Origin of the sequence: Nocardiopsis codii, from assembly GCF_036327455.1 — a bacterium.
GTDB classification, from domain to species: domain Bacteria; phylum Actinomycetota; class Actinomycetes; order Streptosporangiales; family Streptosporangiaceae; genus Nocardiopsis; species Nocardiopsis codii.
On sequence record NZ_JAUZMY010000012.1, the window covers coordinates 113,641 to 171,311 of the forward strand.

The window sequence follows — 57,671 nt, forward strand, 5'->3', positions numbered from 1 at the left end:
GATCACTTGCCATGCGCCACCGGCCCGCCCACACTTGGTACCGAGCGGACCACATCCCGGCCGGCCCACGTGCCCCGGAACCGCTCACGGGCAACCACCCGCCGGACCCCACCACCGGCGGTGGCCCCCGCGACCCACACCGCACCGTGCAGACTGGAGTGAGCATGGCCGTCCACCCTCGGGTGCAGACGCTGGCCCAGACCTTCCTCGCCCACGCGGACCAGGAGGCCCCCGGCCTGGTCGAAGGCCTCTACCTGACCGGTTCGGTCGCCCTCGGCGACTTCCGCCCGCACACCAGCGACGTCGACTTCGTCCTCGTCACGGGGAGGGCCCCGAACCCTGAGGAGCTGGAGCTGCTGCGCGGCGCGCACGCGCGCACGCGGGCGGCGGTTCCCCGGCCGCAGTTCAACGGCGTCCACGTCACCTGGGACGACCTCACCCGCGACCCCGCCGCCTGCGGCCCGGTCGCCTCGGTCGTCGGAGGCCGGTTCAGGACGCGGGCGAGCGCCGACGTCAACCCCGCGACCTGGCACATCCTCGCCGAGCACGGGGTCACCGTGCGCGGCCCCCACCCGCTCGAACTGGACGTGTGGGACGAGCCCGAGAGCCTGCGCGCCTGGTCCCTGGGGTCCCTGGACGAGCAGTGGCGGCGCTGGCGCGAGAAGGCCGGACGCCTGGTCACCCCGCGCGGCCTGGCCGCCCTCGGCTCCCTGGCGCCCTCCTGGAGCGTGCTGAGCGTCAGCCGCCTGCACTTCACCCTGAAGACCGGGGAGATCACCTCCAAGTCGGGCGCGGGCGCCTACGCCCTGCACGCGTTCCCGGAGAAGTGGCAGCACATCGTCAACGAGTGCCTGCGCGTGCGCCGCAACGCCAACGCCCCCTCGCTGTACGAGAGCGCGCTCGCCCGCCGCCGGGCCGCCCTGGACTACATCGAGATGGTCCTGGACGACTCCCTGCGCCCCGGTCTGGCGGCCTGACCGCTCCCCGCCCCGGTCCGCCGCGGTATCCGGGGACGGTGGGCTCCGTCCCGGTCGGCCCGACTAACCTGGGGTTCATGACCATGCGCCCCATCGTCCGCTTCGGCGACCCCATCCTCGTCACCCCGACCACACCCGTCACCCGGTTCGACCAGCACACCGAGGCACTGGTCCGGGACCTCCTCGAAACGGTCGAGGCCCCCGGCCGGGCCGGGCTCGCCGCCACCCAGATCGGGGTGGGACTGCGCGTGTTCAGCTACAACGTGGAGGACCGGATCGGCTACGTGATCAACCCCGAGATCGCGGAGCTGTCGGAGGAGGTCCAGGACGGCGAGGAGGGGTGCCTGTCGGTCCCCCGCCTCTGGTACCCCACCCGCCGGGCCGAGCGTGCCGTCGTCACCGGGGTGGACCTGCGCAACGAGCCGGTCACCGTGGAGGGCACGGGGCTGATGGCCCGCTGCCTCCAGCACGAGACCGACCACCTCGACGGCATGGTCTACGTCGAGCGGCTCGACCCCGACACCCGCAAGCGCGCGATGCGCGACATCCGCCGCTCCGACTGGTTCATGCCCGCGTCGCCGACCGGACCGTCCGAGCCCGCAGGGGCCGGGCTTCCCAGCGCCTTCGGCGGAGCGGGCTGAGTCCCACGCCTCCGCCGGGCGGTCCGACCTGCGGGGGGTCGGTTCAGTCCCTCGTTCCGGGTATCTTCGGACTCATCCCCCGCACCCCCTCAGTCACGTGAGCCAACGCACTAGTCACGTCACGCCACGATCTCGTAAGGTCTGCTGAGCATCTCCCATCCCACGGCACGCGCACCGCGCCGTCGGCCCAGCGGATACGCCCGGACCGTCCTCGGAGCACACATGACGACCACTCCTCCCCACACCTCGCGCGGCACGCGTGCCGCACTGTCCCTCACCGCCGTCACGGCGGCGCTCCTGATCGGCATGCCCGGCACCGCACAGGCGGAGCCCGGTGACGACGAGGTCGACATCGACGAGCTGACCCAGCGTGCCGAGGAGCTGGAGGAGAGCTACGACGGCGAACTGATCCAGTTCACCGAGATCAAGGGGCGCGTCGAGCAGGCCGAGGAGGACCTGGAGGAGGTCGAGGGCCGCCTGGAGGCCTCACGGGCCGGGGTGTCCACCATCGCCTCCTCCCAGTACAAGAACGAGACCGGTCTCGACCCCGCGCTCCACGTCATGTTCTCCAGCGACCCGGAGGAGATGTTCAGCGACGCCGCCACCCTCTCCTACCTGGGAGAGAGCCAGTCCGAGCAGATCTCCGGGCTCATCGAGACCCGTGACGAGGCGGCGGAGGTCGCCGAGGACCTCCGGGTGGAGATGGAGGAGGCCGAGACGCTCATCGAGGACCTGGAGTCCCAGCGCGAGGACGTCGAGGCGCGCATCGAGGAGTACGAGGCGGAGCAGGTGCCCGAGACACCGGGCACCGGCAGCATCCCGGACAGCGCGATGGGCTGGGGCTGGAGCGGGGCCACCCCGCGCATGGCCGCCATCCGCGACGAGATCGTCATGGAGTTCGGCGCCCCCTTCCCGGTGGGCTGCCTGCGCTCCAGCGCCGACGACCACGGGGTGGGCCAGGCCTGCGACTTCATGATGAGCGCCGGAGGCGCGATCCCCTCGGCCGAGAACCAGGCCCTGGGCGCCCAGATCTCCCAGTACGCGATCGACAACGCCGACCGGCTGGGCGTCAAGTACATCATCTGGGAGCAGCAGATCTGGCAGGCCGGTTCGTGGACCTGGATGAGCGACCGGGGCGACAACACCCAGAACCACTACGACCACGTGCACATCTCGTCGTACTAGGTCGTCCTCCGGCTCCCCTCGGACCCGCGCCCGCCGGGCGTCCGCCCCGCGACGCCCAGGGGCCGGGCGCCCCGCCGTTCGCGGAGCGTCCCGGGAGGCGGGTCAGGGGGCGGGGTGCGAACCGCGGCGCGTGAGCGCGAGCGGGACCACGGCGAGCAGCGCCACCGCCGTCACCGCGAAGGCGGGGGCGTAGCCGAAGAGCTGGATCAGCAGGCCGAGGAGCATCGCACCCGCGCCGGCGCCCGCGTCGTAGCCGATGTTCCACACCGCACTGGCCCGGCCGTAGCCGGAGGGGCCGGCCCGGTTCAGCATGAGGGTGACGGCCTCGTTCTGTACCGCCCCGAAGCCGAGCCCGAACACCATCGCGCCCAAGACCACCAGCACCGCCGTCCCTGCGCCCACGCCTCCGCCGCCGTGCGTCCACAGGGCGGCGGTGACCAGGGTCATGCCGATGACGGCGCCCACGGTGCCGGGCAGCAGCAGGAGGGTGCGCCGGTACCGGTCGTGCAGCATCCCGGCGGTCCACCGGCCCGTGACGACCGCCAGCGCGTAGGCGGCCAGGGCCGCGCCCACCATCCACGCCGCCTGCTCGAACGGGATCGCCAGGAAGGTGATGATCGCGCTGGCCGCGGAGGCGGTCAGCAGCATCAGGACCAGTGGGGCGGCGAGGGCCAGCAGCAGCGGAAGGCCCGAGGGCGCGCCCGAGGTGTCGGCCGCGGCCCGTACGGGGTTCCGCAGCGCCGCCCGGTTGCGGCCGCCGTCGGCGAACCGGACGCCCCAGGCCAGCAGGGCGCCCACCACCGAGCACATCCCGGTGATCCAGAACGCGGTGGCGAAGCCCGCGTTGAGGGCCAGGGCCACACCGCCGGGCAGGATGAGCACCTGCGGCAGGCCGACCGCGAGCCCGTAGTAGCCGGTGGCACGCCCGACCTGGCTGTGCGGAACCAGCCGCGCGGCGAGCGCTGTGCCCGCGACGCTGACCATGCCGAAACCGACGCCGCGCACGGCCGAGACGGCGAGGAGCGGGCCCAGGTCCGTGGTCAGGGCGAACAGGGGGGTCGGCAGGCCCATGACCAGTGCCCCGACCGGGAACGCCCACCGGTAGCCGCCCCGTTCCAGCATCCAGGGCATCGCGAGCTGGGTGAGCACCGTGGTCAGCATGAACGCGGCTGTGGTGCTTCCGGCGCCGAACTCGCCCGCTCCCCCTCGCATGGCCCACAGGGGAACCAGGGGGAGGACGGCCGCGAACCCGCAGAGGCCGATGGCCGTGGCCGCGATGAGCAGCGCGAAGCCCTTGCCCCTGAGGCCGGGCAGGTCATCGGTGGTGAACTCGGCGGGCGTCGCCCCGTCCTCCGGGGAGGGCGAACCAGATCGGATCATCCGTCCTTTCTAGTGCACAGGGGGATGCCTGTCGATGCCGCCTCCGACCGGCCGTCCGCCGTCCGCGACCGGGTGCGCGGGGTCAGTCCTCGCGGACGATCCGCTCGCTGAGCCAGTCCCTGAGACGTACGCCCAGCTCGGGGGTGACGGCGCGTTCGGCGTGCCCCATCCCGGGGACGATCCACAGCTCGCGGGGCTCGCGGGCGGCGTCGTGGATGGCGGTGGCGTGGGAGACGGGGAAGTAGGTGTCGGCCTCGCCGTGCACGACGAGGAGCGGTGTCGGTGAGAGCTCACCGGCGACCTCGCGGGGTTCGGCCGGCCGGGAGTCCCACCCGCGGTCGGTGACCCGCACCTTGCGGAAGGTGCGCAGGACGAAGCGGCCGAAGGTACGCCCGATCCCGATGTGGAGCAGGCGCATCCTGCGCGTGCCCCTGTAGTACCAGCGGCTGGGCCCGCTGACGGAGACCACGGCGGTGATCCCGCCGTAGATGGCGGCGTGGCGCAGCGCCACGGCCGCCCCCATCGAGAACCCGACCGCCGCGATGGACGTGTAGCCGAGCTCGCGCAGACGCACGACGACCGCCTCCAGGTCGTGGATCTCCTCGTTGCCCACGGTGCTGCGCCCGCCGGAGCCGTGGTGACCGCGGAAGTCGAAGGTCATCACGTCGCCGACGGGGAGGAGCGCCTCGGCGATGGCGCGCGTGTGCGGGCTCCGGTAGGTACCGGTGAACCCGTTGGCGAGGATCACCGCCTCGGTGCGGGCCCGGGCGCCGCGCCGGAGCACGGCGTCGATTCCGACCCCGTCCGCGGTGGTCAGCCAGAAACGGCTCTCTGGGGGCTGGTCGACTGGGTCGTGAATGGCATCGGACACCTCTCCATCGTGCCCGATCAGGTTCGGGGGGCCGAACCCGGACCCGGCGTGTCGCCGCCCTCGCCGTACCTGTGATCGATCCACTCGTCGGGATACAGCCTCCGCCCGCCGTGGGGCGGGGGTTCCGGGTGACGGGCGTCGCCCGTGTCCGCGTAGGGGTCCGGCCCCTGCGGGGAAGGTGCGGCGTGCGACGGACCGTGGCCTCCGCCGTACCCGGGTGTGTGGCCGTAGTCGGGAGCGGAGCCGTAGTCGGAGACGGGACCGTGGTCAGTGGCGTGGCCGTGGTCGGGTGCGGGGTCCCAGGAGGGGGCGCCGTGGGCGGTGTACCCGTCGGCGACGGGCTCGTTCCACGAGGGCGCGCCCCGCACGGGGCCGCCGTGGACGGGGCCCTCCCATCCGGCGTCCCCCTGGCCGGGACCGGCGTGGCGGGGGCCGCCGTGGGAGGGCGTCCCCGTCGGCGCGGGGCCGTCCCACGTCGGAGCGCCGTGCGCGGGCTGTCCACCGTAGGGCCCGCTGTTCACGACGGTCTCACCGGCGCCGCCTCGGAACGGCGGGGCCCCGTGGCCGGGACCGTTCTGCGCGGGACCGCCGTGCCGCGGGTCGTGCTGCGAGGTGACGCCCTGCTCCGGACCGCCCCAGGACGGCCCGCCGTGCGACGGCCCACCGTGGGACGGGGCGCCGTAGGAGGGCCCACCGTAGGTCGGGGCACCGTCAGGGGCGGGCGCGCCCCAGGTCGGGGCGCCCTGCTCGTGAGCACCGCCGGGCATCGGGTTCTCCCACCCGGCACCGCCCTGGCCGGGACGGTCCGGACCGCTCTGGCCCGGACCTCCCCAGGAAGGTCCGCCGTGTGACGGGACACCGTGGTCGGGACCACCCTGCGCGGGACCTCCCCAGGAAGGTCCGCCGTGTGACGGGACACCGTGCGAAGGCGTGCCGGCAGGGGCGGGCGCATCCCAGGTCGGGGCGGCCTGGTCGGGACCACTCTGCGCCGGACCGCCCCAGGACGGCTCCCCCTGTGACGGCGTACCCGCAGAGGCGGGCGCACCCCAGGTCGGAGTGCCCTGGTCGGGCGCACCCCAGGAAGGCCCGCCGTGTGACGGGACACCGTGCGAAGGCGTACCCGCAGGGGCCGGACCGCCCCAGGAGGGTGCGCCGTGGGAGGGGCCGCCCCCGACGAGGGGGTCGTTCCAGGAGGGGGCGCCCCGTTCGTGGGCGCCGCCGGGGGCAGGGTCCTCCCACCCGGCGGCGCCGCGATCGGCACCGCCCTGCGCGGGATCGGACGGGGAGGGGTCGCCCCAGGACGGCCCGCCGTGGGAGGGGGTGCCGACGGAGGCCGGTGCACCTGGGCCGGGAGCGTCGTACCCAGGTGAACCCCCGTAGGGCCCACTGTTCACGACAGTCTCACCAACACCCTCCGCACCACCCTGGAACGGCGGAACCCCGTCACCCCGGCGGTCCTGCGCGGGGCCGCCGGGGTGGAGCCCCTGCGGCGGCGCCCCGAAGGCGCGGGTGCCGTGCGCGGGGGTTCCTCCGTGCGCGGGAGGCGCGGTCGCGGGGAACCCGTCCGAGGGAGCCGGGGACTCGTCGTCGACCGCGGGCATCGCCCCGGTGTCACCGGCGGCGGGCCCGTCCTCGTACTCGTCGTACCCGTCCTCGTAGCCGGCTTCGTCGTAGTCGTCGTAGCCGTCGTCGTACTCGTCGTCGTAGTCCTCGTGGAGGCGTTCCCCCTCCTCGCGGACGGCCGGGGGCGGGAAGACCAGCGAGCGGAGGTCGAGCGCCACGTGCACGATGATCGGCACCCAGATGCTTCCCGTGCCCAGGTACAGGACCGTGAAGAGGGTTCCCGACGTGCCGGCGCTGACCAGCCCCCACCAGCCCTGGTAGAGGTGGGCGACGGAGAAGAGCACGACCGACAGCACCGCGGCCATCCACAGCGGCACGCCCATGCCCGCGACGAGGGCGATGAACAGGCCCCGGTACAGCAGTTCGCCGAACACTCCCCCGGTGACGGCGACTCCCGCGGCCATCGCCCGTTCCCGCGTGGTGCGCGGCACGAGGAGGCCGCGGTCGCGCTCGGGCTCGGGGAGGGTCATCGGGGCCGTGGCGGCACGGCGTCCGCGGTGCCCGGTGGCCCGCCGCCCACCGGCTCGCGGGGTCCCGCCGTCTCCGTGGTCCTCGTGCGGCTCGGCGCCCTCCGGGTCCTCCGGGGCGGTCGGCGCCTCGGGGCCGTCCGTGTCGGTCCGACCGGACCGGCTCCCCCTGCGGCCACCCGCACCCCGCTTGCCCTTGCCCTTGCCCTTGCCCTTGCCCGGGGCGAGGCCCGCCAGCCCGGGAAGGTTCTCGGGCAGGCCGTTGACGAGGATCCACAGGGCGGCGAGGGCCGTCAGGCCTCCGACGGCGCCGCCGACGACCGGCCCCCACGCGTCGGGCAGTCGCAGCCCGAGATCGGAGGGGACCAGTTCGGGCGAGAGCAGCAGAACCCCGAGGACGACCAGGCCCCAGAGGGCATGGACCGCCATGGTGACGGCGTGCACCTGTGTCAGCGCACGTACGTCACCACCCCGCCTACCGGAAAGCCACGCGAAGGCCTTCCTGCCGAGAAGGGGTTCGCCGACCGCCGCGAAGAGGAGCAGCAGGACCGTGAGGACGGTCCCGGCGAAACTGAAGTGAGGGAGAGTCTCCGACCATGGCACGGGGGCAATAGTAGGGGGTCCGAAACCCGTCATAGTGCACATGCCGGATTCCGGAGCCGAGACCCTCTTGCCGTGGAGCCCGCAAAGAGTGACGGTGGGAGTGTCACAGGTCACCAGCGGACGGCGGCGTCCGGCCCGCCGTGACCTCCGCCCCACGGATTCCGAAGGGCTGGGCAGCAGGGATGGCAGACCGAGCCGTAGAGGTACCGAGGGCCGAGAGGCCCCAGGACATCCGCAACATCGCGCTGGTCGGCCCGACCGGCTCCGGAAAGACGAGTCTGGTCGAGGCCCTGCTCGTCGCCGCCGGGGAGATCGGCCGCCCCGGCCGCGTGGAGGAGGGCACGACCGTCAGCGACCACGACGACGTCGAGGTCCGCCAGAAGAGGTCGGTCCACCTGACCGTCAGCCCCGTCATGGTAGGCGACGTCAAGGTGAACCTGCTGGACACCCCCGGGTACGCGGACTTCATCGGGGCGATGCGCGCGGGACTGCGCGGCGCGGACGCGGCCCTGTTCGTCATCTCCGCCCTGGAGGGCGTGGACGGCCGCACCCGCGTGCTCTGGGAGGAGTGCGCCGCGATCGGCATGCCCCGGGCCGTGGCGATCACCAAGATCGACCACCCCCGGGCGGACTACGACGACGTGGTCGCCCAGTGCCAGGAGGCCTTCGGGTCCGGTGTCCACCCCGCCTACGTCCCGGCGGTCGAGGGAAGCGGGGACGACCGCCGCGTGGTCGGCGTCTGGGGGCTCGTCTCCGAGCGCTACTACGACTACTCCGACCGCTCGGACGTGAGCGGCCGCGGGGGCGGGCCCGACGCCGGACCCGGTGCGCGGCAGGCACCGGAGTGGCTCCGCGGGACCGCGGGACCGCTCCGGGAGGCCCTCGTCGAGGAGGTCATCACCGAGAGCGAGGACGAGGCCCTCATGGACCGCTACATGGAGGGGGGCGAACTCGATCCGGACCTGCTCATCGCGGACCTCCAGAAGGCCGTCGCGGCGGGCGGGTTCCACCCCGTCCTGGCGATCAGCCCCACCAAGGGCGTGGGCGTGCGGGAGCTGCTCCGTGAGCTGCCGCTGTCGTGCCCGGACCCGACCCTGCGCCCGTTCCCGTCGGTGGCGACCCCGGAGGGGAGGCCCGTCCCCGGGCTGTCGTGCGACCCGGACGGCCCGCTCGTCGCGGAGGTCCTCAGTACGGCGGGCGACCCGTACGTGGGCCGGGTGAGCCTGGTGCGCGTGTTCTCGGGGACGCTGACCCCCGATGCCGCCGTCCACCTGCACGGACACGGGGTGCCCTGCGGCCTGACGGGCGCGGGTGAACTGGACCGGGTCGGCAACGACGAGCACGCGGGCGCCCTGTCCGTCCCGTTCGGGAGGGACAGCCGCCCTGTGGGGCGGGCCGTCGCCGGCGACGTGTGCCTGGTGGCGAAGCTGCCCGACGCCCGCACGGGCGACACCCTCTCCAGCCCCGACCGGCCGCTGCGGGTGTCGCCGTGGCGGTTCCCGCAGCCGCTGCTGCCGGTGTCGCTGACCGCCGCCTCCTCCGCCGACGAGGACAAGCTCTCCCAGGCGGTGGCCCGGTTGGTGGCCGAGGACCCGTCCCTGCGAGTCGAGGTGAACCCGGAGACCCACCAGATGGTGCTGTGGAGCCTGGGCGAGGCGCACCTCGACGCGGCCCTGGACCGGTTGGAGCACCGGCACGGCGTCCGGGTGCGGACCGGCGAGGTGCGCGTGCCGCTGCGGGAGACCTTCGCGGTCCCCGCGCAGGGCATGGGCCGCAACGTCAAGCAGAGCGGCGGGCACGGCGAGTTCGGCGTCTGCCGGATCCGGGTGGAGCCGCTCGGGTCGGGGGCGGGGCTGGAGTTCGTGGACGAGATCGTCGGCGGCGTGGTGCCCCGCCAGTTCGTGCCGTCGGTGGAGAAGGGCGTGCGCGCCCAGATGGCGGACGGCATGGACTCCGGGTATCCGCTGGTGGACATCCGGGTGACGCTGTACGACGGCAAGGCCCACTCGGTGGACTCCTCGGACATGGCCTTCCAGAAGGCGGGACGCCTGGCGCTCCGGGACGCCGCCGCTGCCGGGAGGCTGGCCATGCTGGAACCCGTGGCGGAGGTGGCGGTGGAGGTGGACGACTCCTACCTGGGTCCGGTGATGAGCGACCTGTCGGCCAGACGGGGCAGGGTGGTCGGCACCGAGACCGCTTCCGGCGGCCGGGCGGTGGTGCGCGCGGAGGTCCCCGAGCTGGAGATCACCCGGTACGCGGTGGAACTGAGGTCGCTCTCCCACGGCACCGGCGTGTTCACCCGGGAGTACCTGCGCCATGAGCCCCTGCCGCCGCAGGTGGCGTCGAGGCTGCCCGGGCCGCGGGGCGACGACCGGGCCTAGACGGGGGTTTCGCCTGCGCCCCGGCCCGCGTCCACCGGGTTTCCTCCCGCCGCGCCTCCGCGCTCGTGGAGCAGGCCGGTCGTCGCACATCGTCCCGGGGGGAGATCGCCCGGACGGCCGCCCGCCGCCCCGGAAGCCTCCGGCGACCGCTCCCGGTCGTGTCACCGGTGCCCGGTCGGGCACGGGTACCGGGAGGCGGGGGCGGTGCCGGGGCACGGGGGCGGCCCCGCGTCCCGGCGGCGCCGGCTAGAAGACGCGGCCCGGTCTGCTGCGGTCGGCCAGGGCGGCGAACCTGAACGTGTTCACGGGGTGGCTGGACAGCAGGTTGACCAGGAGCACGAAGAACCCGGTGTCGGTGCGGGCGCGCGCGGCGATGTCGTCGAAGTCCACGGACGGGTACAGGTACTTGCCCACGGCCAGGACCCGCAGCCCCTGCATGCCCTCGGGGCAGAACTCGTAGGCGTGGTTGTCGGCCGTGTACTCCTGTGCGCGCCCCAGGGAGCTGCCCACGCCGGGGATCACGTTCGCCACCGAGATGCCGAAGTGCCGCCAGAACGACGTGTGGCCCGCCGCGATGTGCCCCACCTCGTGCCCGATCACGAACCGCAGGGCGTCGGGGTCGGCGAGGCGCCCGCCCACCTCGAACAGGTCGCTGTTGACCGCGACGTAGCGGCGGAACCCGTGCCCCGACGCGTACGCGTTGACCACGCCGTTGCCCAGGACGACGTACGCCTCGGGCACCTGCCGCATACGGAACGCGGCCGCGGCCTCGGCGACCATCCGGTGCGCCTCGGGGAACTGGTCCTCGGTGATGCGCACCCCGTTGACCCTCTGCCGCGCGTACAGCTGCCCGCGCACGAAGTACACGAGCGCGGGCAGGCTGAGCAGCAGCAGGGGTTCGTTCGGGTCACCGGAGTAGGCGCGGCTGACCGCGCCCACCACGGCGAACACGGTCACCGCGACGCATGCCACGAGGACGGGGACCTCCCGGGGATGGCGCAGTGACCTGCGCACGCGGCGGTCACCCCACCGCCAGGGGTCGTCCCCCATCCGCGGTCAGAGACGGTACTCGGCGTCGGGAAGGTCGTCGTCGGGGCCGGGGGGCGGCGGCGCGTGGTGGGCGCTGCCCCGGGGCGGCGGCCCGCCGTAGGACGGCCCCGCGGGCGGGGCCTGCGGCGGAGCCTGGGGGACCCCGTCGTCGTCCAGGATCGAGGCCATGTCCGCCGACAGGGTGGACTCCTCGGCCTTCCCGCTGCGCCACTCGTTGCGCAGCTCCTCGTCCTGGGCCCCCATCACGGCGTCCATGTCCGCGTCGTAGGTGGACTTGGCCGGGTCCTCCGGGGGCTCGGGCCAGGAGGAGGCCAGGAACGCGCTGTCGTAGGCGTCGTTGGGCTCGGGCAGCCCGCTGTGGGAGGGCTGCCCGGCGGTGGCGGACTGGCCGGGCGGCGGGCCGAACGGGTCGGAGAGGGGGTCGGAGAACGGGTCCGCCTGCGACGGCGTCCCCTCACCGCGGGCGGGGGTGCCGCCCAGCGGGTCGACCGGGTCCCCGGTGGGCGCGGGCCCCGGGAAGGACACACCCGCCGGGACCGCCGAAGCGCCGCTCCGGCCGTTGTCGGAGCCCAGGTAGGACAGGGCGGCGACGGTGATCGCCGCGAGCCCGGCGCGCAGGGTGGGTTCGCGCGCGGGCGCGAAGAACGGGGAGTGGTTGCTGGGGACGTTGCCCATCTTCTCGTACGGGGTGTCGCCGGGGGCGGCCTCCCACACGTCGTGGGGCGTGGCGCCGACGAACCAGAACACGTAGGGGATGGGCTGCGGGTCGCCGGGGAGGCCGAAGTAGTTGAAGTCCTCGGTGCCCGGTGAGGGGTCCGGCAGGTGGATCACGTAGTCGTCGCCGAAGTAGGCGTGGTGGGCCGCGGCCACCTCCGCCGAGGAGGTGGCGTCGTTGCGGGTGACGCCGCAGGAGATGAACATCTCGACGTCGGGCTCGCGGGTGGCCCCGGAGGCGGCGGCCTCGGCGCGCACGATCCGCTCGATGGAGGCCTCGAGCTGGTCCGCGACGTTGTCGTTGAGGGCCCTGGTGTTGATCTCCAGGTAGGCCTCGTCGGGGATGATGTTGGCCTTCGTCCCGGCGTGGAGCTTGCCGACGGTCAGGACCGCCATCTCGCTCGGGCTGATCTCCCGCGACACCACGCCCTGGAGGCGGGTGACGATGTTCGCGGCGATGACCACCGGGTCGACGGTGGTGTGCGGCTGGGAGGCGTGGCCCCCCTCTCCGTGCACGCGCACCCGGTAGGCGCGCGAGGCGCCCAGGATGATCCCGGCACGGTGGGAGATGAGTCCCGCGGGCTGCGGGCCGAGGTGCTGGCCGAGGATGACGTCGGGGCGTCCGAAGCGGTCGTAGAGGCCGTCGGCGAGCATCGCCTGGGCGCCGTCGAGGGTCTCCTCGGCGGGCTGGGCCACGATCATGACGGTGCCGGCCCACTCGTCGCGGGTCTCGGAGAGGAGGTCGGCCGCGCCCACGAGGCAGGCGGTGTGGGCGTCGTGTCCGCAGGCGTGCATGACGGGCACCTCGACGCCGTCGGCGTCGAGGGCGCGGGCCGTGCTCGCGTAGGGGAGGCCGGTCTTCTCCTCCAGGGGGAGCGCGTCCATGTCGGCGCGGAGCATCACCGTGGGGCCGGGGCCGTTGCGGAGGATGCCCACCACACCGGTGCCTCCGACTCCCTTGTGGACCTCGTAGCCGGTCCGGGTGAGCCACTCGGCGACGCCGCTGGCGGTCCGCTGCTCGGCGTGGGAGAGTTCCGGGTTCTTGTGCAGATCGACGTAGAACCCCTCCACGAGCGGGAAGAGCTCGTCGAGGAGTCGCATGACCACGCTCCCGTGCTGGGCGGCACGGTCGGGGTCCACCGCGTGCGGCACGGTTTCCACCGCCTTCTTCCGTATCTCGACTGGAGGGGGGCACTACCTGACGGCTCAGCCTAGCGGCGAGGCCGTCACGGCCACACACTGACACGTTCACCCAGCGTCCGCCACGGTGCGTCGCATGGGTTAGGGTCTGCACACGGAAAGCCATCATCCGTCCGAGCCGATCACGTTCCGTGTGTCTCCCTTGTCCCACCTTCACCGTGTGTGGGGGAGGAGCCGGGGAAGTTTCCACAGATTTGATCGAACCGCTGGCATACCTTGCAACATCACAGTAAGGTAACGCAGCACGATGATTCATCCGACCTTCCGGTGCCCCCCTCGCGCGCCACGCGGCACCTTCCCATCCGCGCCCCGGCCCCCGCGGTCGGTTCAGGCCCCTTGTACAGGGTCCGCCAGACCACGCACATGCCCCAGAAATCAGTGATCTTCGGAGTCCACTCGTGGCCTCATCCATGACCAGTCCGGCAGCCCGCCCTCCGGAACCAGGGGAGGGCGCGACCAACCCGGGTCCGGATCCCAAGCCCGCCCAGGCGTCAGGCCGCGACGCCCGCCTGGACAACGCCAAGTTCATCCTGATCGCCCTGGTCGTCGTCGGCCACGCGATCGAGCCGCTCCGCGACCACGGGCCCACGGGAGCCCTGTACTACTGGATCTACTTCTTCCACATGCCCGCGTTCATCATGATCAGCGGGTACCTGTCGCGGTCCTTCGACGCCTCGTCGAACCGCGTGGAGAAGCTGGTCCTGACGGTGGCGGTCCCCTACCTCATCTTCTGGACGATCCACCAGACGATCTACTTCTTCGAGCGCGGCGGCCTGCCCGACGCGGCCTCGGCGCTCAAGCCGACCTGGACCCTGTGGTTCCTGGTCGCCCTCTTCCTCTGGCGCCTGAGCGTGCCGGTGTGGAAGCAGCTCCGCTGGCCCGTGCTCATCGCCGTCCTCGTCGCGATGTTCGGCGCCACCGCGAGCCTGGGCGAGACGCTGTCCATGGGCCGCGTCGTCAGCTTCCTCCCCTTCTTCGTCCTGGGGCTGAGCCTGCGACGCGAGCACTTCGCGCTCCTGGACCGGCTGTGGGTGCGGATCGTGTCCGTCCTCGTGCTCGGCACGACGGCGGTGCTGGCAGTGCCCATCTCCGACCGGCTGAGCCGCGACTGGCTCTTCTGGAAGGACAGCCTCACCGACCGCGACATCGACCCGCTCCTGCCCAGCTTCGGCATCCGCCTCGCCTTCATGGGCCTGGCCCTGCTGATGACCATCGCGGTCCTGGCGCTCACCCCGAAGCAGCGCACCTGGTTCACGTCGCTGGGCGCCTACACCCTCTACGTGTACCTCGGCCACTCGGTGGTCCTGCTCCTGCTCAAGGCCTCACCCTGGTACGACATGGTGGGAGGCCCCACGGGCACGGCGATCACTGCCGTCGGCGCGGTGGCCCTGACCCTGCTCCTGTGCACCCCGTGGGTACGCAAGAGCATGCAGTGGGCGGTCGAACCACAGCTGACATGGTTCCTGCGCAAGGACTCCACGCTCCGCCCGGAGAACCGCGTGAACGCGGAGACCGGGGGGAACAATGGCGGCCCCGACGACACGAACAAGAAGAAGGAGGCCGCCGGGGTCTGACCCCGGCCCTCCCCCGGCGTGGAACTCGCCGGTAGGCCCGGAGCACACGGGGGCAGTAGGAGACGCGGCCCACGGGACGCGGAGAACGGCGGGGGCCGCCCCGACGGCTCCCGCGGCGAGCAGCTCACGTCGGCGCACCTCGAACCTGCGCGTGTCCTTCCACAGCCGCAGCACCAGGACGACCTCGAAGAAGGCCAGCGCCAGGACCGAGAACACGGCGGTCGGGATGATCAGGCTGTTCAGCGGGGTGAAGAGGGCGAACACCACGGTCATCGGGGCCACCACGCACAGGAACATCTCGAACTCGATGCCGCTGAACAGGTGGGGCCGCACCCTGTTCCGGAGCAGGAAGGCGCGCACCCGCGGGTAGAGGCCGGCCGGAGCCGGGGCGTCCGGACGGGCGGGCGCGTCCGCCATCTCGTCGTCCTCCGGGTCGGCGTCGCCCAGGCCGGGCGCGCCGGGCCGCTGCGTGTCGGTGTCGCCGGACAGCTCGGCGAGGGTCTGCTGCATGGCCCGGCGGGTCTTGGCGACCTGGGAGCCGTTGAGGTAGCGCAGCAGGTCGAAGAAGACCACGACCGGCGCCACGATCAGGTAGGCGGCGTTTCCGGTGACCGCCCACTGCGTGACGAGCAGCGCCATGACACAGCCGAAGAACCGGATGCGGTCGAACACGAAGTCGACCCAGCTGCCGAAGACGGAGCCGTTGTCCTTGAGGCGGGCGATCTTGCCGTCCATGCAGTCCAGCACGAAGCTGAGGTGGAACAGCAGCCCGCCCAGCACCAGCCAGGCCCAGCCCGTGCCCTCGACGAGGACCGGGGCGACGAAGCACAGGGCGGAGAGCAGGCCGAGGACACCGGCGCCCAACGTCAGCTGGTTGGGGGTGATGTTGGTGCGGTTCGCGGTCCAGACCACGAGACGCCCTGCGAGGGGATCGACCAGGAAGACCGTCCACCAGGCGTCCTTCGCCTTGTAGGTCTCTTCCTTGACTTGCGCGAACGTGAAACGCGGCATGCGGGCTCTCCAGGAGGGCACACTCCCCCCGGAGCTCCGGCCGCTCCACCGTTCAACGAAGCGCTGACCAGGACAGGGGAAAGGGCTGTGTCGGCGGGAATCGAGTCATCATGCCAGATCGAGGGTCGTCCGGCCTAATCGGTGACGGCATACTTGACTGGTAAGAGGGGGATCAACAGGCGGCCGTGTGCGGAGCAGCGGATGGTCCACCCCCTTCGGTCTCGACCGAGGTAGAGGCATTGCGTTTTCTCAACGACCAGGTCCCGCAGCAGGACCTGACCTACAGCGACGTGTTCATGGTCCCGAACCGGAGCTCGGTGGGCTCCCGGCTCAGCGTGGACCTGTCGTCCCCGGACGGAACCGGCACCACCATCCCCCTGGTCGTGGCGAACATGACGGCGGTCGCCGGACGCCGCATGGCCGAGACCGTCGCCCGGCGCGGCGGCATCGCGGTCATCCCGCAGGACATCCCCATCGAGGTGGTGTCCGACGTCGTCTCCTGGACCAAGCAGCGGCACCTGGTCCACGACACGGCGATCACCCTCAACCCGTCCAGCACGGTGGGTGAGGCCCTCAACCTGCTGCCCAAGCGGGCGCACAACGCGGTGATCGTCGTCGACGAGGCGCGCCGCCCCGTCGGCGTGGTCACGGAGGCCGACTGCGCGGGCGTGGACCGCTTCGCCCAGCTGCGCGACGTCATGTCCACCGAGCTGCTGACCATCCCCGCGGACACCGAGCCGCAGGAGGCCTTCGGGAAGCTGCACGACTTCCGCCACCGGCTCGCGCCGGTCGTGGACGGGGCCGGCGCCCTGGTCGGCGTGCTCACCCGCACGGGCGCGCTGCGCTCCACCCTGTACACGCCGGCCGTGGACGCGGAGGGCCGCCTGCGCGTGGCCGCCGCCGTGGGCATCAACGGCGACGTGGCGGGCAAGGCCGCCGACCTGCTGGCCGCCGGCGCCGACACCCTGGTGATCGACACCGCGCACGGACACCAGGAGAAGATGCTCTCCGCCATCGCCAAGGTGAGGGCCCTCGCGCCGAAGGTGCCGATCGTGGCGGGCAACATCGTCACCGCGCAGGGCACCCGCGAGCTCATCGAGGCGGGCGCCGACATCGTCAAGGTCGGTGTGGGACCGGGCGCGATGTGCACCACCCGCATGATGACGGCCGTCGGTCGGCCCCAGTTCTCGGCCGTGCTGGAGTGCGCCGAGGCGGCGGCCGACCTGGGCAAGCACGTGTGGGCGGACGGCGGCGTACGCCACCCGCGCGACGTGGCGCTCGCCCTGGCCGCGGGCGCGTCCAACGTGATGGTGGGCTCCTGGTTCGCCGGGACCTACGAGTCGCCGGGCGACGTGATGCGCGACGCCGAGGGCCGGCAGTACAAGGAGAGCTTCGGCATGGCGTCGGCCCGCGCGGTACGGCTGCGCACCGCCGACGACTCCCCGTTCGAGCGGGCGCGCAAGGCCCTGTTCGAGGAGGGCATCTCCACGGGCCGCATGTACCTGGACCCGGAGCGCCCCAGCGTGGAGGACCTGATCGACCAGATCATCGCGGGCGTGCGCAGCTCGATGACGTACGCGGGCGCCACCTCGCTGGAGGAGTTCCGCGAGCGCGCCGTGGTCGGCGTGCAGAGCGCCGCCGGGTACAACGAGGGACGGCCGGTTCCGACCAGCTGGTAGGCCCGGGGTGCGGGGCGTCCGGGAGACCGGGCGCCCCCGCGCGGGGTACCGCCCGGCGAGGCGTGCGCCCCCGGGCTACTCCTGGGCGGCGAGGAGCGCCTTGCGGTGCTCGCCGCACAGGCGGTCGGCGTGCCTGACCGGCTCGGGCACGCGGTACTTCGGCGACAGGCGCAGCACCAGGTCCGCCGCGCCCTCCAGGTCGACGCGGTGCCCGACGGACACGTAGACGGGCTTGACGCCCGTGCGGGTGCGCAGGACGCGTCCGATCACCTCGGCGCCCTCCCGCTCCAGCGCGGAGGAGTCGGGGACCACCTCCGAACGCCCGGCCACCATGGGCGTCCACGACCCGCGCTCGTTCCCCGGCGGGGAGTGCCTGCCGTACAGCACGGACTTGGCCGAGCCGACCACCGGAAGGTCCAGCAGGACCCCCAGGTGGGAGGCGATCCCGAAGCGGCGCGGATGGGCCAGGCCGAACCCGTCGCACAGGTACACGTCGGGTGTCGTCCGCAGCGCGCCCAGGGCCTCCAGGACCGGCGGCAGCTCCCGGAAGGCGAACAGCCCCGAGATGTACGGGAACGTCGGCTCGGAGGAGATCGCGACGGACTCCACGACCTCCAGGGTCCGGGTGTCGAGGATGACGGCCGCCGCGGAGAGCGCGGAGTTGTCCGTGGCGTAGCTGACGTCCAGTCCGGCCACCAGCCGTACGGCGTCCGCGTCCAGCGGCTCGACCCTCACGCGGTCCGCCAGCGCCCGCTGGCGCGCGACGGCCTCCCGCGGGTCGGAAGGCCAGTTCTCGGGGTCGTCCAGAACCCGTGCGACCCGTTCGGCGATCTCCGACATCCTGCCCCCTCGTTCGCGCGGTCCGGCTCCGCCCGTCCATCCAACCGTACGCCCCCGGGGGCCCGGACCCCGGCCGGGACGGGCCTCAGTCCCGGGCCGGCCCGGGCGCCTCGAACCGCTCTCCGTTCGCGGGGACGCCGACGCCGCGCCAGGTGAAGGGGACGCCCTGGGCGAGGTCCGGGTCGGCCCTGTCCATCAGGTGGAAGTGCAGGTGCGGCTCGGTGGAGTTGCCGGAGTTCCCGCACAGCGCGAGCGTCTGGCCCGTCCGCACGCGGTCGCCCTCGCGCACCCTGAGCGACCCGCGCCGGACGTGGGCGTAGAGGGCGAAGACGCCGTCACCCAGGTCGAGGACCACGTGGTTGCCGACCACGGGCCCGGCTCCTCCGAGACCGCGGACCACCCCCTCGACGACCAGGTAGGCGAGTGCCGGGTAGGAGTTGCGGCTCAGGTGGTCGCGCCGGTGGTCGGAGGCGTGGACGACCACGGCGTCCGCCACGGCCAGCAGCGGCTCGCCGAAGGTCGGGAAGTCCTGGTTGCGCCGGACCGGCGGCCACCAGCCGAAGGCCGGGCGGTCCTCGGAGTCCGTCAGGAGGTCGATCGCGTACTCCTGGCCGTAGGCGCGGGTGCCGTGGCTGGGGACGCGGTCGGCCGGACTGTTCAGGGCCAGCCAGGCGCCGCTGACCGGCGGCGCCACCTCGACGGCCTCCGGCGTCGTGCTCCTGCGCGCCAGGCGACCGAACAGCAGGGTCAGCGACCCCAGGACCAGGAACAGCGTCAGCGCGGCCGCGTTCCACCACCCCGAGAAGCCGAGGAGCGGACGGGCGAGGACCACTCCCAGTGTCACTGCGACGCTCCACAGGACGAGGAGTCCGCACACCCTGGCCGCCGATCGCATGGCTTTCCTCCGTCCGGGCGGATCCGTACCGCCCTTCGTTTTTGCAACTTTACGTAATTACGAATATCCGCACAACCCAGACTCCGGAGGCGCGGGAACACGCGCACGCCCGACGCGAAAGCCCCTCCGCGACGCTGTGCGACACCCCACAGTCCCGGACGCCCGGACGGGAGCCGGGGTCGCAGTAACGTGGACCTGAATTTGCACTGACTGGTCAGTTCAAAAAGAAGGGGGCGCAGGTATGCGTCGGGCTACCGGAGCTCGTGTCCAGGCCGAGGGCGTCACACTCGCCACACGCGAGGGTCCCGTCTACACCGGGATCGGGTTCGTCGCCCTGCCGGGCACGCTCACGGTCTTCCAGGCCGACTCCGGCGGTGGCCGCAGCGCGCTGCTCCTGACCCTGACCGGCAGGATGAGGCCGTCGGAGGGAACCGTGCACGTGGACGGCCACGTGCTGCCCCGCCGGGCCCGCAGGGTCCGGCGGATCAGCTCCCTCGGACTGATGGACGACGTCAACGCGCTCGACGACCGCCTCCGGGTGCACGAACACCTCTCCGAGGGGCTGCTCCTGCGGATGCGCCCCGCGGCGCGGGGGCTGGCCGACGAGGCCATGGAGGCCGCCGACCTGGGCGACCTGGACCGCCGGACCCTGGTCAAGGACCTGTCCATGCTCGAACGGCGGCGCCTCGGGGTCGCCCTGGCCCTGCTGGCCGAACCGCGTCTGCTGGCCGTGGACGACGTCGACGGCGGGCTGAGCGGCGAACACCAGGCCGCCATGTGGCTCACCCTCGGCCGGCTGTCCGCGGAGGGGCTCACCGTGGTCGCCGCCTGCGCCGACTCCGCCGCGCTGGACGGCGTCGCCGGGCAGGACACCCGGGGCCCGATCCCGATCCGCCGGCACTCCGGCCACGGATCCGACGACCCCGCGGACGGCGGGGGCACGACCGGCGCCGGTGACGGTGCCGGCCCGGGGGCCGTCCGCGTCGACGACCTCCTCGGCCACCGGGGGGACGGTGCCGACCGTGAACAGGCATAAGAGGCACAGACCGCGCATGCGGCCCTTCGCCGTCCCCCGGCTCGGCCTGCTCACCATGCGCTCCTTCCTGCGCTCACCGCTGCCCACGGCGGCCCTGGCCGCGCTCGTGCTCATCCCCCTGCTCTACTCCGGCATGTACCTGTGGTCCTTCTGGGACCCGTTCGGCAGGATGCAGCACCTGCCGGTGGCGCTCGTCAACGAGGACCGGCCCGTCGAGGTGGACGGCCGGGAGATGGACGCCGGGGGCGAGCTCACCGACACGCTCCTGGACCGCGGGGACCTCGACTGGCACGCCGTCGACGCGGACGAGGCCGCGCGCGGCGTCGCCGACGGGGACTACTACGTCTCCCTCACCATCCCCTCGCACTTCAGCGAGGACCTGTCCTCGCCCTCCCGCGAGAGGGAGGCGCCGGTCCAGGCCGTGTTGGAGGCGCACTACAACGACTCCAACAGCTTCATCGTGCGCCAACTGGCGGGGAGCGCCTTCAAGGAGGTCCGCGACGCCGCGGCGGCGTCGGCGATCAGCGACTACCTCGACGAGATCTTCGTCGGCTTCAACCAGATCCACGGGAAGACGGAGGACGCGGCCGAGGGCGCGGACGAGCTGTCCGGCGGCGCGGACAGCGCGGAGGAGGGCGCCGGCGAGCTGTCCACGGGTGTCGACGACGCGCACACCGGGGCCGGGTCGCTGAGCGGTGGCCTGGACGAGCTCCACACCGGCTCGCAGTCCCTCGCCGAGGGCGCGGGCACCGCGTCGGAGGAGGTCTCCGCCCAGGTCGCGAAACTGGACGAACTGGCCGACGAGCGGCTCCCCCAGCTGGAGGAGGACATCCCCGCGATCCAGGAGCGCGCCGAGACGGCCGCCGAGGTCACCGGCGCCCTGTCCACGGCCCTGGAAGCGCTGCCCGAGGACGTCGACACCGCCGGGCTCACCGAGGTCGACACGAGACTGGCCTCCTTCCTCCGGGACAACCCGGAGCTGGAGACCGAGAACCCCGAGCTGTACACACTGCTGCGCGACCTCCAGGAGGCCATGGACACCGCGCTGTCCGTGGCCGGGTACATCGACGACAACAGGGACGGCATCGAGTCGGCCGCCGAGGAGGCCGCCTCGCTGAGCGAACAGGCGGCGGCGCTCTCCGAGGACCTCCCCGACATGGTGGACCGGGCAGAGGAGGCCCGCGACAAGGCCGACGAGCTGGACGAGGGGCTGGCCGGACTCGCCACGGGCTCGGCCGCTCTACGAGACGGACTGGCGGACGCCTCGGAGGGCGCCTCGGACCTGGACTCCGGCCTCGGCCTGCTCAGCGGCGGCGCGGGCGACCTGCACGAAGGGCTGGGCGAGCTGGCCTCGGGTTCCGGCGAGCTCGCCGAGGGGCTCGGCGAGGGCGCCGGCGAGATCCCCACCTACTCCGACCGGGGCCGGACCGACGCGGCCGGGACGATGAGCGAGCCGATCCGGCTCGACAGCGAGATCTCCAACGAGTCCCCGAACTACGGGACCGGGTTCGCCCCGTTCTTCGTCCCGCTGTCCCTGTGGGTGGGAGCGATGGTGGTGTTCATGGTGCTGCCCGCCCTCTCCTCCCGCGCACTGGCGTCCTCTGCGCCCTCCTGGCGGGTCGCCCTCGCCGGCCGGGTCGTCCCGCTGCTGCTCGGCGTGGGCCAGGTGGCGGTCATGCTGGGCTCGCTGCACCTGTTCCTGGGCCTGGAGGCCCGGAACTGGCTTCTGGTCATCGGGTTCCTGGTGCTGACCTCGGCCGCGTTCACCGCCGTGGTGCAGTACCTCAACGTGCGGTTCGGCGCCGCGGGCCGGGTGATCGCCCTGGCCCTCCTGGTCCTCCAGCTGACGTCGGCGGGCGGCACGTACCCCATCGAGACCAGCCCGGGGTTCTTCCAGGCCATCGGCCCCTACCTTCCGCTGCACTGGGGCGTGACGGCGATGCGCATCCTGCTCGGGGGCGGGGACATGACGCTGGTGTGGACGACCTTCGGGGTGATGGGCCTGTGGCTGGTGATTCCGCTGCTGTTGACGTGGCTGGCGGTGGACCGGAAACGGGTGTGGACTATGTCCTCCCTCCATCCCGCGCTCAAGCTGTGACGCCCCGACGTGGCGCAACCAGCGCCGACACGGGCAGAATGGGCCGGATGAGCGCGAGCACCGAACGGCCGAGAAGCGGTCGCCGAGAGGCGACCCGGCGCCGCCTGTTCGAGGCGGCGGTCGACCTGATCTCCGAACAGGGGTACGGCGCCACGACCGTGGACGAGATCGCCGAGCGCGCCGGGGTCGCCAAGGGCACCGTCTACTACAACTTCGGCGGCAAGAGCGAGTTGTACACGGCGCTGATGGAGTGGGGGGTGACGCGGCTCGCCGACACCCTGAAGGCCGCGGTGCCCCCCTCCGCGTCCCCCGGCGAGGGGCTCACCGCGGTCCTGCGCGCGGGGGTGGTGTTCATCGGCGAGCACGAGGCCCTCGCCCGGCTCCTCATGGCGGAGGCCTGGCGTACCAACCAGGCCTGGTACGCCACCGTCCGCCAGATCCGCACCGAGGCGATCGGGGTGATCTCCGGCCAACTGGACCGGCTGGCCGCCGAGGGTGCACCCCACCCGGGCCTGGACACGGGGCTCGCGGGGTCCGCCCTGTTCGGCATGGTCGTGACCGTGGCCCTGGACTGGCGCACGCTCCAGCCCGAACGGCCGGTCGAGGAGATCCACGCGACCCTGGCCCACATGACCGCCGGCCTGGTCGGCACACCCGCGTCCCCACCGAAGAACGTCTGAGAGGACGCCCCCATGGCCGACCTGTACCCGCTGCTCCCCCTCGTGGCAGGGGTCGTGATCCTCTGGCTCGTGGCGCGCGACACGCGCCTCGAACTGCGCCTGGTCCGCTACGGAATGCGCGCCAAGGGCCGGGTGATCGGCTACAACGAGACCTCGACCGCCTCACGCATGATCGTGCAGTTCCGCACGGAGGACGGCCAGGAGGTGCACGCCGAGCACGAGAACACCGGCTGGACGGCCTCACGCGCCGGGGAGATCGTCACTGTGGCCTACGATCCGGACGAACCCGCCCGGGCGCGCATCGTCTCCGCACCGTGGTTGAGCCACTGGGTGCGGGGGCTGTTCGGCGGGCTGGGCGTGATCCTGGCGTGCACCGGCCTCCTCCTCGGCTACCTGGAGTGGCGCTAGATCGTCTCCCCGGGACCCCGCGCCGTCCCGGCCCCGGCCAGGGCCTCCTCGCGCGGCTCGGAGTAGCGGACCAGCCGTGAGGGCAGGCCGCCGTCCAGGCTGGAACGGGTGCGCACGCGCACCCCGCACAGCAGGTCGGCCACTCCCGCCCCGTCGGGGCGGACCAGCGCACTGCTGGCGTGCACCGCCGCCACGGCGAGCGCGATCCAGGGCAGGCCCAGGGTGACGAGGACGGCGACCGGCGCCTGGAGCAGGAGGGTGCGGAGGAGGACCCTCCGGCGCGGGGCGGGACTCGGGAGCCCGCGCCCGCCCAGTCCCAGGCCGAGGGCGGCCGGGCCCGGTGTGGCGCGGTCGCGCCGCAGCTGGGGCAGGACGACGGCGCCCACGAAGGCCACACCGAGGAGCACGGCCGCCCGGGTGCGTCCGTCGGCACCGGGGCCCACGAGGCCGTAGGCGTTCAGCAGGGCGATCAGGGCGGCCGACCCGAACCACCACAGGCCGAGGTCGAGCAGGGTGCCCGCCATGCGCCGGTTGAGGTCGGGGGCGACGCGGTCGGGCACCGCGACGGGCCACCCCCGGGCGAGGCCGCCGGGCCACAGGGGCAGGAGCAGGCGGGCGGTCAGCCACCCCGCCAGGACCCCCGCCACGCCCAGTCCGACCAGCCAGGGTGAGGTGGGCGCGTACGCGCACGGGTAGAGACCGAGGACCCCGGTCGCGCGCACCGCGCCGACGGACGCGGCGAGCCCCGCCCCGATCAGGAGGGTGACGACCGGTCCCCGCCGGAAGCGGTGGCGCGCCAGGAGGCCGACCGGCACGAAGAGCCCGAACGCGAGGGCGAGGTTCCCGGCCGTGTGCGCCCCGCCGAAGGGCGCCGCAGCCGACGCGCCCGCGGCGCCGTCCGGGCCCGGCCCCCCGGTGCACAGTGCGTCGACGGACGCGGGCAGCGGCCAGACCGCGTAGGCCGCCAGGGCCGTCCCCGCGACCAGGGCGGCGGTGGTGAGGGCTCCCGGCCAGCCGTGCTGGCGCCCGTAGCGCCGGTGCTGCCCGCGCAGGTAGAGCGCGGCGCCGACGACCACCAGCAGCGGTACGACGGCGAGCGCCACATCGATGGCGGCCTGTCCCCCGCCGAACGGTCGACCCATGGTGCTTCCCCTGTCCTCCGGCCGCGCCGGCGCCACCGCCCGGTCCCCGGTCGCTCCGGCGTTCCGGTGCCTCCGGGCTCCCCGCCCGCGTGGCCGTTCCCGACTCCGGGCCGCAACGCTAGTACGCTCCGTTGCCGGGCGGGGACCGAACGACGACTTTGGGCTCCTTCGCGCGGCCTCCCGGGACCCGCTCACCGGTCCCCGGGAGGCCCCCGGGGATGTCACGCGAAACAGGGTGCCCACACACTCTCCGACATATGTGACGTTTGTCCCATTGTCACCATTTATTCACAGCAGGCGACACCAGCACCTCAAGCCAAAGGGTGGACAATCGCTGCCTTCATGGCAGACTGCCTTCACCAACCCGGATATTTCGGCGCTTCACGTGCGAGATACGATCCCCAACGCCGAAATGCCGCGTTAGTGGTTACCCTGCGGTACGTCCCGCGTCGAGAACCCCCGACGGACGCCGCCCCGCGGGGCAGGAGGCCGCGCGCAGCCAGGTCGAGAGGTGCCGCCCCCAGGACACCCGGCTCTTCGCGGCCCCGCACCGCAACCCCAGACCGAAGACGCGGATCGACAGGAGAACCGTGCAGGCAGTACCGAAGCGACGCGGACGGACGATCACCGCCCGTATTCGCGCAATGGTCATGATCCCCACCACCGCGCTGGTCGCGCTCTGGCTGATCCTCACCTTCGCCCTGACCGGCGACGCCGTCATGCAGCTGATCCGCGCCCAGGCCACCGAGGACCTGGTGACCCCCTCCGCGGTCGGCCTCGTGGACGTCATGCAGGAGCGGTCCCAGTCGATCGCCTTCATCGAGAACCCCGGGAGCGAACAGCTCGCGGGCGACCTCGCCGAGGCCCGGGAGCTCACCGACAGCACCATGGGCGTGGTCATCGGGGAACTGATCGGCTTCGCCGACCTCGCCCCCGGTGAGGGCGGCGACCACATCAGGATGCTGCACGAGCAGTACGGGGAGATCGGTGCCCTCCGCGAGGCGATCGACTCCGGAGAGGCCTCCCGCGAGGACGTCCTCGACTACTACAACGAGCTCATCCTCCACGGCGCCGACAGCTTCGACAGCCAGGCCCGCAGGGGGATGGCGGGCGACGCGACCAGCCCCTCCTTCACGGCCGTGTACATGTTCCGGGCCGTCGACGTCTTCGCGCGGTCCGACGCCCAGATCGCCCGCGCCTTCGCCGGCGACGAGCTGACCGCGGCCGACCAGCGGGAGTTCACCGAACTGGTCGGCGCCTACCGGAACCTCCTGGACGGCAACGGCCACTACCTGGAGGGCGAGGGCCAGGAGGAGCGCCTCCGGGCGGTGCTGGAGGGCCCCGAGTACGCGCGGCTCCTGGACATGCAGCAGGAGATCATCGACCGCCAGGTCACGACGGAGACGGTCACCGACCCGATCACCCTGGTGCCCGGCGAGGTCGAGGACCTCTCCATGCCGGTGGACCAGGACGCGTGGCAGGCGGACTACGACCACGTCCTGGCCGAGCTGACCGCTCTGGGCGCCGACGAGGCCATGCACGCGGCCGCCGTCACCCGGGACGCCGCCAACCAGGCGGTCCTGCTCGCCGTCGGGGGCAGCCTCGGCGTCGCCGCCGTCATCCTGGCCGCCTTCCTGCTGGCCCGCCGCTCCTCTCGCGTCCTCACCGCGCGCCTGCTGCGCCTGCGCGACGACTCCAACGACCTCGTCGAGAACCGTCTCCCCGACCTCATGCGCCGCCTGCACGACGGCGAGCGGGTGGACACCGACACCTCCCTCACCGGGCTCCACACCACCGACGACGAGATCGGCGACGTCGCCAAGGCGTTCAACGCCGCCCAGCGCGCCGCCATCGACGAGGCGGTGCAGCAGACCGAGCTGCGCCAGGGCGTCAACCGCGTGTTCCTCAACATCGCGCACCGCAGCCAGACGCTGGTCCACCGCCAGCTCCGCCTGCTGGACAAGATGGAGCGCGAGCAGGAGGACCCGGACCAGCTGGCCCAGCTGTTCAAGCTCGACCACCTGGCCACTCGCTCGCGGCGCAACGCCGAGAACCTGCTGATCCTCGGCGGCGAGGCGCCGGGCCGTACCTGGCACCGTCCGATGCCGCTGATCGACGTGCTGCGCGGCGCCATCTCCGAGTCCGGTGACTACACGCGCGTCAAGCGCGACCGGATCGCCCGCGTCCACCTCAACGGCCCGGCCGTCGCCGACGTCATCCACCTGGTCGCGGAGTTGGTCGACAACGCCGCCATGTTCTCGCCGCCGCACACGCAGGTGCGCCTGAGCAGTGACGACGTGCCCAACGGCGTGACGATCGAGATCGAGGACCGGGGCCTGGGCATGACGGAGAGCGAGTTCGCCTCGGCGAACGCGCTCCTGGCCAGCCCGCCCGAGTTCGACGTGATGCGCCTGAACGAGAAGATGCGCCTCGGCCTCTTCGTGGTCTCGCACCTGGCCCACCGCCACGGCATCAAGGTGCACCTGCGCCCGTCGCCGTACGGGGGCGTGCAGGCGATCGTCCTGCTGCCGCACGAGCTGATCTCCGGTGACCGGACCCCGCTGCCGTCCTCGGAGCCCGCCCGCGAGGACGTCTGGGAGGTGCGGGAGATCATCGACCGCGTCCCCGGCGAACTGGAGTCCGCGCCCGTCGTCGCCAAGCCGGTCCTGACCTCGGTCTCCACGCCGGTCGAGGACACGTCGGCCGAGGGCTCGGGCAGCGGCATGCCGGACGACCTCCTGGGCCCCCTCGGCGACAGCGGCTCCGCCCCCGCGGACGGAGGGCGCCCCGCGCTTCCGACCCGCAGGAAGAACATCAGCGCGGTCCCCGCTCCCGGCGCCGCCCCCGCAGAGGCGCCCGACGGCGCGGTCGAGGCCGACGGAGGTCGCCCCCCGCTGCCCAAGCGGCGCCCGCAGGAGAACCTGGCGCCGCAGCTGGCGACCGACCCCGAGCCCGACAGCCGGACCGGCCCCGTCTCCGGCGCCCCCGCGGGAGGGGCCCCCGACAACGGGGAGCGCCTGGCGCGCCTGCGCCGGAACATGTCCGCGTTCCAGCAGGGGACCGACCGCGGACGGCGCGAAGGCAAGCAGCAGACCAACGACACCGACAAGGACTCCTAACCGTGACGAGTACTCCCGAAGGCGCCGCGCGCGACAGCGGAAACGGCGCGGCCAAGAAGGACATCGACTGGCTGCTCGACGAGCTGCTGGACCGCGCGGTCGGATCCCGGCACGCGATCGTTCTGTCCGCCGACGGCCTCCTGATCGGACGCTCCCACGAGCTGGTCAAGGAGGACGCCGAGCACCTGTCCGCGGTGGCGTCCGCGTTCCAGAGCCTGGCGCGCGGCACCGGCCGCCACTTCGGCGGCGGCGAGGTCCTCCAGACCGTGGTCGAGATGGAGAGCGCCTACCTGTTCGTCACGGGCGCCGGGCGCGGGGCTTGCCTGGCGGTGCTCGCCGACGAGAGCGCCGACGTCGGGCTGATCGCCTACGAGATGAACGTTCTGGTCGGGCAGGTGGGCCGGTACCTGGACGCCGCTCCCAGACACGAGGACGCCTCAGGGGAACCCACGCGATAGGGGACGGTCATGCAAGCGCACAACGAGTTCCCGCACGGCGGGACACCGCACGGCCTGCCGAGCCGCGACGCGGTCGGCGGGTACGGCGGGAGTTCGCCCGGGACACCCGGGGCACCCGGGGCGTCCGACGCGCCTGCGGCCCCCGGTCCGGCCGGTCAGCAGGACGCCGGACCGCTCGTCCGCCCGTACGTGATCGCGCAGGGCCGCGAGCACGCGGACACGGTGCGGCTGGACATGATCAGCGTGGTGATCGCGGCCAAGCGGGCCGAGGTCGACGAGATGGCTCTGGAGCCGGAACAGCTCCGCATCCTGGAGCTGTGCCGCCGACCGCAGTCGGTCGCCGAGGTGTCCGCCCACCTGGACATCCCGGTGGCCGTGGTGAAGGTGCTGCTGAGCGACCTCCTCAACCGCGGCCTCGCGTTGGCCCGTGCCCCCTACACAGCTAAGAGCCCGGTGAGCCGGGACGTACTCCAGGCGGTTCTCGATGGCATCCAGCGACTCTGACGACACGCAGACGATCGTCCCCTCGGCCCTGAAGATCCTGGTGGCGGGAGGGTTCGGCGCCGGTAAGACCACCCTGGTCGGATCCGTCAGCGAGATCGCCCCGCTGAGCACCGAAGAGGTGATGACCGAGGCCAGTTACGGGGTCGACGACCTGTCCGGGGTGGAGTCCAAGACGACCACCACCGTGGCCCTGGACTTCGGGCGCATCACCATCAGCTCCGCCCTGGTGCTGTACCTGTTCGGCACCCCGGGCCAGGAGCGCTTCTGGTTCATGTGGGAGGAGCTGTCGGAGGGCGCGCTGGGCGCCGTCGTCATCGCCGACACCCGCCGTCTGGAGACGTGCTTCGCGGCGGTGGACTTCTTCGAGAGGCGCGGCGTGCCGTTCGTGGTGGCGGTGAACTGCTTCGACGACGCCCACGCCTACGAGCCCGGCGAGGTCCGCGACGCGCTGAGCCTCGACCCGGCGATCCCGGTGGTGCTGTGCGACGCCCGGGAGCGGGAGTCGTCCAAGCAGGTGCTGTTGACGCTGGTCAACAGGGTCGCCGAGCAGATGGCCGCCTGAGGCTCGGCAGCGGGACGTGCGCACGGACGGGGGCGGGGGCTGGTGCCCTCCGCCCCTTCCGTGTGTCCGGCCGGGGGTCCGTGCGCGGTGCGGATCGGGGAACGTTCCGGACACGGTTCGGGTGCCGGTTCGGTTCGGGGAGCACGGGAACCGGTGTACACGCGGGCCCTCCAGGTAAAGTGCGCCCCGTGGAACGCCGCCGGGCGTTGCACACCCGCAGACCATGGACCCGTCTCGGGCGGGCCCGCACGAAGGCGACTGGAGTACTCCATGAAGCGGTTCGAGTGGCGCGACACGATCCAGGCCCTGGACGCCGAGGCCGACTGCGAGCGCATCGTTCGCATCCTGGGCACCCACGAGTTCCCGTGGGACATCGAGCAGGCCCTGGGGCTGGCCCTCTACCGGACCTACGCCGTCCCCAGCATCGGCGAGCTCCTCGCGCACACCCGCGAGTTCACGGAGCGCACCCAGCACCGCTACGACGACACCGCCCTCCTCCTCAACGACATCCTGGAGCACGGGTTCGAGCCGGGGCGCGGGCGGGACGCGCTGCGCCGGATGAACCAGATGCACCGCTCCTACGACATCAGCAACGACGACTACCGGTACGTGCTCAGCACGTTCGTCGTCATGCCCGTCCGCTGGCTCAACGACTACGGCTACGGCTGGCGCAGGCTGACCGACCACGAGATCGCCGCCAGCACCAACTACTACCGCAAGCTCGGCAAGCACATGGGGATCAAGGACATCCCCGAGACCTACGAGCAGTTCCGGGACCTCCTCGACGCCTACGAGCGCGAGCACTTCGCCTACACCGAGGGCGGACGCGCCGTCTCCGACTCCACCCTCGACCTCATGGTGGACTTCTACCCGGCCTGGCAGCGCCCGCTGGTGCGCCCCTTCACCAAGGCCCTCCTGGACGAGCGGCTGATCAAGGCCTTCGGCTACCCGGAGCCGTCCGCCGCGTGGCGGAGGCTGAGCGTCGGCGCGCTGAAGCTGCGGGCCCGCGCCGTACGGCTGATGCCTCCGCGCGAGAAGCCGCGCTGGGCACGCCAGAGCGCGAACATCCGCAGCTACCCCGCGGGCTACGAGCCCTCCCGGATCGGCACCTTCCCGCAGGGGTGCCCGGTCCCGCACGACATGCTCACCCGGGACGTCGTGCCCACCGGCGCCCGCGTCCCGGCGCCCGGCCAGGCCGTCGCCCCGCGGGGTTCCGCCGCCGGAACCGCGGGGACCCACGGCGCCGGGGAGGCCGCGGACGGTCCCGGGGCTCCCGGGGCTCCCGGATCGACCGACACCGCCGCGGCCCCCGAGACCACGGGGACGACCGAGCCGTAACCCCTCCCGGCGTGCCCCCGCACGCCGCCGCGCGCCTCCCCGGGCACGCCACCCGCACCCCCGCCCCCTCCCGAAGGAACCTCCCATGAAACGTTTCGACTTCCGCGACGAGATCCACCGTCTGGACGCCGAGGCCGACTGCGTGCGCATCATGCAGATCCTCAACTCCCACGAGTTCCCGTGGGACATGGGCCGCGCCCTGGGGATCGCCCTGTACCGCACCTACGCCGTCCCCAGCATCGGCGGGCTGCTCGGCAGGACGGACGAGTTCACCGGCAGCACCCAGAAGCGCTACGACGACACCGCCCTCATCCTCGGCAGCATGATGCGGCACGGGTTCGAGCCGGGACAGGGACGCGACTCCCTGCGCCGGATGAACCAGATGCACCGCTCCTACGACATCAGCAACGACGACTACCGGTACGTGCTCAGCACGTTCGTCGTCATGCCCGTCCGCTGGCTCAACGACTACGGCTACGGCTGGCGCACGCTGTCCGAACACGAGATCGCCGCGATCACGCACTACTACCGCAGGCTCGGCAAGTACATGGGGATCAAGGACATCCCCGAGACCTACGAGCAGTTCCGGGACCTCCTCGACGCCTACGAGCGCGAGCACTTCGCCTACACCGAGGGCGGACGCGCCGTCTCCGACTCCACCCTCGACCTCATGGTGACCTTCTACCCGCCGCGCGTGGCCGGGCTGGCACGCAAGTTCTCCATGGCGATCCTGGACGAGTCGCTCATCGAGACCTTCCGGTACGAGCCGCCCAGCAGGGCCTGGCGCAGGACGGCCGACACGGCGCTGAGGCTGCGCGCCAAGGTCGTGCGCCGCATGAAGCCGCGCGAGGAGCCGCTGTGGGCGGACAACAACCCGAACATCCGCAGCTACCCCGAGGGCTACGACGTCAACCGCATCGGCACGTTCCCGGCGGGGTGCCCGGTGGCGCACGACGTGGACCCGGTCGGCCACGCCGACCTGTACGGCGGGGATGCCGGAGCGTCCGGTGACGGGGCGGAGGCCGCCGGGTCCTCGAAGGGCGCGCCCGACGGGGCCCCGGTCGAGGCGTCCGCGGACGGACGCGCGTGACCACGGCCGTCGACCCCGCCCGCGACGGAGCCGCCCCCGGGACCCCCGGTCCGGCCGGGGCGCTGCCACGCTCGGTGCACGCCTGGTACGGCAGCGGCGCCGTGGCCACCGGCATCTTCAACACGGTGCCGGGTCTGCTGCTCCTGATCTACCTGACCGACACGCTCGCGGTGAGTCCCGCCCTGGCGGGCCCGGTGATCCTCCTGCCCAAGCTGGTCGACCTCCTGGTCAGCCCGTACATCGGCATCTGGTCGGACAGGACCCGCTCCTCGTGGGGACCGCGCCGCCCCTGGATGCTGGCGGGTGCGCTGACCCTGCCCGCCCTGTTCGGAGCCATGTTCGTCGGCCCGCCCCTGGAGGGGAACGCCGCCGCCCTGTACGTGGCGGTCGTGTTCGTGGCCGCCGCCCTGGCGTCGTCCGTGTTCCAGGTCCCGCACGCCGCCCTCCCCGGGGAGATCACCTCCGACTACCACGAGCGGTCCACGTTCAACACCTGGCGGACCGCGTTCGTGGGGCTGGCCCTGATGCTCGGCGGTGCGCTGGCGCCGGTCATCCAGTCCGCCCCCGGTGACGAGGCGGCCGGGTACCGGCTCATGGGCCTGGTCATGGGCGCCGTGGTGCTGGTGTCGATGCTCGGTGCCGTGATCGGCACCCGGAGGGCCCCGCGGCCGGTCTTCCCGCACCGCACCGAGGGCCTCCTCGTCCAACTGCGGGTGGCGTTCGCGCACCGGCACTTCCGTGTGCTGTTCCCCGCCAACCTGCTGATGGCGACGGCCGGTGGAACCATGGTCGCCGGGGTGCCGTACGTGACGGCCAACGTCATGGGCGAGCCGGGTTACACGAGCGTCCTCATGGTGTGCGTGCTGGTGCCGCTGATCGCGTCGGCCCCGCTGTGGAAGCGGTGGTCCGTGCGCGTGGACAAGCGCCGCGCGGCCGGGTGCGCGGCGGCGGTGTTCGCCCTGGGCGGCCTGGGCCTGCTGCTGATCCCGGTCTGGGGGTTCCCCGGAGCGGTGTTCTCGTCCGTGCTGGTGGGCGTGGGCCTGTCCGGAACGACACTGCTGCCGTGGTCGATGCTGGCCGACTGCATGGCGGACACGCACGGCTCGGGGCAGCGCCAGAGCGGCGTGCTGTCGGGCGTGTGGACGTCCGGCGAGGCGATGGCGCAGGCGGTCGGGACCGGTCTGCTGTCGCTGTCGCTGGCGGTCAGCGGCTACGTGGAGTCGGGAGCGGGCGAGACCGTCCGGCAGAGCGACGAGGCCCTGCGCGGCATGCTGATCGGCAGCACGCTGGTGCCCGCCGTGGTGATGCTGTGCTGCCTGGTGCCCCTGGCGTTCTACCGGCTGACCGCCGACGGCTCCCGGTCGGCTCCGGAGCCCGGGGCCGGCAGGGAGGGCGCCTCCGGCGTGTAGACCGCCGGGAGCGGGCGCGCCCGGCGAGCCTTCCCTCCGCGCCCCGGAGGGCGCCGCCGCACCGGCCCTGCGTCCCGGGAGCCGCCACCGTGCCCGGGACGTTCAGGAGGCCCCGGTCGCCCATCGCGCGCAGCCGCGCCGCCGGCCCGGCGTGCACCGGGTCCGGCCCGGATCGCGACGCACCCCGTGCGCGCCGCCGGGCTCAGCGCCCCAGGCGCCGCCACAGCGCGCGGGGCATCAGCCGCATCCCCGTGAAGAGCGGCCGGAGCACGCGCGGCGCCCACACGGTGGTCGCCCCCGAGCGCAGCCCGGACGCCACCGCCTCCGCCACCTGGCCAGGGGTGGCCGGGAACGGCGCGGGGGCCACGTGGGCGGACATCCGTGTGGGCACGTAGCCCGGCCGCACCACCAGTACCCGCGCCCCGGACCCGTGCAGGGAGTCGGCGAGCCCCTGGGCGAAGCCGTCCAGTCCGGCCTTGGCCGACCCGTACACGAAGTTGAAGCGGCGGACCCGCACCCCCGCCACGGAGGAGAGCACCACCAGGACGCCGTGGCCCTGTTCGCGCAGCCGTGCCGCGACGGCCAGCCCGGCGGAGACGTGCCCGGTGTAGTTCACGGCGGCGGCGCGGGCGGCGGAGGCGGGGTCGGCCTCGTACGCCGCCTGGTCGCCGAGCACGCCGAACGCGTCCACGACCACGTCCAGGTCGCCGACCAGGCCGACCGCCCCGGCGACCGTGCCGGTGTGGGCGTCGGGCTGCGCGGCGTCGAACTCCACCGAGTGCACGGAGGCCCCGAGCGCCGCGAGCACGCCCGGCGGGGTCTCCACCCCTCCGCGCGCGGCCAGCACCACCTCCCGGGCGCCGTCGCGGACCAGCCGTTCGACGATGGCGAGGCCGATCTCGCTGCGTCCGCCGAGCAGCAGCACGGTCCGTGCCCTTCCCACCGAGTCGCGCATGGGGTTCCTCCGGTCGTGTGGGGTGTCGTGGTGTGCGGGGTCCGTCCGGTGTCCGCGCGGTCGCGCGCCGCCACCGGGCGGCGGGTCCCGGGGTCAGACGAGTCGCAGGCGGCGGGCGAGGTCGGAGACGAGCACGCCCTCGGGGTCGGCCCGTTCGCGTACCCTCCGCCAGGCGGGCAGCTCCGGGTACATGGCGTGCACGGTCTCGGCGCTCGCCCTGCTGTCCTTGGCCAGGTACAGGCGCCCGCCGGCGGCCAGCAGCCTCTGGTCGAGGCCGTCGAGCAGGCGACCGAGTCCGGGCAGGTCGGCGGGCAGGTCCACGGCGAGGGTCCACCCCGGCCGGGGGAAGGACAGCGGGCCCGGGGTCGGCTCGCCCATGCGCTTGAGGACCGTCAGGAAAGAGGGAGCTCCCGCCCGCGAGAGGTCCTCCATGACGGAGGCCAGGGTGTCCTCGGCACCGAACGGGACGACGAACTGGTACTGCACGAGTCCGTGCGGACCGTACATCCGGTTCCATCCCCGTACCGCGTCCAGCGGGTGGAAGAACCCTGCGACCGGCTGGGCCTCCCCCCGTCTGCGCCGGGGCGCGGCGTGGAGGTAGGCGGTGTTGAACGCCCCCACGGTCCACCGGTTGAGCAGCCCGGGCGGGGCCCAGGGCGGTGCCGCGAGCACCGAGCCCGCCCGGTGCCGCAGGGGTTCGCGCCGGAGGGTGGAGGGGAGGTCGCCGAGCCGCGCGTGGTCGGCCCGGGCGAACACCCCCCGGCCCATCGCGCCGCCCCCGGCCAACAGGTCCACCCAGCACACCGAGTACCGGCGGTCGGCGCCGGGGCGCGACATCAGCTCCAGGGTGGCGTCCAGCCCGGCGGTCCGGTCGGTGTCCACCCTCATGTACGCCGTCTCGACCGGGAACACGGCCAGGGTCACCTCGGTGACGACCCCGGTCAGCCCCATTCCGCCGACAGTCGCCCAGAACAACTCGGATCCGTCGCCGTCCGGTCCGAGCGCGCGGACGCGCCCGTCGGGGGTCACCAGGGTGAGCGAGCGGACGTGGGCGCCGATCGACGAGTCGGCGTGGTGGTTCTTGCCGTGGACGTCGGCGGCGACCGCCCCGCCCAGGGTGACGTGCCCGGTCCCCGGGGTCACGGGGACGAAGTACCCGCGCCGGAGCAGGTGCGCCAGGACCCTTCCGAGGGACGTCCCCGCGGGGGCGGACGCCTCGCCCCGGACGGTGTCGAGCCGGACCGGGCCGGTCAGCTCCGTACAGTCCAGGACCAGCCCTCCCGCGGCCTGAGCGGCGTCGCCGTAGGAGCGGCCCAGTCCCCGGGCGAGGGCGCCCCGGCCCCCGGCCCGCGACAGCGCCTCGGCGACCTGTTCGACGGTGCGCGGCCGTGTCACGCGTGCGGCGGTGGGGGCCGTGCGGCCCCAGCCGGTGAGGAGGTCGGGGCTCGTCCTGTCCCGGTCGGGCAGTGGTCGGCTCACAGGTGGATCCCCAGTCCGACGAGGGCGGCGAGTGCCAGGAGGATCACCTGGAGGGGGCGGTCGCGCAGGGCGATCTCCTCTGGTTCCTCGCCCGCACCGCGGTCGACGAGCAGGTTGTAGCGCAGGACGAACATGATGAACGGAACGATACTCACCGCGTGGAACACGGCCTGCGGTCCGTCGCCCCGTTCCAGGGCCCACAGGCAGTAGGTCACGATCATCGCCGCCGAGGCCATGGTGCGCGTCTGGGCGAGGTAGGTGACCGTGTATCCGCGCAGGGTCTCACGGACCGGCGGCGCGTCGGCGCCGGCGTCGCGGAAGGCCCTCAGTTCGGCCTCGCGCTTGCCGACCACGACGAGCAGCGCGGCCAGCGACACCACGATGACGAACCAGGAGGTCAGCGGTACGCCGACCGCGACCGCGCCCGCGACGGCGCGCAGCACGTGACAGGCGGCGACCACCACCAGATCGCAGACCACCACGTCCTTGAGGCGGTGGGTGTAGGCCAGGGTGAGCAGCACGTATCCGGTGAGCAGGGCCGACAGGAGCGGGTTCCCCAGGGCGAGGGAGGCCAGTGGGGCCGCCGCGCCGAGGGCGACGCCGGCCGTGACGGCGACGGGCACCGGGAGGGCGCCAGAGGCGACCGGCCGGTGGCGCTTGCGCTCGTGCGCGCGGTCGCGGGGGGCGTCGTGGACGTCGTTGAGCAGGTAGGTACCGCCGGCGGCCACGCAGAAGAGCGCGAACACCGCGGCGCAGGTGAGCAGAGCGCCGGGGCTGCCCAGCGCCCCGGCCGCGGCGGGGGCGGCCAGGACCAGGAGGTTCTTCAGCCACTGGCGGGGACGGCAGGCCCGGAGGAGTGCGCGGGCCGTCCTGCGGGCGCCGCGCGGGGCCGCCGGATCGCCGGGGCCTGCGGGTGTGCTCCCCGCGGGTCCGGGCCGCTCCATGCTCTTCGTCACCGGTGCCCCGTCGCGGGAACGGGCGCACCGGCGCACCCGCGTGGGCACGCCGGTGCGAGCCGGGGGCGGGGTCGGGGTCGGGGGTCAGTTGTGGTGGTCACTGCGGCGGCCGGAGACGTACAGGACGGTGGCGATGCCCACGAAGCCGACGCCGACGACGAGGAAGGCGATCGGGAGGGTGGTGTGCAGCAGCGGCAGCATCGTGCGGCCCTGCTCGGAGTTGGCGACAGCGTTCCGGACCGACTCGTCGTCGAAGACGAGCTCTGCGTCCAGCAGGGTCAGGACCTCCTCGCCGTCCACGACGACGACGCGGTTCTGGTGCTCGCTGACCTTGAGGGGGGAACCGGTGGTGGGCTCGATCCAGTACGTGCGGGTGATGGAGAAGACCTCGTCGCCGGTGACGTCCCCGTCGCCGTCCAGGCCGGCGACCGAGCGCGGAAGGGTGCGCTCGTCGATGACGGTCGGCTCGACGGTCTGGACGAACCGGTAGGCCTCGACGCCCTCGATCGCCTCGACCCCCTCGAACTCCATGGGGACGACCTCCTGGACGGTGGTCTCGAAGAAGTCGTAGTCCCGCTGCTCGGTGAAGAAGGGGAACTTCCAGGCCTGCCCGCTCTGGACGACGGACTCCTCGTTGACCATGGAGTCGCAGCAGTCGACGGCCTCACCGGTTTCGCGGTCGTGTCCGGCGCGGCGGCTCGTGGAGCTGATGCCGAAGTCGGTGTCGGCGTCCTTGAGCCAGGTGAACTGGTCCCACACGACGATCTCGTCGGTGCTGGAGGCCACGTCGGCACGGATCGTCGCGTGGGCTTCGAGGGTGGCGTTCTCGACCAGTTCCACGTCCTCGATGTTGAAGTAGGTGGCCCCCTCCGCGACGTTGACTGTCTCGCTGTAGTAGTCAAGGGGAGTCTTCATCAGGGAGCTCGACATCCATGTGCGCATCATGGGTGCGGCGGCGAGGAAGAAGACTCCAAACGCGATGAGAACGACCGCAACGGTACGGCGCATGTGCCCTCCTGGGCGGATGAGAGTCCAGATCTGAAACAGCTTCCAGTGGAACTAGGTCCAGTTCCGGGTAGAGTACTGCCCAGTAGTGAACGACGTCACCAGGGCGTGTCTGAATTTTTATAACACGTTCTAGTGAAGCGCGTTTCAACACTCTCCCGTTCTGGAAGGCCCATGGCGCCCACTCCCTCCGCGCCCGAGGACCCCACCGGCGCCTCCACCGGCAGCACCTCCGACGGCACACCTCCCGGCGCCTCCGCCGCCGGCGTCCGCCCCTCTCCGCGGACCCCCGACCCGGCGCTGGTCCTCCCCCAGGTCGACGGCCGCCACGAGACCCTCGACGGCATCCGCGCGATGGCCGCCCTCATGGTCCTGGTCTTCCACGTCGCGACGGAGACCGGCGACTCCCTCGCCCCGGGGGTCCTGGGCGGGCTGCTGTCCGCGTTCGACCTCGCCGTGCCCCTCTTCTTCACCCTCTCCGGCGTGCTGCTCTACCGGCCCTGGGCGCGCGCCGCCCTGGACGGGACGCGCGGGCCCCGCGCCCGCCCCTACCTGTGGCGCCGGGTCGTACGCGTCTTCCCCGCCTACTGGGTGGTGGCGGTGACGGCGCTGCTCGTCTACTCCCGTGAGGAACTCGGCTCCCCCGCCTACTGGCTCCAGGTCCTGACCCTGGCCTTCCCCTTCGACACCGACCCCCCATGGGTGGGCACCGGCCCCTACGGCCTCGGCCAGATGTGGAGCCTGTCGGTCGAGGTCAGCTTCTACCTCCTGCTGCCGCTGTTCGCCCTGCTCCTGGCCCTGTGGGCGAGGGGCGGGAAGACCGTCGACGCCCGCGGGAGGCGGCTCCTCACCGGGCTCGTCCTCATGGGCGTGCTCGCCCTGGCCGCGCTGGTCCCGCAGTTCCATCCGGAGCCCCGCGAGTACATGCACGCCTGGCTGCCGCGCGCGCTCGGCCTGTTCGCCGCCGGGATGGCGTTGGCGGTGCTGTCGGAGTGGGCCTGGCGCGAGCCCGGCACCGACGGTCCGGTGCGCCGCTTCTGCCGCACCGTCGCCGCGTCGCCCGGCGTGTGCTGGCTGCTGGCGGGCGGCTTCCTCGCCCTGACCGCGACCGACGCCACCGGAGGGCGGTTCATCGGCTCCGGCGACATCTGGACCTCCGCGGCGGCCTCCCTGACCGGGGTGGGCTTCGCGTTCTTCGTGGTCGCGCCCGCGGCGCTGGCCCCGCGTCCCACCGCCCCGCCGGTCCCCCTCCGACAGGCCGCGGCCTGGCAGGAGGGCCGCTGGCTGGAGTCGCTGCTCCGCCACCGGGTGTCCCAGTTCCTGGCCCGGATCTCCTACGGCGTGTTCCTCTGGCAGTTCGTCGTGCTGTACCTGTGGCGCGACTTCACCGGGCAGGAGATCTTCACCGGTTCGTTCTGGCTGGACATGGTGCCGGTGACGGTCGGGACGGTCCTGCTGGCCGTGGCGACCTTCCACTGGGTCGAGGAGCCCAGCCGGCGCTGGTCGCGCAGGTTCTCGGGGGCCGGCCTCCGGAACGGCCCCCGGCGCTGACCGGACGGGATCCGCGCAGCGCGGCACCGTCCGCCGGGGAGAACCCCGGCCGAAGCGCAGCGGAGGCCCTGGGCGGACACGGAACCCGGGAAACACGGACCTAGTCTCCGGCGGCGTCCGCGCCCCCGGACTCCGTCCCCTCGCCGCCGCCCGTGCGGTCGTCCGCCTCGGGCTCCCAGGGGTTGCCCTCGACCGCGGGGGCCATACCGCCCACGGACACCCAGTTCAGGCACAGTCCGCCCCGGTCGCCGGGGTCCTCGGGCACGAACACCGACAGCTGTTCGCCGGGCGCTCCCGCCGGGATGTACCGGGTGCCGTTCTCGTCCGCGGCGGGCAGGTCCACCTCGATCCAGTCGTCGCCCAGGGCGACCACCACCGGGACGTCCTCCTCCGCCGTGTAGCCGAGGGTGACGACCTGGGCGAGGCCGCCGTGCACCCGCACCGGCCACGACATGAGCCCCTCCCAGGGCTCCAGGCAGCGGTCGCCGGACCCGGGCCCGAAGACGTAGCTGCTGTCGGACGGCCGCGCCGGGACCAGGTAGCCCGCGTCGTTGAACACGTACGCGGCCCCGGACTCCTCCGGCGTCACCATCCGCTCCGCGACGTCGGGCCCGGCCAGCGGCGGCAGCACCCACGAGCTCAGGCGGCGCTGGCCGTTCCACTCCAGCACCACGTCCTCCGGCACGGGACGCGCGTACAGGCCGCCGTCCTCCGGAACGTCCCGCAGGGACGCCCGCACCGTGTCCAGGTACCACTGGAGGCGGTCCCCGCCGAGCGTCTCCGCGTAGGCGTGCGTGGACCACACCGCCGACGCCGTGTACGCGAGGGTCGCCAGGACGGCTCCGGTCCGGGCCGCACGCCGGGGACGGACCCGGTAGGGCCCGGCCGCGGTCCCCGCGCGCTCCCCCGCGCCTCCCGTCAGGGCGCGCGCCCGCTCCTCCCGCGCCGGCAGGAAGGCCAGCGCCAGGCACAGCGCGAACACCGGGGCGGCGTCGGCCACGTACCGGGGGTCGGCGGCGGCCACGTCCTGGAACCTGCCGCGCGCGATGATCGTCGGGACGATGTCGACGACGAGCAGGTAGCCCAGCAGCAGCGCCCACGCCCGCCAGGAGCGGCGCCGCAGCCACAGGCTCGCCAGCACGATCGCGGCGAACACCGCCCAGGCGACGAGCAGCACGGGGCCGGACGGGTCGAGGAGCCCACCGGTCGGGGTGACCGGCCCCCACTCCGGCGGACCGCCCAGTGCGCCGACCGGGAAGACCTCGGTGAGCAGCCCCCGCAGCATGGTCAGGGCGGGTTCGCTCTCGGGCACGCCCGCGCCCTCCCCGCCCTCCCCCGCGCGCATCCGCACCAGGTAGAACACCGCGTACGCGGCGAAGAGCACGCCCATCGCCGTCCAGAAGGGACGGTGGACCACCCAGGCCCGGCGGACCCCGAGGACCGGGGAGCTCGGGTAGAGGAAGGCGAGGGCCACCGCGAACAGCACCGGCGGCAGGAACATCGCCTTGACCGTGAACAGCATGCCGAACACGACAGCGCCGACGGCCCACCAGGCGAACCGGGCGTCGCCGGTGCGCAGGTGCCGCACGGTCCACAGCAGGGCGAGCACCAGCGCGAGCTGGAGGGGCACCGCGTTGAGCGCCGCCGACCACCACCCCAGGACGGGGACCGTCAGCGGGGCCAGCGCGTACACGGTCAGCGGGACGAGCAGCGCCCACCGGCGGCCGAACAGCTCCCACAGGAGACGGAGGAACCCCAGCAGGGCGGCGGCCTGGAGCGCGAGCATGGTTCCCGCGCTGACCCACCACTCGTACGGCCAGAACGTGGTCTGGAGGTACACCAGGAACAGCGCCCCCGGCATCAGGTGGCCCTTGTGGAGGGTGAGGAGGTAGTCCGGGCCCAGGTCGCTCGCGTACGCGGAGGCGAAGAAGAGGTAGTCGTCCTCCACGAAGTACGACTGCGTGAGCACGTACGCCTTGAGGCCGACCGCGGCCGCGACGACCAGCAGCCCCGCCAGGACCAGCCGGTCGCGCGCGGGGCGGCGCAACGCCGCGAGGGCCGCTCCGGCCAGGTCCCCGAAGCCGGGCCCCTCCTCGCCGGGGCCCCCGACGGGGCGGCGTGCCCCGGGCGCCCCGCCGGGCGCCTGGGCCTCCGCGCCGTCGTGTCCGCTCGCCGTGGGGGAAACAGGCGGCATCGATCTCTCCCCGCCGTAGGTTGGCCAACCCGGAAAATGGGTGCCAGAATACAACACGTTCCACTTTCTACCTTGGCCTCGGACGCACGCCTCCATGACCTGCTTCCCCATAACAGGAACATGATGCAGAACAGCGTTCCGACGGGGTCGTGAGCACCGTGGAGGTGATGTCGGTGGGGCTCGAACAGGTCCGCCGTGACTGGACCCGCCTGGGTTCCACGGAGCCGCTGTGGGCGGTGTGCGTGGACCCGGACAAGCGCGACGGCGGGTGGGACGACGACGAGTTCCTCGCCTCGGGGCGCTCCGACGTCGACCCTGCGGTCGCCCGCCTGGACGAGCTGGGGCTGCGCCCCGGAGGCGGCCGGGTCCTCGACTTCGGCTGCGGCGCCGGACGGCTGTCCAACGCTCTGGCCGCGCACTTCGACGAGGTCGTGGGGGTGGACATCTCCGCACCGATGCTGGAGGAGGCCCGCCGCCTGGACCGCTCGGGAGGGCGGATCGCCTTCACCCTGAACGAGCGCCCCGACCTGGCGCTGTTCGACGACGGCTCGTTCGACCTGGTGTACACCGACCTGGTCCTGCAACACCTGCCGACCGTGCTGGCCGAGGGCTACGTGCGCGAGTTCGCCCGGGTGCTGCGCCCCGGCGGCGTGATGGTCCTGGGCGTGCCCGAGACCGAGCGCCGCACCTTCAAGGGGATGGTGTTCCGGTACGTGCCGTGGCCCCTGGTCGCGCTGGCCCAGAGGGTGGTGCTGCGCTACCCGGCGCCGATGAGGATGCACACCCTGCGCACCGCGCGGATCGCGGAACTGGTGCCCGGCGGCCGGATCGCGGCCTCGGACGAGTACTGGGGAGGCGACCACTGGCGGCACCTGCGCCACTTCGTGGTGATGGACGGGCCCGCGACCACCGGAGAGGGCCCCGCGTGACCTCCACCGACGCCCGCCCCGACGGGACCGTGCCGTTCCGCGCCACCCTGGGCCGTTCGGTGGCCCTGTTCTCCGCGTTCCGCAGGGAACAGACCGACCCGGCGTTCTTCTACGGCGGGCTGGCCCGCGACACCGTCGCCCAACTGCGCTCCTACACACCCCTCGACGGACGACTCGTCGTGGACGTGGGGGGCGGTCCCGGCTACTTCGCCGACGAGCTCCGCGCCGCCGGGGCCCGCTGCCTGTGCGTGGACTCCGACGCCCGCGAGATGACACTGCACGGCCGTGAGGCGGACACGCACGGTGTCCAGGGCAGCGCCCTGGACCTGCCGCTGCGCACCGGCTCGGTGGACGTGTGCTTCTCCTCCAACGTGCTGGAGCACGTGCCGGACCGCGCGCGGATGGCCGACGAGATGGTGCGGGTGACGCGGCCGGGCGGGCTGGTCTACCTGTCGTACACGCTGTGGCTGTCCCCGTGGGGTGGGCACGAGACCTCCCCCTGGCACTACCTGGGCGGCTCGTACGCGGCGGAGAGGTACGCCCGGCGCAACGGCCGGCGGCCCAAGAACGACTTCGGGCGCAGCATGTACGCCACGTACGCCAAGGAGATGCTGCGCTGGGCGCGCGGGCGCTCCGACGTGGACGCGGTGGACATCCGCCCCCGCTACCTGCCGGGGTGGGCGAAACCGGTCGTGCACGTGCCCCTCGTACGCGAGGTCGTCACCTGGAACCTGCTGCTGGTGCTGCGCAAGCGCTGACGCCGCCCCGCCTCACCTGCCGCCGAACCCGAACGGGAGGGCGCGGGGGACGTGCTGGACGCTGACCCAGTGGTCGGTGGTGAACGCCTCGATCGCCCACTCCCCGCCGAAGCGCCCGTGCCCGGAGTGCTCCTCCCCGCCGAACGCGGTGTTGGCCTCGTCGTTGAGGGTGGAGTCGTTGACGTGCGTCATCCCCACCCGCAGCCGCCGGGCGAACCGGACGCCCCTCTCGGCGTCCCGGGTGTGGACGGCGCTGGACAGCCCGTACTCGGTGTCGTTGGCGATGCGGAGCGCGTCCTCCTCCTCCGTCGCCCTGATGACCGTGGCCACCGGGCCGAACACCTCCTCGGCGGCGCACGGCGCGTGGTTGCCCGCGAGCAGCAGGTAGGGCGGCAGCACCCTCCCTGCCGGCCCGCCCGGTTCACCGGACAGCAGCAGCTGCGCCCCGACCTCGACCGACCGGTCGACCAGGTCGCGGATGCCCGCGGCCTGGTCGTCGTCGATGACGGGGCCGATCTGGGTGGCGGGGTCCCTCGGGTCCCCGACCCGCAGGGCCCGGACGCGCGCGGTGATCCGGTCGACCAGCTCGTCGTGGACGCCGGTGGTGGCGATGATCCGGTTCGTGGCCATGCAGATCTGGCCCTGGTGGTAGTAGGAGCCGAACACCGCGGCGTCGGCCGCCAGGTCCAGGTCGGCGTCGTCCAGCACCACGACGGGGCAGTTGCCGCCGAGTTCGAGCGCGCGCCTCTTGAGCGGGATCAGCCGGGAGATGTGGCGTCCCACGTCGGTCGATCCGGTGAAGGACACCATCCGCGAGGACTCGTGCGTGGCGAGCGCGTCGCCGATCTGACCGCCCTTGCCGAGGACCACGTTGAGGACGCCGGGGGGCAGCCCGGCCTCCTCGTAGATGCGGGCGAGGAGGATGCCGCCGGTGACCGGGGTGTTCTCCGCCGGCTTGAGGACGACGGTGTTGCCGAGGGCGATCGCGGGCGCGACGGAGCGGTGGGAGAGCTGGAGCGGGAAGTTCCACGGGCTGATCACGGTGACGACGCCCAGGGGCTCGCGGTAGACGCGGTTCTCCTTCCCCGGGGTGAGTCCGGGCAGGATGCGGCCCTCGACGCGGGTGGGGTAGGAGGCGGCCTCGGCCATCCCGCTCCGGACCAGCCCCCACTCGAACTCGGCGCGGTCGCGGACGGCCCCGGCCTCGCGGACGAGCCAGTCGACGATCTCGGTGCGGCGGGCGTCGAAGACGCGGAGCGCGCGGCGGAACACCTCCGCCCTCTCGGAGGCGGGGGTCTCCGCCCAGACGGGCCAGGCGCGCTCGGCCGCCCGGTAGGCGAGGTCGACGTCGCCGGCGTCGGCCAGGTGGATCTCCGCGAGGACCATGTCGTCGTAGGGGTCGACGTCCTCGTGGACCTCACCGGAGGAGCCGTGGCGCCACTCGCCGCCGATGGTCATCCGGTCCAGTCCCGTGTACGGGGTGGGTGTCTGGTCGGCGTTCATCGGGGTCCCCCTGGTGTCGGCGTCGCTCTCCGCAACGGTGTCCCGGAAGAACCGCGCGGGCAACGGGGCGTGCCGCTCCTTGGTGAACTGTTCAGGGAGTCGGTGTCGTTCGGCGCCCGCGGGTGCTCCGCGACCCGGGGCAGGGCCCGCGGGCCGGCCTGGTGGTCACCCGTCGGGGACGAGCAGCAGTTCGCTGACGACCCGGCCGTCGGCCTCGGTGACCCTGGCCGTCCACCCGCCCAGGTCGACGCTCTCCCCCGGCCCCTCGGGGATGTGGCCGAGCACGACCAGGACCATCCCGGCGACCGTGACGTAGCTGCCCTCGGGGGGCGAGGTGAGGACGACTCCGAGGTCCTCCAGTTCGTGGACGGGGTAGGTGCCGGGCACCCGGAGCGCACCACCGTCCAACCGGGTGGGGACCCGCTCGTCGGAGTCGGTCTCGTCGTAGATCTCGCCGACCAGCTCCTCCAGCAGGTCCTCCAGGCTGACGATGCCGCCGACCGCCCCGGTCTCGCCGATCACCACCGCCATCTGCTGGCGCTCGCCGGTCATCCGGCGGAGCGCCTGCGACACCGACAGCGAGTCCGGCAGGAGCAGCGGCTCGCGGGCGAGGGCGCCCGCGGCCCCCTCGCCCCGGATCAGGTCCACCCAGTGCACGATGCCGACGACGTCGTCCACGTCGCCCTCGGTGACCACGGGCGCCCGCGAGTGCCCGTGCTCGGCGAGGAGCAGGGCGGCCTCGCCCGCGGGCAGGGACGCGGGGACGGTGTCCACGTCGCGGCGCGGGACCAGGACCTGGCGGAGCATGCGGTCGGTGATCTCGAAGGCTCCGGAGAGGATGGTCCGCTGCTCGGGGGTCATGTCGCCGCGCGACGAGATCATCTCCCGGAGCTCCTCCTCGGAGACCTCCTCCTTGTTCGCTTTGGGATCCACCCCGCCCAGACGCACCACCAGGTCGGTGGAGACGCTGAGCAGCCACACGGCGGGGCGCGACAGGACGGCGAGGGCGTTGAGCGGCCTGGCGACGAGGAGCGCCCAGGGTTCGGCGCGCTGCATGGCGATGCGCTTGGGCGCGAGTTCGCCCAGGACCAGGGTGACGAAGGTCAGTACGACGGTCACGAGGACGACGGAGACCGGTGCCGCGTAGGAGCCGAGGAAGCCGAGGGGTTCGACCAGCGGCTTGGCCAGCGCCACCGCCGCGGTGGCCGAGGCGAGGAATCCGGCCAGGGTGATGCCGATCTGGATGGTGGCCAGGAACCGGTTGGGATCGCGGGCCAGCCGCGCCACCGCCCGGCCGCCGGGGCCGCTCTCCTCGAGCTTCCTGAGCTGCCCCTCCCTCAGCGTGATCAGCGCGATCTCGCTGCCGGCGAAGACGGCGTTCACCACGACCAAGACCAGCACGAGGCCGATCTGGGCCTCGTAGCCCTCCATGGGATTCCCCCGGGGTTCTGTCGGAAGCAGTGCCTCGGCCGGGTGGGGCCGAAGTGATGGCATCGTTCCCGGAATCCCCGCCACCACACCTGTCGTTCCCCGGCCCCGGGGGCGTCCCGCCGCACGCGCCCATCTGCGCGTACGCGAGCAGACCCGCGGCGTTCCCACCCTTCGACCGGGAACAGCGGTTCGGGCCCGCACACCTCCCACAGGGTGCACATGTCCGGATCTGACACCGTTCGGGTACGGTCTGTAGGCTTCCCCTGCCAGCCGTCCCCGACCCCCTGGGAGCCCTCGTGTCCGGTGGAACCGGAGTCAACCCCGTCGAAGCCATGTCCGAGGCCGAGGAGGCCGAGGCGCTGGCCGAGGCGATGGTCTTCCTGGGAACCGACTTCGAGGCCGCCCTCGAAGGGCTGGCCGCGGCGGTCTCCGAACACGTCTCGTCCGGCCTGGACGACTACGAACTCGACACCATGGAACACATCCGGCGGGTCGCCCAGAACGGCATCAACCTGGCCCAGAACGTCCAGGGCGCCGACCTCGCGATCACCGACTCGGACCACGAGAGCGCCGAGGAGTACCGGGAGGGTCTGGAGACCCTCGACATCCAGATCAACTTCTGACCCCGACCGCTTCCCCCGGAGACCCCCGTGAGTGACGTCGCCTCCATGTCCCTCGGCCTTCCCGCGGACATCGACGCCGACGTCGGCGCCATCGAGTCGGGCGCCGACGACCTCGACGCCGTCTGCCGCAAGATGACCGGCCGGTCGGAGGACACGCACACCCGGTTCCAGTCGTCCGCCGGCGAGTTCACGGAGCTCATCGCGTGGAACATCGTCTCCGGTTCGTCGGAGGAGCTGGCTTCCTGGCAGGACGCCGCGGGCTCCCTGACCTACGGTGCGGCGGTCCTGCGCCAGTGGGGTCTCGACATCGAGACCTACCGGGCCGAGCGGGCCAGACTCCAGCAGCGCTGGGACGAGGCCCGGTCCGACGCGGAGTCGGCCGTGTCCAGGGTCGGTTCCCTGCCCAACATGCACGGCCACCTGTCCTCCTCCGCCCTGGAGAGCGCCAAGGTCAGCGCGTTGGAGACGTTGCGCGACGAACTGCTCACCGAGCACACGGGGCACTGGGAAACCCTAATGGACCGGGCCGAACAGGCCGAGAAGGATCTGCGTGACGGCCCGGTCCAGGAGACGCTGGAGCGCCTGGTCGAGTCCTCCCTCCTGTCCGGCAGCCAGCTGCTGTACCTGGGTGACGCCGTTCCCGGCATGGTCCCGGACGAGCTGACCGGCGGCGAGCACCCGTCCGTCGTCAACCTGTGGTGGACCTCCATGACCGAGGAGGAGCAGCAGCAGGCCTTGCGGGACCACGCCGAACTGCTCCGCGAACTCGACGGCATCCCCGCCACCGTCCGCGACGGACTCAACCGGGACCACCTGGACGACGAGATCGGGCGGTTGGAGGAGGAGGTCGCGGACGCGGAGGAGGAGCGCGACGAGGCCCTGGAGGACCTGAGCGACTCCGGTGGCGGGTGGGAGTTCTACAACGCCCAGTCGGATCTGAACGACCTCAACGACGAACTGGACACGCTGAGGACCCTGAGCGGCAACCTCGGCGAGGACGGCGCCGACAGGTACCTGCTCGCCCTCGACACCGAGGACCGCGGACGGGCGATCGTGGCGAACGGCAACCCGGACACCGCCGACAACGTGGCCACGCTCGTCCCGGGCACGACGACCACCTGGCAGAGCGTCAACGGCCAGATGGGCCGAGCGGACGCCCTCGTGGACGCGGCCAACATGGCGGACCGTGAGGGCAGCCACTCAGTGATCAGCTGGATCGGTTACGACGCGCCCAACGTACCGGAGGCGGCCTTCGCAGGCAGGGCGGAGGACGCTGTAGGCGAGCTGAGCAGCTTCCAGGACGGGCTGCGCGCCACCCACGAGAACACGTCACCGTCGAACAACACCGTGATCGGCCACAGCTACGGTTCCACCGTCGTGGGACACACCGCACAGGGTGACGGGGGGCTCGATGCCGACAACATCGTGCTCGTGGGCAGCCCGGGGGCCAACGCCGACCACGTGAGCGACCTGGGCTTCGCTCCCGAGAACGTCCACGTGTCGACGGCCGAGAACGACGGGATCAGCAACCTGACCGGTTTCACGCACGGTCCCGACCCGACGGACGCGGACTTCGGCGCAACCGAATTCGATTCGGACCCGGGCAGCGAGGGCGGTTCCTGGCCGCTCGGTGCCGCCCACTCGGAGTACTTCGACGAGAACTCGACGTCGCTGAGGCACATGGCTTCGGTTCTCACAGGACAACGGTAGGGGCGACACGACATGGGTCGAGCACGACAATGGATCTGCGCCCTCGCCCTGGCAGCAGGCGTGAGCGGCTGCGGGGCCAGCACATCGACGGAATCCGGGGGAGAGCCGACCATGAATCAGGACGAGGCCGCGGAGCGGGTACAGGAGCACATCGACAACGCTGTGGCCGTCCTGCCCCAGGGGCTGGAACTGGAACCGGTCGGGGACGTCAACTTCGCCGCCTGTGACGACCCCACCGACGGCGGGTCGAGGGACCGGGTCACCGTCGGGCGCTCCTACTGGCTGGACGGCCTTCCCGTCGAGGACAACGAGGCCAACATCGACCTGTTGTACGAGTACTGGTCGTCCAACGGCTACCGGGTGCTGTCCGACTCCAGACCGGACGACGTGTTCGTCTCCGTCGAGAGCGAGGACGACGCCTTCCGGATGTCCGTCCAGTCGAGTGCCCAGGGCAGCCTCTCCATCGGCGCCTCGTCTCCCTGCGTGTGGCCGGAGGGCACCCCCGGGTCCTGAGGCTGTCGTGCGGCCGAGACGGTTCAGCCGAGCCGGTCCAGGCGCTCCAGGGCTCTGCGCGGGGATCGGGCATGGCGCCCCATCCCCGCGAACGGGCACTCCTCGCGCTCCAGGTCGACGGTGAACGCCCGGGCCGACTCCAGACCGTCCAGTTCCTCCCAGGTGACGGGCGCGGCGACCGGCGCACCCGGTCTGGCCCGCACCGAGTACGGGGCGACCGCCAGCTGTTCGCGGCCGTTGCGCAGGAAGTCCACGAAGAGCCGCCCCCGCCGGGCCGCCTTGCGCACCTTGGTGGTCAGGTCGTCCGGTCTGCGGGCGGCCACCCGGTCGGCGATCCCCTCCGCCAGGCGCCGCACCTCCTGGTCGTCGACCTCGGGACGCAGCGGCGACCGCACGTGCAGCCCGCGCGAACCGGTCGTCATCACGTACGCCGCCAGCCCCACCTCGTCCAGGACCTCCCGCACGTCCCGGGCGGCGGCCCTGCACTCCGCGAAGGCCTCCTCCCCGTCCCCCGCGGGGTCGAGGTCGAGCACCATCCGGTCGGGGACGCCGAGGTCCGGTTCCCTGGACTGCCAGGCGTGGAGGGTGATCGCCGCCTGGTCCGCGCACCACGCCAGGGTCGCCGCGTCCCGGCACTCCATCATCGTGCCGCCGCTGGTCCCCACTGTCCGCACCCACTCCGGCGTGGGCGGGTGCTTCACGAAGAACCCGTTCGCACCGGTCCCGTCGGGGTACCGTTCCAGGGCGACCGGGCGCCCCCTCAGCTGCGGCAGCATCAGCGGTGCGATCCGCACGTGGTACCGGGCCAGGTCCTCCTTGGTCGGCCCGCCCTCACCGAACAGCGGCTTCTCCGGCTTGCGCACGTCCACGACGCGCCGCCCCGCGCGCACCCGGGCCGTGTTCCCCTTCGCCGCCATCGCCCCTCCCAGGTCCGGCCGGCGAGGGCGCCCCCGCCGGTTCCGTGGGCTGCGCCTACCCGGCCCCCTCCACCGGAAAACCCGGCGGCCCGCAACGGTCCCGGAAACGGCGGGGCCGTCCCGGCGGACCGGGACGGCGCCGACCACGACCTAACCGGGCAGGCGGTCCAGGATCCACGAGCCCAGCGCCTCGCTCATGTGCGAGTGGGGCTCGTTGGTGTCGGCCAGCCTGAACTCGTCGAGTTCGCTGGTGCCCGGGTCGAGCGCGTCGATCGCGATGCAGGGCTCGTCCAGGTCGCCGATGGCGACGGCGCTCACCGAGGGGACGAAGGCGATGGACCGGACGGCGATGTCCGTGCGCCCGGTGAACTTGAGCTTGTCCCCGGCGATACCGAAGGTCTCCAGGGTTCCGCCCGGGGCGCCGTCGAGTGCGGGCATCCCGGTGGTGCGGACCTCGTGCTCGGACAGCAGGCCCTTGAGGCGGGCGACGAGCTGCTTGTCCCCCTCCGCCTGGGTGCGCAGGACCGTTCCGTTGAACCATCCGCTGGCGACCGTGACCGCGTCCTCGCCCTCCGGGACCCCGGGGCCGATGCCGTTCCCGGTCCCGTTGGCCACGCCGATCAGGAGCGGGCGCCGCGGCCAGGAGCCGACCCTGGCCAGCTCAGCCAGGAACTCGGTGCGCAGCGCGTCCTCGGCGGGCTCGCCGTCGACCGTCTCGATGTGGCGCCACAGCAGCTGCCGGGCGGCGTCGCTGTTGATCTGCCGGGACAGGGCCGGCGCGCCGGTGAGGAAGTGGGCGAGCGCCTGGAGCCCGACGGGCACCCACGCTCCCCGGTGAGGGCTGTCGAACGACAGGTAGAGGGCGGTCTGGTGGTCGATGCCGTCCGATTCCATCTTGGCCAGCGCGTACCGGGTGACGAGCCCGCCCATGCTGAACCCGCCGACGGTGAGGGGCGCGTCGCCCCGCCGCTCGGCGATGGCGCGGAGGACGGCCTCGGTGGCGGCCTCCGCGTTGCGCAGGATCGACGCGCTGCGCTCCTCGTAGCCGACGAGGATCAGGTCGTGGCCCCGGCGGTGCAGCTCGGTGACGAAGGCGTAGTCGCCGCGCTCCAGCCCGGACCACAGGACGGCGAGCTCGCTCGGTCCGCTCTCGAAGCCGTCGGAGAGGATCACCGGCCGCCGTAGGCCGAGCTTCGGGTTGCTCAGGTACACCCAGGCCGTGCCGCCCGGAAGGTCCCAGACGGCGTCCGGCCGGGGCGCGGGCTCGGGGGCGGGCGGGGCCGGTGCGAGGAAGCCGAAGGGTTCGACGACGGGCGGTTGCTGGTCGGTCATCACGGCCGCTTTCAGTGAGGAGGCGCGCGAGCGCCTGGGGATCGCCCGCGTACCGGCCCTCCTGGATTCCGGGAAAGCCTTCACCGATCCCGCGGGTGACGGGGCGGTTACGCGCGCAACGACATCCTCTCCACGCGGTCATCCTCCGGAAACCGCCGGGCCCCGGCGCGGGGCGTTCCCGCCCCGCTTCGCACCGATTCACCGATCCTGCGAACGGGATAGCGGGCTGTCCTTAACGGGGTTTCCGGCGGTGTCACGCACAGCGCGAACGCCCGGCCGGGTGACCCCGGCCGGGCGTTCGCGGTGTTCTGCGCGCGTGCCTACTTGCGCTTGTTGATCTCCTCGGTGAGCTGCGGAGCGACCGTGTGCAGGTCGCCCACGACACCGAAGTCGACGAGCTCGAAGATCGGCGCCTCGGGGTCCTTGTTGACCGCGACGATGTTCTTCGCGGTCTGCATGCCCGCACGGTGCTGGATCGCACCGGAGATGCCCAGCGCCAGGTACAGGTTCGGGCTGACCGTCTTACCGGTCTGACCGACCTGGAACTGGTTCGGGTACCAGCCGGAGTCGACGGCGGCACGGGAGGCGCCGACAGCGGCGCCCAGCGAGTCCGCCAGGCCCTCGACGACGGAGAAGTCGTCGGAGCCGACGCCGCGCCCACCGGAGACCACGATCGCGGCCTCGGCGAGCTCGGGGCGCTCACCCTGCTCCTGGACCACGCGCTCCACGACCTTGGCGGTTTTGGCGGAGTCGGAGACGTCCACCGAGACGGCCTCCTCGACCGCGGCGCCGGCGGCGGCCTCGGCCGGAACCGAGTTCGGGCGGACGGCGACGACCGGCACGCCGGTCCTCACGCGGGCGTGGGTGACGGTGGCGCCACCGAAGATGCTGTGCTCGGTGACCACGTCGGCGTTGACGTCGACGACGTCGGTGAGCACACCGGAGCCGAGCTTGACGGCGGTGCGCCCGGCGATCTCCTTGTTCTCGGCGGTGGCCGAGACGAGGATCGCGGCGGCGCCCTTGTCCTGGGCCAGCTTCGCGAGCAGCTCGGCCTTGGGAGCGACGACGTAGTCGTTGAGCTCGGCCGGAGCGACGTAGACCTTCTCGGCGCCGAACTCGGCCAGCGCGGCCTTGCCCGACTCCGCGCCGTCACCGATCCACACGGCCGCGGGCTCGCCGATGCGGCGGGCCGCGGTCAGCAGCTCGGTGGTGACCTTCTTGACCTGTCCGTCGACGTGGTCGACGAGGACGAGGACCTCAGCCATAATCCTTGAACCTTCCTGAGTCTCTCGCCTGACCTACACGAACTTCTTCTGGGCGAGGAAGTCGGCGATCTTCACGCCGCCGTCCCCCTCGTCCTTGACGATCGTGCCCGCGGCGCGCGGCGGCGCGGCGGCGAAGTCGACGGTCTCGGTGGTGGCGTTGGCCAGGCCGACCTTGCCGGTGTCGATGCCCGCGTCGGCCGCGGACTTCTTGTCGACCGGCTTCTTCTTCGCCTGCATGATGAGCTTGAAGGACGGGTAGCGGGGCTCGTTGATCTTCTCGACGACGGAGACGACCGCCGGGAGCTGAGCCTCGACCACGTCGTAGCCGTAGTCGGTCTGACGCTGGATCCTGATGGCGCCGCCGTCGACGTCAACCTTGCCCGCGAGCGTGAGCTGCGGAAGGCCGAGGTACTCGGCGAGCGCGGCGCCCATGACGCCGGTGCGGGCGTCGGTGGACTCGGAGCCGAGGACGACCACGTCGAACTCGATGGTGCCCAGGGCCTGCGCGAGCGCGTAGGCGCTCTGGAGCGCGTCCGATCCGTGGAGCGCCTCGTCGTTGACGAAGACGGCCTTGTCCGCACCCATGGACAGGGCCTTGCGGATGGAGTCGGTGGCCTGGTCCGGTCCCATCGTCAGGATGGTGACCTCGCCGCCGTGCTTCTCCTTGAGGAGAAGGGCCTCTTCGATCGCGTATTCGTCGAGCTCGTTGATGACGCCGTCGGACGCTGCGCGGTCGAGCGTCCTGTCGTCGGCGTTGAGCTTCCGTTCGGTCGCCGTGTCCGGGACCTGCTTGACCAAAACGACAATATTCATGGCCGGTGGCCGACCTCCCTGCACTCTGATCCGCCGTGTGGCGGGCGGACGCTGGTGCGCCCCGTTCTGCCAACAATGCCGAATGCCGTTCGGTCATTCGACGGCGGGGCCGCCTTTCACGTCAAGGACGGTCCCGCGGTGTACCGATACACCAGATGTTACTGGCTAGTAGCTTGAAGGCCAACCCATGGCCCCCAGTGTGACTTAGGAAACCCTAACCAACACGGTGCCGCCGGACTCCGCGACCCCGCGGGCGAGCGGGCGACCAGGCCCGACTCCGCGCGGACGCGATCGTCGGCGTGTCCACCACCCTAGGCGCAGCGCGGTGGGGGCGAACCGGTCGCACCACCAGTGGACCGCCGGAGAACGGAAAGGCCCCCTCCCTTGCCGGGAGGGGGCCTGCTCCGCTAGTTGCCGAACCAGTCGGACGGTCCACCGAGAGGCGCCCAGTCCGGGGTGGAGGTCAACCCGATCGACAGGATCAGCATCGTCAGCAGGACGATGCCGACGATCACGCCGATGTACAGGTACAGGCTCCGGAACCGGACCCGCTCCACCAGCCACACCGCCTGGTGCCGCGCCTCGCGGCCGCTCGGCATGATGTAGCTGAGCAGGATCATCACGAAGATCGCGAAGGCGCCGGTGTAGTTGGCGCCCTGGCCCGGCGTCGCGTCCACGATCGTGGCGTAGACCATGCCGACCAGGATTCCGGCCAGCAGGTAGATCAGGCCGAACCCGACCGTGCGGAGCACCATGCGCCCGAACGCCCACGGGAAGCTCAGTGCCACCACCATGCTGTCGGAGTTGCGCGGCCCGCGGGTCTGGAGGCGGCGCGCGTGCTCCGCCTTGACCACGTCCAGCGCGCCCAGGCCCGCGATGATCACGACGCCCAGCACGATGCCGAACCACGGGAACCACAGGGCCACGCCGGCCAGGGCGACCATGACGGGGATGAGCACCAGGGGGTGCATCCGCCACGCCTCGGCCTCGTACTCCTCGTCGATGTAGCCGTCGCCGTCGGCGTCGACGCCCTCCTCGTCACCCCGGAAGTAGTCGCCGACGCGGTCGTTGCTGCCGCGCTTGAAGCGGCTCAGCCAGCCGCCGCGCTCCTCGTAGTCGTCCTCGCTGAACTCCTGCGTGCTGCGGCTGTTGCGCCCCTCGTCGACGGGCGTGAGGATGTCCGCGAAGTCGCCCTTGTGCAGGGGGGTGTTGAAGAACTGGGTGTGAGGCGCCTGGTAGTCGTCCTCGGGCTCGGCGTACTGGTGGCTCCCGCGGCCGGGCTCCACGGGGTTCATCATCATGGTCCCCTGCGGGTCGTCCCGCGAGGGCTCGTCGGGGCGGATGCGCCGGGTGCTCCCCGCGTCGTCCAGGTCGTCCCCGGCGCCCACCGCACCGATCCGCATGGTGCCCTGCGGGTCGTCGAGGTCGTCGGCGCCCCCCGGGCTGATCCGCTCGGTCCCCTGGAGCCCGCTCAGGTCGTCGGTCGACTCCGGGTCGCTCCAGCCGCGCTGGGCGGCCCTGCCGCCGGACAGGTCGTCGGTGGCCTCCTCGTCGGCGCGCCACCCGCCCGCGTTGGCCGCGTGGGTGGAGCCCGGCGCCTCGGCCGGGTTGGACCAGGCGCCGGACGCCGGATCGGCGCCGCTGCCGGTGTGCGCGGGGCCCCAGCCCTCGTCGCCGCGGGACCCGCGTCCGGCCAGGTAGCCGGCGGCCCCGCCGAGCGCGGCCCCGGCCGCGGCGCCGCCCAGCCCGCCGCTGCCGCCCGAGGCGTACCCGCCTCCGACGCTGCCCGCCGCGTCGGAGGCCTCGGGGCCCCCGCCCACGGAGGGGTTGTACACGGTGTGGCTTCCGGTGAGCCCGGTGGGCCGGCCTCCCCGGTCCTCGGTCCAGGGCAGGTCGAGGTTGAGGCTGCCCGCCTCGTTGACCAGTTCGCCGGCCGAGGGGCGGTTGCGCATGTCACGGGAGACCGCGCGGTTGACCAGCGGCCGCAGCGCCTCGTGCATCCCGTCCATGTCGATCTCGCCGTTGAGGATGCGGAAGAAGATGACCTCGAAGGAGCCCGAACCGTACGGCGGGCGCCCCGTGGAGGCGAAGGCGACCGTGCCGCCCCAGGCGTGGATGTCCGTGGCGGGCCCGAGGTCGGTGCCCTCGATGACCTCCGGGGACAGGTAGCTGGGGGTGCCGACGAACGTGCCGGTCTGCGTCAGCTTGGCGCCGTCCACGGCGTGCGCGATGCCGAAGTCGATGACGATCGGCTCGCCGTTGGAGATGATCACGTTGCCCGGCTTGAGGTCGCGGTGGATCACCTCCACCGCGTGGATGTCCTTGATCGCCCGGGCGAGCCCGGTGATGAAGCGCGTGAGCGCGCGGCCGCGGAGCGGGCCGTGGTCGGTGACCGTCGCGTCCAGGGTCGGTCCGGGGATGTACTCGGTGACCACCCACGGAAGCTCGGCCTGGGTGTCGGCGTCGATGACCTCGGCCACGTTGGGACTCTGCACCCGGCGCATGGTCTCGACCTCACGGGCCAGCCGCGCCCGGGCGATGTGGTCGCCCGCGACCTCCGGCTTGAGGACCTTCACCGCGACGAACTGCTCGGTCCGGGGGTCCTCGGCCTGGTACACCACGCCCATTCCGCCCTGCCCGATACGGCGGCGGATCACGTAGTGGCCGATGCGCTCCGGCAGCTCCTCACCCGTGGGGAAACCTGCCGACATTGCCATCGAGAACTCATCCCCTCAAAAGACCGCATACCGCCACGTCCAGCTTATCGGCCGGGGGATGGGTCAACATTGGCTTGTGTGGCCCGTCTCGGACCGGTGTGGCCCGTTCGGCGCCGCCGGAGATTCATGGGGGTCCGGCGGCCCGTCCGCCCTCGGACGACCACCACCGAGTATGACGGAAAACTGACGTGGCCGGTTCCTCCCTCCTCGTCTCGACTGGCCGGATCCGGACGACCGGAGCAGGTCCCGTATCGCTACTTAACCTGACAAATGACTAAAACCATGCCAAAAAAGAACAAAGACCTGGGGAAGGGCGGGGCGGGCGCCCCGGCCGAGGCGGCCGGCGACACCCGCCCCGTCCTGCTCGGCCCCGCCTCTCAGCGCCCGCGGAACTCGGCCCTGCCCGGCCCCTGCTCGACGAAGCTCCGCATCCCGGTCTTCTGGTCCTCGGTCGCGAACAGCCCGGCGAAGTGCAGGCGCTCGATCTCCAGCCCCGAGTCCAGGTCCGTCTCCAGCCCCCTGTCGACGGCCTCCTTGGCCGCGGCCAGCGCGACGGCCGGCCCCTCCGCGTACCGGGCGACCAGGGCCACGGCCGCCGCGTAGACGTCCCCGTCCGGGACGACCTCGTCGGCCAGCCCGATCCGCCCCGCCTCCTCCGCGCCCACGTGGCGTCCGCTGAAGATCATCTCCTTGGCCCGCGCGGGTCCGATCAGGCGCGGCAGGCGCTGGGTGCCGCCCGCTCCGGGGATGACGCCGAGCTGGATCTCGGGGACGCCCAGCTTTGCGCCCTCCCCCACGACCCGGAAGTCGGCGGCCAGTGCCAGCTCCAGCCCTCCGCCCAGCGCGTAGCCGGTGACGGCCGCCACGACCGGCTTGGGGATGCGGGCCACCAGGGTCAGGGCGTTCTGGAGGTTGCGCCCGTACTCCAGCATCTCCGCGTGGGTGCGGTCGGCCATCTCCTTGATGTCGGCGCCCGCCACGAACACGCGCTCGCCGCCGTAGACCACCACGGCGCGGACCGCGGGGTCCGTGGACACCCTGGTGGCGGCCTCGGCGATCTCCGCCGTCAGAACCGCGTTGAGCGCGTTCACCTTCGGCCGGTCCAGGCGGATCACGGCCACCGCCGGGTGGTCCGGATCGGTCTCCACGCGCACGAACTCGCCCACGAACTCCACCTCTTCCACTTCGACGTCACTGTCCTGGGTTACCTAACCACCCGGGTCAGGAGAACAGCAGCACCAGGGTGCCGAGCCGCGCGGACAGGGTGTACCCCGCGGCCAGGAGCAGGACGGCCCCCGCGAGCAGGAGGGTGTCCCCGATCCGCCAGCGGCTCTCCCTGGCCCAGGTGCGGGGCCCCGTGCCGAACGCCCGCGCGTCCATCGCCGTGGCCAGCAGGGTCCCGGTCCGGATGGACCGCACCAGCAGCGCGAACAGCCTGCCGAAGAACAGCGCGACCATCCGCACCGGATTGCGCCCCGCCTCCAGGCCGCGCGCCCGCCTCGCCAGCGTGACGGTCCGCCACTGGTCGGCGAGCAGGGGGATGAGCCGCAGCGCCGCCAGCACACCCATGGCCGGGCGCTCGGGCACCCTCAGCCTCTGCACGAGCCCGTCGGACATCTCGGTCGGGTCGCTGGTCACGGCTGCGACGAGGCCGGGGAGGGCGATGGCGAGCAGGCGCACCGCCGCACCGAGCGCGCCCTCCGCACCGTGCTCGCCGTACAGGTAGTTGACCAGGCCGTTGGACAGGCCCATGAGGACGAACGGGCCGCCGAGAACGAGCAGCGTGCGCCGGTCGATCCCGCTGAACGGCAGGACCAGCAGCACACCGGCCAGGACCACCCCTCCGGTGACGGCGTCCACGGCGGGTATCAGGCCGATCCCCAGCACCAGGGCGGCCAGCAGCTTGGCCGCCGGGTTGAGCCGGGCGAGCCAGTAGCGCGCTCCCCCGCCCTGCGGCACGTCCAGGGTGAGGGCGTCGCCGCCCGTCCCGCCCCGGCCCTCCGACGCGCTCACCTCTCCACCTCCCCCGCCACCGCGACCGCACGGCCCTCCGCCACGCGCACCCGCACGTCCGCGAGGTGCCGC

Annotated in this window: 46 protein-coding genes and 1 pseudogene (1 of these 47 running past the window's edge); 23 read left to right on the forward strand and 24 right to left on the reverse strand. The window is 72.7% G+C overall.

Annotated elements, in window-relative coordinates:
- The first annotated feature begins 164 nt into the window (after positions 1 to 164).
- The 3 genes from Q8791_RS14210 (at position 165) to Q8791_RS14220 (ending at position 2,803) form a co-directional block, all read left to right on the forward strand.
- Positions 165 to 977: a nucleotidyltransferase domain-containing protein gene (locus Q8791_RS14210; protein ID WP_330092158.1), complete on the forward strand. Its 813-nt coding sequence runs from the start codon at positions 165 to 167 to the stop codon at positions 975 to 977.
- 77 nt (positions 978 to 1,054) lie between these two features.
- Positions 1,055 to 1,618: a peptide deformylase gene (gene def, locus Q8791_RS14215; RefSeq protein WP_330092159.1), complete on the forward strand. Its 564-nt coding sequence runs from the start codon at positions 1,055 to 1,057 to the stop codon at positions 1,616 to 1,618.
- Positions 1,619 to 1,840: 222 nt separating this feature from the next.
- Positions 1,841 to 2,803, forward strand: a complete 963-nt coding sequence (locus Q8791_RS14220) for a coiled-coil domain-containing protein (RefSeq protein ID WP_330092160.1) — start codon at positions 1,841 to 1,843, stop codon at positions 2,801 to 2,803.
- Positions 2,804 to 2,905: 102 nt separating this feature from the next.
- On the opposite strand, the gene Q8791_RS14225 is transcribed toward Q8791_RS14220, so the two are convergent.
- The 3 genes from Q8791_RS14225 to Q8791_RS14235 all read right to left on the reverse strand — a co-directional run bounded on the left by Q8791_RS14225 (position 2,906) and on the right by Q8791_RS14235 (position 7,747).
- On the reverse strand, positions 2,906 to 4,183 hold the full coding sequence (locus tag Q8791_RS14225) for an MFS transporter (protein ID WP_330092161.1): 1,278 nt from the start codon (positions 4,181 to 4,183) through the stop codon (positions 2,906 to 2,908).
- An 82-nt stretch (positions 4,184 to 4,265) separates the two neighbouring features.
- The gene (locus tag Q8791_RS14230; RefSeq protein WP_330092162.1) at positions 4,266 to 5,054 is read right to left on the reverse strand and encodes an alpha/beta hydrolase; all 789 of its coding nucleotides are present in this window, start codon (positions 5,052 to 5,054) and stop codon (positions 4,266 to 4,268) included.
- Positions 5,055 to 5,071: 17 nt separating this feature from the next.
- The gene (locus Q8791_RS14235; RefSeq protein WP_330092163.1) at positions 5,072 to 7,747 is read right to left on the reverse strand and encodes a CPBP family glutamic-type intramembrane protease; all 2,676 of its coding nucleotides are present in this window, start codon (positions 7,745 to 7,747) and stop codon (positions 5,072 to 5,074) included.
- 182 nt (positions 7,748 to 7,929) lie between these two features.
- On the opposite strand from Q8791_RS14235, the gene Q8791_RS14240 reads away from it, so the two are divergent.
- Complete coding sequence (locus Q8791_RS14240) at positions 7,930 to 10,128, forward strand: elongation factor G-like protein EF-G2 (protein WP_330092164.1); 2,199 nt, start codon at positions 7,930 to 7,932, stop codon at positions 10,126 to 10,128.
- Between the two features lie 246 nt (positions 10,129 to 10,374).
- Here the strand turns inward: Q8791_RS14240 and Q8791_RS14245 are convergent, their stop codons facing one another.
- Together Q8791_RS14245 and Q8791_RS14250 are read right to left on the reverse strand one after the other, a co-directional pair.
- Positions 10,375 to 11,178 (reverse strand): M48 family metallopeptidase, encoded by an 804-nt coding sequence (locus tag Q8791_RS14245; protein WP_330092165.1) that lies wholly within the window; start codon positions 11,176 to 11,178, stop codon positions 10,375 to 10,377.
- Positions 11,179 to 11,184: 6 nt separating this feature from the next.
- Entirely contained in the window at positions 11,185 to 13,053 is a 1,869-nt protein-coding gene (locus Q8791_RS14250; RefSeq protein ID WP_330092166.1) for an amidohydrolase, read from the reverse strand.
- A 449-nt stretch (positions 13,054 to 13,502) separates the two neighbouring features.
- Between Q8791_RS14250 and Q8791_RS14255 the strand changes: the two genes are divergently transcribed.
- A complete protein-coding gene (locus Q8791_RS14255; protein ID WP_330092167.1) occupies positions 13,503 to 14,666 on the forward strand; it encodes an acyltransferase family protein in 1,164 nt (387 codons plus the stop codon).
- A gap of 93 nt (positions 14,667 to 14,759) precedes the next feature.
- On the opposite strand, the pseudogene Q8791_RS14260 reads toward Q8791_RS14255, so the two are convergent.
- Positions 14,760 to 15,677: pseudogene (locus tag Q8791_RS14260) on the reverse strand (CDP-alcohol phosphatidyltransferase family protein); the annotation flags it as partial.
- A gap of 239 nt (positions 15,678 to 15,916) precedes the next feature.
- On the opposite strand from Q8791_RS14260, the gene Q8791_RS14265 reads away from it, so the two are divergent.
- On the forward strand, positions 15,917 to 17,356 hold the full coding sequence (locus Q8791_RS14265; RefSeq protein WP_330092168.1) for a GuaB1 family IMP dehydrogenase-related protein: 1,440 nt from the start codon (positions 15,917 to 15,919) through the stop codon (positions 17,354 to 17,356).
- Positions 17,357 to 17,431: 75 nt separating this feature from the next.
- Here Q8791_RS14265 and Q8791_RS14270 read toward each other — a convergent pair whose 3' ends face one another.
- On the reverse strand, positions 17,432 to 18,196 hold the full coding sequence (locus tag Q8791_RS14270; protein WP_330092169.1) for an endonuclease V: 765 nt from the start codon (positions 18,194 to 18,196) through the stop codon (positions 17,432 to 17,434).
- Between the two features lie 85 nt (positions 18,197 to 18,281).
- Positions 18,282 to 19,091 carry a M23 family metallopeptidase gene (locus Q8791_RS14275; RefSeq protein ID WP_330092170.1) on the reverse strand — a complete coding sequence of 270 codons (810 nt, stop codon included), beginning with the start codon at positions 19,089 to 19,091 and terminating at the stop codon, positions 18,282 to 18,284.
- Between the two features lie 241 nt (positions 19,092 to 19,332).
- Between Q8791_RS14275 and Q8791_RS14280 the strand changes: the two genes are divergently transcribed.
- Genes Q8791_RS14280 through Q8791_RS14295 form a run of 4 tightly spaced genes read left to right on the forward strand, consistent with a single transcriptional unit; the run spans position 19,333 to position 23,313 of the window.
- A complete protein-coding gene (locus tag Q8791_RS14280) occupies positions 19,333 to 20,127 on the forward strand; it encodes an ATP-binding cassette domain-containing protein (protein ID WP_330092171.1) in 795 nt (264 codons plus the stop codon).
- Positions 20,128 to 20,143: 16 nt separating this feature from the next.
- A complete protein-coding gene (locus Q8791_RS14285; RefSeq protein WP_330092172.1) occupies positions 20,144 to 22,225 on the forward strand; it encodes a YhgE/Pip domain-containing protein in 2,082 nt (693 codons plus the stop codon).
- A gap of 47 nt (positions 22,226 to 22,272) precedes the next feature.
- Positions 22,273 to 22,905, forward strand: a complete 633-nt coding sequence (locus tag Q8791_RS14290) for a TetR/AcrR family transcriptional regulator (protein WP_407941997.1) — start codon at positions 22,273 to 22,275, stop codon at positions 22,903 to 22,905.
- Positions 22,906 to 22,917: 12 nt separating this feature from the next.
- Positions 22,918 to 23,313 (forward strand): DUF3592 domain-containing protein, encoded by a 396-nt coding sequence (locus Q8791_RS14295; RefSeq protein ID WP_330092174.1) that lies wholly within the window; start codon positions 22,918 to 22,920, stop codon positions 23,311 to 23,313.
- Here Q8791_RS14295 and Q8791_RS14300 read toward each other — a convergent pair.
- A complete protein-coding gene (locus tag Q8791_RS14300) occupies positions 23,310 to 24,455 on the reverse strand; it encodes an antibiotic resistance protein VanZ (protein WP_330092175.1) in 1,146 nt (381 codons plus the stop codon). The genes Q8791_RS14295 and Q8791_RS14300 overlap by 4 nt on opposite strands.
- 590 nt (positions 24,456 to 25,045) lie before the next feature.
- On the opposite strand from Q8791_RS14300, the gene Q8791_RS14305 reads away from it, so the two are divergent.
- From Q8791_RS14305 to Q8791_RS14335, 7 genes are all read left to right on the forward strand, one after another.
- Entirely contained in the window at positions 25,046 to 27,574 is a 2,529-nt protein-coding gene (locus tag Q8791_RS14305; RefSeq protein WP_330092176.1) for a sensor histidine kinase, read from the forward strand.
- 2 nt (positions 27,575 to 27,576) lie between these two features.
- On the forward strand, positions 27,577 to 28,032 hold the full coding sequence (locus tag Q8791_RS14310; RefSeq protein WP_330092177.1) for a roadblock/LC7 domain-containing protein: 456 nt from the start codon (positions 27,577 to 27,579) through the stop codon (positions 28,030 to 28,032).
- A gap of 9 nt (positions 28,033 to 28,041) precedes the next feature.
- Entirely contained in the window at positions 28,042 to 28,536 is a 495-nt protein-coding gene (locus Q8791_RS14315) for a DUF742 domain-containing protein (protein WP_330092178.1), read from the forward strand.
- Positions 28,517 to 29,098 (forward strand): GTP-binding protein, encoded by a 582-nt coding sequence (locus tag Q8791_RS14320; RefSeq protein WP_330092179.1) that lies wholly within the window; start codon positions 28,517 to 28,519, stop codon positions 29,096 to 29,098. The genes Q8791_RS14315 and Q8791_RS14320 overlap by 20 nt, the downstream gene beginning before the upstream one ends.
- A gap of 270 nt (positions 29,099 to 29,368) precedes the next feature.
- On the forward strand, positions 29,369 to 30,436 hold the full coding sequence (locus tag Q8791_RS14325) for an oxygenase MpaB family protein (protein ID WP_330092180.1): 1,068 nt from the start codon (positions 29,369 to 29,371) through the stop codon (positions 30,434 to 30,436).
- An 85-nt stretch (positions 30,437 to 30,521) separates the two neighbouring features.
- On the forward strand, positions 30,522 to 31,526 hold the full coding sequence (locus tag Q8791_RS14330) for an oxygenase MpaB family protein (protein WP_330092181.1): 1,005 nt from the start codon (positions 30,522 to 30,524) through the stop codon (positions 31,524 to 31,526).
- Complete coding sequence (locus tag Q8791_RS14335; protein ID WP_407941998.1) at positions 31,523 to 32,935, forward strand: MFS transporter; 1,413 nt, start codon at positions 31,523 to 31,525, stop codon at positions 32,933 to 32,935. Before Q8791_RS14330 ends, Q8791_RS14335 begins: the two co-directional genes overlap by 4 nt.
- Before the next feature lie 202 nt (positions 32,936 to 33,137).
- Here Q8791_RS14335 and Q8791_RS14340 read toward each other — a convergent pair whose 3' ends face one another.
- The 4 genes from Q8791_RS14340 to Q8791_RS14355 all read right to left on the reverse strand — a co-directional run bounded on the left by Q8791_RS14340 (position 33,138) and on the right by Q8791_RS14355 (position 37,333).
- Positions 33,138 to 33,890, reverse strand: a complete 753-nt coding sequence (locus tag Q8791_RS14340; protein ID WP_330092182.1) for an SDR family NAD(P)-dependent oxidoreductase — start codon at positions 33,888 to 33,890, stop codon at positions 33,138 to 33,140.
- Between the two features lie 93 nt (positions 33,891 to 33,983).
- On the reverse strand, positions 33,984 to 35,369 hold the full coding sequence (locus tag Q8791_RS14345; RefSeq protein WP_330092183.1) for an FAD-binding oxidoreductase: 1,386 nt from the start codon (positions 35,367 to 35,369) through the stop codon (positions 33,984 to 33,986).
- Positions 35,366 to 36,313 carry a decaprenyl-phosphate phosphoribosyltransferase gene (locus Q8791_RS14350; protein ID WP_330092220.1) on the reverse strand — a complete coding sequence of 316 codons (948 nt, stop codon included), beginning with the start codon at positions 36,311 to 36,313 and terminating at the stop codon, positions 35,366 to 35,368. Before Q8791_RS14350 ends, Q8791_RS14345 begins: the two co-directional genes overlap by 4 nt.
- A gap of 96 nt (positions 36,314 to 36,409) precedes the next feature.
- Positions 36,410 to 37,333, reverse strand: a complete 924-nt coding sequence (locus Q8791_RS14355; protein WP_330092184.1) for a DUF3068 domain-containing protein — start codon at positions 37,331 to 37,333, stop codon at positions 36,410 to 36,412.
- Between the two features lie 171 nt (positions 37,334 to 37,504).
- Between Q8791_RS14355 and Q8791_RS14360 the strand changes: the two genes are divergently transcribed.
- Complete coding sequence (locus Q8791_RS14360) at positions 37,505 to 38,881, forward strand: acyltransferase family protein (RefSeq protein WP_330092185.1); 1,377 nt, start codon at positions 37,505 to 37,507, stop codon at positions 38,879 to 38,881.
- A 100-nt stretch (positions 38,882 to 38,981) separates the two neighbouring features.
- Here the strand turns inward: Q8791_RS14360 and Q8791_RS14365 are convergent, their stop codons facing one another.
- The gene (locus Q8791_RS14365) at positions 38,982 to 41,075 is read right to left on the reverse strand and encodes a hypothetical protein (protein ID WP_330092186.1); all 2,094 of its coding nucleotides are present in this window, start codon (positions 41,073 to 41,075) and stop codon (positions 38,982 to 38,984) included.
- 149 nt (positions 41,076 to 41,224) lie between these two features.
- Between Q8791_RS14365 and Q8791_RS14370 the strand changes: the two genes are divergently transcribed.
- Both Q8791_RS14370 and Q8791_RS14375 read left to right on the forward strand, forming a co-directional pair.
- The gene (locus tag Q8791_RS14370) at positions 41,225 to 42,004 is read left to right on the forward strand and encodes a class I SAM-dependent methyltransferase (RefSeq protein WP_330092187.1); all 780 of its coding nucleotides are present in this window, start codon (positions 41,225 to 41,227) and stop codon (positions 42,002 to 42,004) included.
- Positions 42,001 to 42,762 carry a class I SAM-dependent methyltransferase gene (locus Q8791_RS14375; RefSeq protein WP_330092188.1) on the forward strand — a complete coding sequence of 254 codons (762 nt, stop codon included), beginning with the start codon at positions 42,001 to 42,003 and terminating at the stop codon, positions 42,760 to 42,762. The genes Q8791_RS14370 and Q8791_RS14375 overlap by 4 nt, the downstream gene beginning before the upstream one ends.
- A gap of 12 nt (positions 42,763 to 42,774) precedes the next feature.
- Here the strand turns inward: Q8791_RS14375 and Q8791_RS14380 are convergent, their stop codons facing one another.
- Both Q8791_RS14380 and Q8791_RS14385 read right to left on the reverse strand, forming a co-directional pair.
- On the reverse strand, positions 42,775 to 44,265 hold the full coding sequence (locus tag Q8791_RS14380) for an aldehyde dehydrogenase family protein (RefSeq protein WP_330092189.1): 1,491 nt from the start codon (positions 44,263 to 44,265) through the stop codon (positions 42,775 to 42,777).
- A 165-nt stretch (positions 44,266 to 44,430) separates the two neighbouring features.
- Positions 44,431 to 45,696: a hemolysin family protein gene (locus Q8791_RS14385; RefSeq protein WP_330092190.1), complete on the reverse strand. Its 1,266-nt coding sequence runs from the start codon at positions 45,694 to 45,696 to the stop codon at positions 44,431 to 44,433.
- Between the two features lie 296 nt (positions 45,697 to 45,992).
- Between Q8791_RS14385 and Q8791_RS14390 the strand changes: the two genes are divergently transcribed.
- From Q8791_RS14390 to Q8791_RS14400, 3 genes are all read left to right on the forward strand, one after another.
- On the forward strand, positions 45,993 to 46,319 hold the full coding sequence (locus tag Q8791_RS14390) for a hypothetical protein (RefSeq protein ID WP_330092191.1): 327 nt from the start codon (positions 45,993 to 45,995) through the stop codon (positions 46,317 to 46,319).
- A gap of 27 nt (positions 46,320 to 46,346) precedes the next feature.
- Entirely contained in the window at positions 46,347 to 48,029 is a 1,683-nt protein-coding gene (locus Q8791_RS14395; RefSeq protein ID WP_330092192.1) for an alpha/beta hydrolase, read from the forward strand.
- Between the two features lie 111 nt (positions 48,030 to 48,140).
- Positions 48,141 to 48,542 carry a hypothetical protein gene (locus Q8791_RS14400; protein WP_330092193.1) on the forward strand — a complete coding sequence of 134 codons (402 nt, stop codon included), beginning with the start codon at positions 48,141 to 48,143 and terminating at the stop codon, positions 48,540 to 48,542.
- A 23-nt stretch (positions 48,543 to 48,565) separates the two neighbouring features.
- Here the strand turns inward: Q8791_RS14400 and ligD are convergent, their stop codons facing one another.
- From ligD to Q8791_RS14440, 8 genes are all read right to left on the reverse strand, one after another.
- Positions 48,566 to 49,459 carry a non-homologous end-joining DNA ligase gene (gene ligD / locus Q8791_RS14405; protein ID WP_330092194.1) on the reverse strand — a complete coding sequence of 298 codons (894 nt, stop codon included), beginning with the start codon at positions 49,457 to 49,459 and terminating at the stop codon, positions 48,566 to 48,568.
- A 150-nt stretch (positions 49,460 to 49,609) separates the two neighbouring features.
- Complete coding sequence (locus tag Q8791_RS14410) at positions 49,610 to 50,791, reverse strand: esterase/lipase family protein (RefSeq protein WP_330092195.1); 1,182 nt, start codon at positions 50,789 to 50,791, stop codon at positions 49,610 to 49,612.
- 320 nt (positions 50,792 to 51,111) lie between these two features.
- Positions 51,112 to 52,056: an electron transfer flavoprotein subunit alpha/FixB family protein gene (locus Q8791_RS14415; RefSeq protein WP_330092196.1), complete on the reverse strand. Its 945-nt coding sequence runs from the start codon at positions 52,054 to 52,056 to the stop codon at positions 51,112 to 51,114.
- A 33-nt stretch (positions 52,057 to 52,089) separates the two neighbouring features.
- Positions 52,090 to 52,869 carry an electron transfer flavoprotein subunit beta/FixA family protein gene (locus Q8791_RS14420; RefSeq protein WP_330092197.1) on the reverse strand — a complete coding sequence of 260 codons (780 nt, stop codon included), beginning with the start codon at positions 52,867 to 52,869 and terminating at the stop codon, positions 52,090 to 52,092.
- 407 nt (positions 52,870 to 53,276) lie between these two features.
- Positions 53,277 to 55,586 carry a protein kinase domain-containing protein gene (locus tag Q8791_RS14425; protein WP_330092198.1) on the reverse strand — a complete coding sequence of 770 codons (2,310 nt, stop codon included), beginning with the start codon at positions 55,584 to 55,586 and terminating at the stop codon, positions 53,277 to 53,279.
- A 377-nt stretch (positions 55,587 to 55,963) separates the two neighbouring features.
- Positions 55,964 to 56,752, reverse strand: a complete 789-nt coding sequence (locus Q8791_RS14430) for an enoyl-CoA hydratase/isomerase family protein (protein ID WP_407942002.1) — start codon at positions 56,750 to 56,752, stop codon at positions 55,964 to 55,966.
- 55 nt (positions 56,753 to 56,807) lie between these two features.
- On the reverse strand, positions 56,808 to 57,599 hold the full coding sequence (locus Q8791_RS14435; protein WP_330092200.1) for an energy-coupling factor transporter transmembrane component T family protein: 792 nt from the start codon (positions 57,597 to 57,599) through the stop codon (positions 56,808 to 56,810).
- Positions 57,596 to 57,671 carry the final stretch of an ABC transporter ATP-binding protein gene (locus Q8791_RS14440; protein WP_330092221.1) on the reverse strand. It continues 1,418 nt past the right edge of the window, so 76 of the gene's 1,494 nt are visible here — the last part of the coding sequence; its start codon lies beyond the right edge, outside the window; its stop codon occupies positions 57,596 to 57,598. Before Q8791_RS14440 ends, Q8791_RS14435 begins: the two co-directional genes overlap by 4 nt.

Bases quoted from the DNA above. Each gene is read 5' to 3' on its own strand.
- Q8791_RS14210 (WP_330092158.1), top strand. From the start codon at position 165: ATGGCCGTCCACCCTCGGGTGCAGACGCTGGCCCAGACCTTCCTCGCC.
- def (WP_330092159.1), top strand. From the start codon at position 1,055: ATGACCATGCGCCCCATCGTCCGCTTCGGCGACCCCATCCTCGTCACC.
- Q8791_RS14220 (WP_330092160.1), top strand. From the start codon at position 1,841: ATGACGACCACTCCTCCCCACACCTCGCGCGGCACGCGTGCCGCACTG.
- Q8791_RS14225 (WP_330092161.1), bottom strand. From the start codon at position 4,183: ATGATCCGATCTGGTTCGCCCTCCCCGGAGGACGGGGCGACGCCCGCC.
- Q8791_RS14240 (WP_330092164.1), top strand. From the start codon at position 7,930: ATGGCAGACCGAGCCGTAGAGGTACCGAGGGCCGAGAGGCCCCAGGAC.
- Q8791_RS14245 (WP_330092165.1), bottom strand. From the start codon at position 11,178: ATGGGGGACGACCCCTGGCGGTGGGGTGACCGCCGCGTGCGCAGGTCA.
- Q8791_RS14255 (WP_330092167.1), top strand. From the start codon at position 13,503: ATGACCAGTCCGGCAGCCCGCCCTCCGGAACCAGGGGAGGGCGCGACC.
- Q8791_RS14270 (WP_330092169.1), bottom strand. From the start codon at position 18,196: ATGTCGGAGATCGCCGAACGGGTCGCACGGGTTCTGGACGACCCCGAG.
- Q8791_RS14275 (WP_330092170.1), bottom strand. From the start codon at position 19,091: ATGCGATCGGCGGCCAGGGTGTGCGGACTCCTCGTCCTGTGGAGCGTC.
- Q8791_RS14280 (WP_330092171.1), top strand. From the start codon at position 19,333: ATGCGTCGGGCTACCGGAGCTCGTGTCCAGGCCGAGGGCGTCACACTC.
- Q8791_RS14285 (WP_330092172.1), top strand. From the start codon at position 20,144: ATGCGGCCCTTCGCCGTCCCCCGGCTCGGCCTGCTCACCATGCGCTCC.
- Q8791_RS14290 (WP_407941997.1), top strand. From the start codon at position 22,273: ATGAGCGCGAGCACCGAACGGCCGAGAAGCGGTCGCCGAGAGGCGACC.
- Q8791_RS14295 (WP_330092174.1), top strand. From the start codon at position 22,918: ATGGCCGACCTGTACCCGCTGCTCCCCCTCGTGGCAGGGGTCGTGATC.
- Q8791_RS14300 (WP_330092175.1), bottom strand. From the start codon at position 24,455: ATGGGTCGACCGTTCGGCGGGGGACAGGCCGCCATCGATGTGGCGCTC.
- Q8791_RS14315 (WP_330092178.1), top strand. From the start codon at position 28,042: ATGCAAGCGCACAACGAGTTCCCGCACGGCGGGACACCGCACGGCCTG.
- Q8791_RS14320 (WP_330092179.1), top strand. From the start codon at position 28,517: ATGGCATCCAGCGACTCTGACGACACGCAGACGATCGTCCCCTCGGCC.
- Q8791_RS14325 (WP_330092180.1), top strand. From the start codon at position 29,369: ATGAAGCGGTTCGAGTGGCGCGACACGATCCAGGCCCTGGACGCCGAG.
- Q8791_RS14330 (WP_330092181.1), top strand. From the start codon at position 30,522: ATGAAACGTTTCGACTTCCGCGACGAGATCCACCGTCTGGACGCCGAG.
- Q8791_RS14340 (WP_330092182.1), bottom strand. From the start codon at position 33,890: ATGCGCGACTCGGTGGGAAGGGCACGGACCGTGCTGCTGCTCGGCGGA.
- Q8791_RS14350 (WP_330092220.1), bottom strand. From the start codon at position 36,313: ATGGAGCGGCCCGGACCCGCGGGGAGCACACCCGCAGGCCCCGGCGAT.
- Q8791_RS14355 (WP_330092184.1), bottom strand. From the start codon at position 37,333: ATGCGCCGTACCGTTGCGGTCGTTCTCATCGCGTTTGGAGTCTTCTTC.
- Q8791_RS14360 (WP_330092185.1), top strand. From the start codon at position 37,505: ATGGCGCCCACTCCCTCCGCGCCCGAGGACCCCACCGGCGCCTCCACC.
- Q8791_RS14365 (WP_330092186.1), bottom strand. From the start codon at position 41,075: ATGCCGCCTGTTTCCCCCACGGCGAGCGGACACGACGGCGCGGAGGCC.
- Q8791_RS14380 (WP_330092189.1), bottom strand. From the start codon at position 44,265: ATGAACGCCGACCAGACACCCACCCCGTACACGGGACTGGACCGGATG.
- Q8791_RS14385 (WP_330092190.1), bottom strand. From the start codon at position 45,696: ATGGAGGGCTACGAGGCCCAGATCGGCCTCGTGCTGGTCTTGGTCGTG.
- Q8791_RS14400 (WP_330092193.1), top strand. From the start codon at position 48,141: ATGAATCAGGACGAGGCCGCGGAGCGGGTACAGGAGCACATCGACAAC.
- ligD (WP_330092194.1), bottom strand. From the start codon at position 49,459: ATGGCGGCGAAGGGGAACACGGCCCGGGTGCGCGCGGGGCGGCGCGTC.
- Q8791_RS14410 (WP_330092195.1), bottom strand. From the start codon at position 50,791: ATGACCGACCAGCAACCGCCCGTCGTCGAACCCTTCGGCTTCCTCGCA.
- Q8791_RS14415 (WP_330092196.1), bottom strand. From the start codon at position 52,056: ATGGCTGAGGTCCTCGTCCTCGTCGACCACGTCGACGGACAGGTCAAG.
- Q8791_RS14420 (WP_330092197.1), bottom strand. From the start codon at position 52,869: ATGAATATTGTCGTTTTGGTCAAGCAGGTCCCGGACACGGCGACCGAA.
- Q8791_RS14425 (WP_330092198.1), bottom strand. From the start codon at position 55,586: ATGGCAATGTCGGCAGGTTTCCCCACGGGTGAGGAGCTGCCGGAGCGC.